Here is a 57671-nt window from a genome sequence, read left to right on the forward strand (position 1 = left end):
GATGGTTGCTGTCCGAACGCAGGAACTGATCGATCAGATAGCCGTTTGCCGCATGAATTTCGACGCCGTCGAAACCAGCCACTTCAACGGCATCCTTGGCAGCCTTGGCATAGGTCGCAATGATTTCCGGAAGCTCGCTCTTTTCAAGCGCACGCGGTTCGGAGGTTGGCGCAAATTCGCCGGTGCCATCCGGATGCACAAGATAGGTCTTTGATTTGGCGATGATGGCCGAAGGCGCAACCGGCTTGCCGCCATTTGGCTGCAACGTGTTGTGTGAAATACGCCCCACATGCCACATCTGCACGACGATCTTGCCGCCTGCGCTGTGCACTGCGTCGGTCACGCGCTTCCAGCCTGCCAACTGTTCGGCGGAATAAAGGCCCGGCACATCGGCATAACCCTGTCCCTGATGGCTGATCGGCGTTGCCTCGGTGATGATGAGGCCCGCACTGGCGCGCTGTTCATAATAGGTGACGTTGAGATCATTCGGCACGGCGCGCGGTGAGCGATTACGCGTCAGCGGTGCCATAACAATACGATTGGCAAGCTTCAGATCGCCGATTGTAACTGGATCGAACAATGTGGCCATGGATACATTCCTTCAAATGGGAAAGATTGGGCAAATGGGAAAGATTGGACTGGTGAATTAAAGATCGGATACAGCTTTGATGAAGGCGGCTATCGCCTCTTCATCACGCTTGTAGAACGTCCATTGGCCAACGCGGTGGGGCATGATCAGCCCCGCCTTTGTTAGCACGGACAAATGAGCAGAAACGGACGACTGGGAGAGGCCGCACCGTTCGAACTGGCCCGCGCACACGCCCATCTCCAGAGGCATGTGCTGATCGGAGAAATGGTTCTCCGGTTCCTTGAGCCAGCTCAAAATGTCGAGACGCACCGGATTGGCGAGCGCCTTGAGTATCTCGTCCAAGGGTATAGATTGAACATCCGACATCGCAGTCACCTCGCTGATCCTTTGATACGTATCGTCATTTCCCGATATAAGTATTGAGTAAATCCGATTTATAAAGAGGCCGTTCGTTCACATCGCCGTGAACAGGAAACCGACGCCTTTCCTGTGGAACGTCGTTACTGCCTTGATTGCGCCGAACCCACATCCGACTATGTTGCCGTAAAGATTTGAGATTGGAATGAATATGGCCAACGATATTAAGCGCATTGCTGGGATTATAGCGGCGGAGATCAATGCAAAGCCCGAACAGGCAATCGCCGCCATTGGCTTGCTGGACGAAGGCGCGACCGTGCCTTTCGTCGCCCGTTACCGCAAGGAAGTCACCGGCGGCCTTGATGATACGCAGCTGCGCCAGCTTTCAGAGCGCCTCGCTTACTTGCGCGAACTTGAGGCGCGGCGCTCGTCCATTCTGGAATCGATCCGCGGACAGGAAAAGCTCACACCAGAACTCGAACTAAAAATAGCTGGCGCTCAGACCAAGGCCGAGCTTGAAGACCTCTATCTGCCCTATAAGCCCAAGCGTCGCACCAAAGCGGAAATCGCCCGCGAACGCGGTCTTGGACCGCTTGCCGAAGCCATTCTGACCGACCGCAGGCTGGTCCCCACCGAGATTGCTGCGCAATATGTCACCGGTGAAGTTGCCGATGTGAAGGCAGCACTGGATGGTGCGCGCGACATCATCGCCGAAGGCTTTGCGGAAAATGCCGAACTGATCGGCAATTTGCGCAACTATCTCAAGGAACGCGCTGTTCTGCGCTCACATGTGGTCGATGGCAAACAGGATGCAGGCGCAAAATTCTCGGATTATTTCGACCATTTCGAGCGCTGGGCAAATGTTGCAGGCCACCGGGCTCTGGCCATGCTGCGCGGACGCAACGAGGATTTCCTGTCGCTCGACATTGAAATCGACGCCGACGACACCTCGCCGGTAAAGCCGGTCGAACGCAAAATTGCAGCCGCCTATAATATCGGCGCAACCCTGCCCGGCGACCGCTGGCTGATGGAAGTTGCAGGCTGGGCTTGGCGCGTCAAACTCTCGCTCTCCCTGTCGCTTGACCTGATGCGCGACCTGCGTGAACGCGCCGAGGAAGAAGCCATCAACGTCTTCGCCCGCAACCTCAAAGACCTGCTGTTGGCCGCGCCTGCCGGTTCGCGGGCCACCATGGGCCTTGATCCGGGCATCCGCACCGGCGTTAAGGTCGCAATCGTCGATGGCACTGGCAAACTGCTCGACACAACGACGGTCTATCCGTTTCCGCCAAAGAACGATGTGCGTGGTACCCAGGCCGAGCTCGCAAGCCTGATCCGCAAACACAAGATCGAACTGATTGCCATCGGCAACGGCACAGGCAGCCGCGAAACCGAACGGCTTGTCGTTGATATGCTCACCGACATGCCAGCGCCAAAGCCGCTCAAAGTCATCGTGTCGGAAGCAGGTGCATCGGTCTATTCGGCGTCAGAAGCCGCCGCGGCCGAATTCCCGCAGCTCGACGTATCGCTGCGCGGTGCCGTTTCCATCGCCCGCCGCCTGCAGGATCCTCTGGCAGAGCTCGTCAAGATCGAGCCGAAATCCATCGGCGTCGGCCAGTATCAGCATGATGTCGATCAGTCCCGTCTGGCGCGTTCGCTCGACGCAGTGGTCGAAGATGCAGTGAACGCTGTCGGCGTTGATCTCAACACGGCATCCGCCTCACTGCTGGCGCGTGTGTCCGGTCTCGGAAAGTCTCTCGCCGAAGCAATTGTTGCGCATCGCGATGACGCCGGTGCCTTCAAGAACCGCAAGGAACTTCTGAAAGTCGCCCGCCTAGGCAACCGCGCTTTTGAACAATGCGCAGGCTTCCTGCGTATCGCCAACGGCACCGAGCCGCTTGATGCGTCCTCCGTTCACCCGGAAGCCTATGGCGTTGCCAAAAAGATCGTTTCCGCCTGCGGCCGCGATGTGCGCAGCCTCATGGGTGATAGCGCAGCACTTAAAAGCCTCGATCCGCGTGTCTTTGTCGATGAGCGTTTCGGCCTGCCAACCGTGCGCGACATTATCGCCGAGCTCGACAAGCCGGGCCGCGATCCCCGCCCTGAATTCAAGACCGCGACCTTTGCCGATGGCATCGATGACATCAAGGACCTGAAACCCGGCATGATGCTTGAAGGCACCGTCACAAACGTTGCTGCCTTTGGTGCCTTTGTCGATATCGGTGTGCATCAGGACGGACTTGTCCATGTTTCGCAGCTCGCCGACCGCTTCGTCAAAGACCCGCATGAAGTGGTCAAGGCTGGCGATGTGGTGAAGGTACGCGTGACGGAAGTGGATGTGCCACGCAAGCGCATCGGCCTGACGATGAGAAAGGACGGCGGTGAAGCCCCTGCCCCGCGTGGTCCTGCAAACCGCGACCAGCGGCCTGCCAAAAACTTCACCCCACAGCGCAAACAGGAACAACCATCAACCGGCGGTTTCGGTGCAGCACTTTTGGAAGCGATGAAGAAGAAATAAGCTAAATCTTGTTGCCGATTGGAAAGCCGGTTGAGACTTTTCTCACCGGCATTTCATCGGTGGGAATGATCCAGCCACCGCGAATAGCGATGCGAACCTCATCGCCTTCTTCCAGTCTTACCGGATCGCACACTTCAAAATGCAGGTGAATATCGGGCTTGCTGAGCGGATGTGCCTCGATGCGCGAACCGCCACCGCGATAGACCGAACGCTTGACCCGCACGGGAATACCGCCGGTTTCGGTCAATGTCAGATCTTCTGCACGAACGCAGAGCTGTGCATTGGCACGCGGCATTTCAATGCCAGAACAACGCACCTGCGCCCGGCTTCCCAGCACCAGCGCCTCGCACTGTCCCGCTTGCGCAAAGGACACGACCTCCGCAGGCAGAACCATGCCGTGCGCGATGAAGGACGCGACCATTTCGCTAGCCGGTTCTTCGTAAAGCTTGCGCGGCGTATCGAACTGCTGAAGCTTGCCATGGTCGAGAACCGCAATCCGGTCGGCAAGCGCCATGGCCTCAGCCTGGTCATGCGTGATGTAGATAATCGTCGTACCGGTACGCTTGTGGAAAGCCGCAAACTCGTTTTCCATCGAAGCACGCAAATGCACGTCGAGATTGGCGAGTGGCTCGTCAAACAATACCAGCGAAGGCGCAGCCACCAGACAACGGGCCAATGCCACGCGCTGCCGCTGACCACCCGAAAGATTGGCCGGGCGGCGATCACCGAAACCGTCGAGATCGACCAGCGCGAGCGCTTGCTTCACACGAGCCTCGCGCTCGGCTTTGGCAACTTTGGCCACCCGCAGACTATAGCCGACATTCTCTTCGACCGTCATATGCGGCCAGAGCGCATAGTTCTGGAAGACGATACCGACCTGCCGCTTCTCCGGCGGCACGTTCCCGTCAACATGGGAAACGCGGCTGTCACCAATGTGGATTTCGCCGCCATCGACGTCTTCAAAACCTGCAATCATCCGCAGAAGTGTGGTCTTGCCGCAGCCGGATGGTCCGAGAATAGCAACAAACTCGCCGTCCTTCACATCGAGCGACACTTCAGACAGGGCCTGAAACTCGTTGAAAGCCTTGGAAACAGAAGCGATTTTCAGTCGCGCCATGGCAGCACTCCGTTTGGAAGACGCCGCGCAAACAGATTTGTTGCAAGCATCAGCATGAATGTCACCGCAACGGCCAGAATGGATATGGCAGCCGCATAGGCGGAATCGCCCGCCTGTTCGAAAGAAAACATCACCACGCCCAGCGTTTCCGATCCCGACGCCCAAAGAAGCGCTGAAACCGTCAGCTCACAGAAGGCGGTCATGAAAATGAGCACGCCGCCTGCAAGCGTCGCCGGGGCGACCAGAGGGAATATAATGGTCCGCAGCCGATAGAAAAGCCCCGCCCCCGCAACGCGCGCTGCTTCTTCCAAAGCACGGTCGATCTGGTGCAGCCCGGCAACCGTTGGCCGCAGCGCCAGCACGAAGAAGCGCGCAAGATAGGCAAACAGTATGATCCAAAGCGTGTTGTAGAGGCTAACACCAACCACTGGCAGCGGCTTTAAGAACATCAGCAGACAGGCAATCGCGAGAACTACGCCCGGTAACGCATAGGGCATCTCGGCTGCGAAATTGAGGATCGGCGTCCAGCGCCGTTTACGCCATGCCAGCATATAGGCAAGCGGAACTGCTATCAGCACCGCAAAGAATGCTGCCGCCAACGACAGAACCGCACTGTTGCGGAAAGCGCGCGCAGCACCAGCATGTTCAAGCAGCACGAAACGGAAATTCTCGGCTGTTGCCGTCGCAAATGTCAGCGGCACACCATAGGCCGGAACCAGAGCGGACAACGTAAGACCGATCAACGGCAGAAACAGCACGATAACAATCAGGAGCCATGCCGCGGCTTCCACCAACACGCGCCAGCGGCCAAGCGCGAAGGGTGCAGCAGGCAGCGACGTCGAAACAATGCGAAAATCGCGGCGGCGCGAGGCATATTCCTGCGCGGCGATGCCTGCCATTGCAATCAGCCCGATCAGAACCGACAGCACGGCGACGCTGGACAGCACAGCTGGGCCGCCGCCCGCAAGACGCTGATAAATCAGCGTCGGCAGAACCAGATAATTGGACGGAATTCCCAAGAAGGCTGGGATGCCGAAATTGCCGACGCAGGAGACGAAGGCCAGAGCGGCTGCGCCGATGATCGACGGCGTCATCAGCGGCAGGATGATGGTGCGCAGAACTGTCCATTTGCTGGCACCGGCACTCAGACCCGCTTCCACCAGTTCGCGTGGGAGTTTGCGCAGGCCTGCCCGCACGATCAGAAAGACCAGCGGTCCATATTGCACGCCAAGCAGAAAAATAATGCCCCAGACAGAATAGAGCGGATTGCGGCTGCCAAGCGGCGGCGCCATGCCGATGATCTTGAGGAACTGGCTGGAAGGCCCGAATAGCTGGAGCCACGCCAGCGCTGTTACCTGCGGGGCAATCAGCAGCGGGGTGACGTAGAAAAGCACAAAGACATTGCGCCCGCGCATGTCGGTGAGACCGACGAGCAGCGCCGCAACAATGCCAAACGCCAGCGCCAGCAGCGTGCCGCCAATGCCGATCTGCAGCGAATGCCATGTCGCTACCCAGGTCGATTGACTGCCAAGCGTTTCCACCAGCGCCGAGGTCGAAAACTGCCCCTGCGGCGCGACCAGTTCGACCAGCAGCCTGCCCATTGGCAGAAGCGACAGCACTGCAACAATAAGCGTTACACCAATAATCAGGGCCGCATCACGGCCCTGAAGATCTCGGAACATGCGCATTAAAATGCCTTATCCGCCGAACAGCTCGGAAAACTGCTTCTTGTCGGCATCAGTCTGATCGAGAACCTTCTGGGTGTCGATAGACATGATATTGATCTTGGTGCCTTCCGGCAGCCATGCCGGGCGACCAACGCCTTCCTTGGCAGGCAGATAGCCCTGCTCCAATGCCAGCTTCTGGCCATCATCCGACAGGATGAAATCGACGAACTTCTTGGCACCGTTGACGTTCTTGGCGGTTGCCATGATCGCAACCGGTTCGGTCACGGCAGGCACACCTTCCGACGGGAAGACGAACTCGATCGGCGAACCCTTGGCCTTGGCATTGAGCGCCATGAAGTCAACCAGAATGCCATATGGCTTTTCGCCGCTCGCAACCGACTTCAGCACGGCGCCATTGCCTTTAACGCTTGCCAGCTCATTGGCCTTGAGGTTCTTGAAGTAATCCCAGCCAATATCCTTATTGAGTGCAAAGCCGCTCAGGAGATAGGCAGCAGCGCCCGAATAAAGCGGGCTTGGCATGACCACCTGGCCTTTGTAATCGGCCTTGGCGAGATCGGCCCAATGTTCCGGCTTCTGTGCGGCACCCGTGTTGTAGGCGATGCCAGTGGTGATCAGTTTGGAGCCGAAATAGGTCTTGTCGGCGTCATAGCTATCCGCAGCAAAACCATCAACCTTGGCTTCCGGATAGCTAAGCAGGCGCTTGTCCTTCTTGAGACCTTCCATCGTCACCGCATCAGCGATCAGCAGAACGTCAGGCTGCGGCGCGCCAGCCGAAAACTCGGCGGCAAGCTTGGTGAGGAGTTCGCTCGTGCCAGAGCGGAAAATCTGCACATCGGTGTCCGGATTGGCCTTGCGGAAAGCTTCAACCGTCTTTGTCGCATCCGCTTCCGGCTGTGACGTATAGAGCGTCAGCGTATCAGCCTGTGCCACGGCAATGGAAAGAGCAAGAAGCGCAGGTACGACAGCAGCCCGCTTCAGCATCTTGTTCATGGGATTCGCTCCTCGAATTTCTGTATAATGTTCGCCAGCATGACCAGCGATGCCGGTACAATCCTGACGCGTGCGAAGTGATAGCGCGCAGATACTGCCATGGCGATAGGCACGATCATTTCCATTCATGGTGCACCTGTCAAACATCCTGCAACGTGAACCCGGAAAAGCAAAAGCCTCCCGGCGGAATCATAACCATCGGAAGGCTTGTAAGACATTGAATGTTTTGCCGAACAGCCATCCGTATCTCCAAGTATGGAGAAGATGCGGATGGCATTAGAGGAATTGCAATGCGGTTTTATGACAACCGCAAACGCATTCCCGGTAAAAAGATCAACAGATCAGATAACAATCTCGGCGACATGTGCAACCTGCGCACCCGCCTCGTAATAGGCTTCACGCAGACCGCGGAAATTCTGTTCCTTCGGATCGCTGACCGGCAGCGGCAGATCGTCTTCGTTAATCTCGCCTGAAACAAGCTGCGAAAGCAGTTTTCCGAAGACTGTGCCCGGCGCGATGCCACGGCCGTTGTAACCGGAGAATCCAACCACATTGCGCGCGAGGCGATGGAATTTCGGCAGGCTGTCATTGGTCATGCCGATCTTGCCATACCATTCGGCTTCGAACTCGACCTCGCCAATCTGCGGAAAAAGACGCTTCAACGATTTCTTCGCCCATGCCTTATGCACGGCAGCGCCGGTATTGCGCAGTGCGCCAACGCTTCCGAAGACAAGGCGGCCCTGTTGGTCGAAACGGAAGGATGAAAGGACTTCCTTCGTATCCCACACACCCTGACGTTCCGGCAGAATGCTCTTTTTCAGATTATCCGACAGTGGCCTTGTAGCCATGTTGAAATATGGCAGATGAACCAGCTCGGCGCGCACTTCCGGCCATGGCGCATTGGTGTAGGCATTCGTCGCCACAACCACCCAGTTGGCCGTCACGGAACCCTTGGCAGTCTTGACCACCCATTTGCCGTTCTTTTCTTCGGCACCGATCACCGGGCTTCCGGTAAATACTGTCGCGCCAGCGGTAATGGCGGCATGGGCAAGCCCGCGCACATAAGCGAGCGGCTGGATCGTACCGGCGCGCAGATCGAGCAGCGATCCAGCATAGGCCTTGGTTCCAACCTTGGCTTCGGTTTCTTTGGCGTCGAGCAGCTTCACATTGGCGCCGCGGCGCGCCCACTGCTCATGGCGGTCTTCAAGTTCCTTCAGGCCCTTCTTGCCAACAGCGCAATGAAGCGTGCCCTGCTTCTCGACTTCACAGGCGATCTTGTGCTTCTCAACGATTTCGAAGACGAGCTTCGGCGCATTGCCGAGGACATCGAGCAACCGGTCACCATATTTCTGGCCAAGCACGCCGGGCAGATCATCCGGCATGACCCACATGCCCGCATTGACCAGACCCACATTGCGGCCCGAACCGCCATAGCCGATCTCGATACCTTCGAGAACGATGGCTCGCGTGCCTTTTTCGGCCAGATGCAGAGCGGTCGAAAGACCGGTGAAACCGCCACCCACAATCACGACATCCGCAGTCAGATCACCTTGCAGCGCATTCGTCTCGGGGGCGGCAGGGGCGGTCTTTTCCCAAAGACCATGGGAGCGCGGATCGTTCAGCATTGAGAGCAACCATTTTAAATAGTGGAATACGGGCACCCTGCCCGACTGTTTCTATTTCACGCCGCGAAAGCCGGTTGGACAGCGTTATTTGCGCAACAATTCATTCCGGTTTGGAATGAACCAACGGCGAATAATCCGTATTCCCTACCTGCCCGGCGATCCACTGACAAAACACCTGCGTCAGCGGATTTTCCAGCTTTCCTTCCGGCACGACGAGATAATATTCATTCTCGGTTCGCATCGGCTTCTCGAAAAGCATGACCAGCTCACCGCTGAGCAATTCCTGTTCAATCAGATAAAGCGGCAGGAGCGCGAAACCCAGACCGGCCAACGCCGCGCCAATGACCATCGAGAACTGATCGAAGCGATGCCCCCGATAGGCCGACCGCCCCTCGACACCGCAGCTTTCAAACCATTGCGCCCACATTTTGGGCCGCGTCGCAAGATGCAGCAAGGGCTCATTCTCAAGCTCTTCCGGGGCCGACGGATGACGCGCTTTCAACAGGGCCGGGCTGGCAACCGGCACGATGACCTCGCTGCACAGGAAAGTGCAGGTGGCATGTGCCCAGACCGGCTGTCCATAATGGATAGCCAGATCGAACGGCTGTTCCTCGAAGTCGAAGACACCGGAGCGCGACGCGACATTGATGGCAATGCCGGGATGCTTTTCGATGAAATCGGAAATGCGCGGCATCAGCCAGCGCGTGCCGAATGTCGGCAATGTAGCCACACTGAAAGAAGACGTTGATTGCGCCGAAGCCATGGCGCGCAACATCGTGTCCTCCGTCTGGTTCAGAAGACGCCGCACTTCCGGCAAAAATTTCCTGCCTGCGTCGGAAAGCAGAATGCGCTGGCGGATGCGTTCGAACAACAGAACACCGAGCTGGCTTTCAAGATCCTTGATCTGACGGCTGACAGCGCTCTGGGTGAGATTGAGCTCATGCGCAGCCTGCGTGAAACTGCCGTGACGGGCGGCACACTCGAATGCCTGCAGCGTGGCGATGTCCGGGATCAGTCTTCTGCTCAGCTTCATTCCATTCTCGCATTAACATAGTTGCTTTCGTCGCAAGCATAACCGCAAAACGGTCTATATGATACATTTTCATCATAATCCATGCATGTTCCTCCCAAACAAGACATGCACCACCCGAAGATGCCCCACTCGACGGAAATTTTCGCCATGAAAGACCAGAAATTCGTTTCACCGGACGCCATTCGCTCGGCTTTTTCGGCAGCAATGTCCGCCATGTACAAGCAGGAAGTACCTGCTTATGGCACATTGATGGGACTCGTTGCCGATGTGAACGCCAAGGTGCTTGCTGATGACAGTCACCTGCATGAACGTCTGACGGAAACAGATTCGCTTGAACGCATCTCTGAAGAACGTCACGGCGCGATCCGCCTCGGCACAGCTGCTGAACTTTCCATGATGCGCCGTGTTTTCGCGGTCATGGGCATGTTCCCGGTCGGCTATTACGACCTCAGCGCCGCAGGCGTTCCAGTTCATTCGACCGCCTTCCGCCCGGTTGACGATGCGGCACTGAAGCACAATCCGTTCCGTGTCTTCACCTCGCTTCTGCGCCTCGACCTCATCGCCGATGAAAAGCTGCGCGCTGAATCGGAAGAAGTCCTGTTGAAGCGCAACATCTTCACTGCCGGAGCCATCGCTTTTGTCGAAAAGGCTGAAGCCGAAGGCGGCCTCAACGACGACGACGCGAAAGCCTTTGTTGCTGAAGTACTGGAAACCTTCCGCTGGCACGATCATGCCAATGTCAGCGCCGAGCTTTACCATCGCCTGCATGACGCGCATCGCTTGATCGCCGATGTCGTGTCGTTCAAGGGCCCACATATCAACCATCTGACGCCGCGCACGCTCGACATCGACGCCGTGCAGGTTCAGATGCCGGATCGCGGTATTAACCCGAAAGCCGTCGTTGAAGGTCCTCCGACCCGCAAGTGCCCGATCCTTCTGCGCCAGACCTCGTTCAAGGCGCTGGAAGAAGAAGTATCCTTCGTCAATGCAGACGGCACCTGGACGCCGGGCTCGCACACTGCCCGTTTCGGTGAAATCGAACAGCGCGGCGTAGCGCTCACGCCGAAGGGCCGCGCGCTTTACGACAAGCTGCTCAACGACACCCGCGCCGTTGCCCGCCCTGCCCCAGACGGCTCGAATGCAGCTGAATATGTGAAGGCGCTGAGCGACACTTTTGCCGCTTTCCCGGACACATGGGCTGGCGTGCGTGAAGAAGGCCTCGGCTACTTCGCTTATTCGGTCAAGGACGCTGCAAAGCTTGAAGCTTACAAGCCGGGCACCGATATTGAGGTTCTGATTGAAGCTGGCGCGGTTCAGTTCGACCCGATCATCTATGAAGACTTCCTGCCGGTGAGTGCTGCCGGTATATTCCAGTCCAATCTGGGCGACGACGAAACACAGGAATTTGTTGAAAGCCCGAACCAGAAGCGTTTCGAGGATGATCTGGGTGCGAAAGTGCTTAATGAGTTCGAGCACTATGCCCGCATCGAACGCGAATCCATCGAAGCCGTTCAGGCAGGTCTAAAGGGCCTCGAAGCGGCAGAATAAACGCATAGCCCCGAAAAGTTGCAGACTTTTTGGACAGGACTATGCGCAAACAACTCATACAGAGAGGAAAGCCATGAACACCGCTGTTAGAAAAATCGACGTGAAGAAGGAAGCCGCCGATCTGCTTTCCAAACTCGGCGTCGATGCATCCGCTTATACCGGCGGCGACCTTGCCGGTTTCAGCCCTGTTTCGGGCGAACAGATTGCTGCGGTCAAGACCCACAGCAAGGAAGATGCTGTCAAGATCATCGACAAGGCCGATGAAGCCTTCCGCGCCTGGCGCAACGTTCCGGCACCGAAGCGCGGCGAACTGATCCGCCTGCTCGGTGAAGAACTGCGCGCTTCCAAGGAAGACCTCGGCCGTCTTGTTTCGCTCGAAGCTGGCAAGATTCCTTCGGAAGGTCTCGGCGAAGTACAGGAAATGATCGACATCTGCGATTTCGCCGTCGGTCTGTCGCGCCAGCTCTACGGTCTCACCATTGCAACCGAACGCGCTGGCCATCGCATGATGGAAACCTGGCATCCGCTCGGTGTTGTCGGCGTTATCTCTGCCTTCAACTTCCCAGTTGCTGTCTGGTCGTGGAATGCTGCTCTTGCAATCGTTTGCGGCAACTCGGTTGTCTGGAAGCCGTCTGAAAAGACCCTTCTGACCGCTCTTGCCTGCGATGCAATCTTCAAGCGCGCGCTGAAGCGTTTCGGCGATGCACCGGAAGGCCTCTCGCTGCTTCTGCTCGGCGACCGTGAAATCGGTGAAGTCCTCGTCGACAGCCCGAAGGTTCCGGTCGTTTCAGCAACCGGTTCGACCCGCATGGGCCGCGAAGTCGGTCCGCGTCTGGCCAAGCGTTTTGCTCGCGCAATTCTCGAACTCGGCGGCAACAATGCCGGTATCGTCTGCCCGTCGGCCGATCTCGACATGGCTCTGCGTGCGATTGCTTTCGGCGCAATGGGCACTGCCGGTCAGCGTTGCACCACGTTGCGTCGTCTCTTCGTACATGAAAGCGTTTACGACGCTCTCGTTCCGCGTCTGCAGAAGGCTTACGCCAGCGTCACCGTTGGTTCGCCGCTCGAAACCAGCGCTCTGGTCGGTCCGCTGATCGACAAGGTTGCTTTCGACAACATGCAGAAGGCCCTCAAGGAAGCTGCTGCTCACGGCGGCAAGGTACAGGGCGGCGAACGCGTCGATGCTGGCCATGAAAATGCTTACTATGTGCGTCCGGCCATCGTCGAAATGCCGAAGCAGCAAGGTCCGGTTCTTGAAGAAACCTTCGCACCGATCCTTTACGTCATGAAGTATTCGGATTTCGACGACGTGCTGGCAAGCCACAACGAAGTTGGCGCAGGTCTGTCCTCGTCGATCTTCACGCTCAACCTGCAGGAAGCAGAACGTTTCCTCTCGGCTGAGGGTTCGGATTGTGGCATTGCGAACGTCAATATCGGTACTTCGGGTGCTGAAATTGGCGGTGCATTCGGCGGCGAAAAGGAAACCGGTGGCGGTCGTGAGTCGGGTTCGGATGCGTGGAAAGGCTATATGCGCCGCGCAACCAACACCATCAACTACTCGAAGGCTCTGCCGCTCGCACAGGGCGTTTCCTTCGACATCGACTAATCGATCTGATTTCAGATCAAAAGAAAACCCCGCTTCGGCGGGGTTTTTTATTGGCACAATGCATCGACCGGTTGAGATTTTTGCAATGACGCGGCGAAAATGGTGCTTTCTCGAGAACCGGAGCGGAGTGTACTTTAAGGTACATGAGCACCGGAAGCGCAGAGAAGCGCCATTTGCAGACCGTCAGTGCGTAAATATCGACTGGTCGATCAGCCCATACGTTCGGAGGCGAAAGAACCAGGCGAAGCCGGAAATACAACCGTGCGATTGCCGTTGAGGAACGAGCGATGATGAATATGCGCGTGAACAGCGCGTGCCAGAACCTGCGCTTCGACATCACGTCCGATAGACACATAATCCGCCGCACTCTGTGCGTGCGTGATACGGGCGACATCCTGTTCGATGATCGGACCTTCATCAAGATCAGCGGTGACATAATGCGCCGTGGCTCCGATCAGTTTCACACCGCGCTCGTAGGCCTGCTTGTAAGGGTTCGCGCCCTTGAAGGATGGCAGGAAGGAGTGGTGGATGTTGATGATCTTGCCCGACATCTTCTGGCAAAGCTGATCGGACAGAACCTGCATATAGCGCGCAAGAACCACCAGCTCGGTGCCTGTATCATCGACAATATCCAGAAGGCGCTGTTCAGCTTCCGGCTTGTTGGCCTTGGTCACGGCGATATGGTGGAACGGGATGTCGTGATTGACGACAACCTTCTGATAATCGAAATGGTTCGACACGACACCAACGATATCGATTGGCAGAGCGCCGATCTTCCAGCGATAGAGCAGATCGTTCAGGCAATGGCCGAAACGGGAAACCATCAGCAAGGTTTTTGTCCGTTGGGCGTTGTCGTGGAATTCAAATTCCATCTCGAACGGAGCTGCCACGGGCGCAAAGCCTTCACGCAGCACATCAAGCGCTACGCCTTCTTCGGAGATGAAGCTGACGCGCATGAAAAAACGACCGGTATCCAAATCATCGAACTGGGCGCTATCGATGATGTTGCAACCCTTGCCCGCAAGATAACCCGAGATTGCGGCAACGATACCACGAGTGGACTTGCAGGTGACGGTCAGGACAAAATTATGCATCGGACTTCCTCAATTTTCGAAGGCGCAAGCCAAAGCGCGCGCCTTGAAACTAGTTCACGATGCGGCCTCCGCCATGCCAGAATGCGTAATGCACTGACCGGATTGCGCTATCAAGCGACTTTGGAAGAAAGATCGCTCTAATTTGATCAAAGATGCGGATTGCGGTCACGATACCGGGCGACAAGTTCCCGGTTCACCTCACCGGAGCCCGGCATGTTGGCGCTCAGATAAATGGGTGCGTCGCCCTTGCCCACCAGCTTCGCCGCCACATCGGCAAAAATGGCATTGAGGATCGTGACACCAAGCGCCGTCGAAACCGGACCGACCTTCAAAGAACTGCCTTCCACTTCCAGCACCGCATCGCCCGCTGGCGCATCATTATCCAGCACGACATCGGCCAGAGAAAGCAGTTGCGTGCGGCCCTTGGCGATGACGTTGGAATAGGTGACGGAAGTGACCGCGATAACGGCAGCCCCCTTCTCCCGTGCATAGCGCGCAGCCTCAATGGGAGCGGCATTCACACCGGAGTTCGACACGACGATCAGCACGTCACCTTCGCGAATGCCGTAGCGCTCGAGGATCGGCAGCACAGCTCCTTCGATCCGCTCGAAATGCGAGCTGGCAGCCGCTCCGTCCTGCAGCATGATTGCCCCGCAAAGGATCGGCACAGTGATTGCCAATCCGCCCGCGCGATAGTGCAGTTCTTCCGCCATCATGTGCGAATGGCCAGTACCGAACACATAGACGCGGCTGTCTGCCAGTGCGGCAGCAGTAATCAGCTCGGCGGCTTTGGCCATCGGCTCGGCAAGGCGATTACGCAGGCCGGTGAGCCGCGCAATGAGGTCATCAAAATAACGATCTGTAATTTCCGTCATCGACCTTACCCCGAAATCTGTTTTCCGCCAGAAAGCCATGTGGCTTTCGCAAACAGCCCATCGTCAAGATGGACGGCGTCCATCCGCATGCCGGGACGGAACGTTCCGCGATCGTTGAGATGCAGATAGCGCGCCGGATAATGGCTCGCCATGCGCAGTGCCTCGGCCAGCGTCAGCTCCAGTTCGGCCACGCCGAAACGCACCGCCGACGCCATATCGAGATCGGAACCAGCAATGGTGCCATCTGCCAGAACAAGCTTGGAGCAGATGCCGCCTGGCACACGGCGGACGGCACGCCCGTTGATCTCGAAGCTTTCGGAATCCGAACCGACCAGAGCCATGGCATCCGTCACGAAGAACAGGTGGGCATCTCCCCGTTTCGCCCGAAGAGCAAGCCGCAGCGCCATCGGATCGACATGATGGCCATCGGCAACGATACCGCACCAGATGTCGGGATGATCAAGTGCCGCACCAGCCAGCCCCGGTGCACGATGGCCAATCTGGCTCATGGCGTTGAAAAGATGGGTCACGCTTCGCGCACCGGCATCGAAACGCTTGAACGCCTCATCTGCCGTCGTGTCGCTATGGCCGATACTGACGACCACACCGCCGTCGCTCAAACGACGCACCTGATCAGGCGTGACCTGTTCGGCAGCAAGCGTGACCAGCAAGATGCCGATCTGCTTTGCCGTATGGATATAGAGCGCGATATCGGCATCGTTGACGGGGCGCATCAGTTCCGCCAGATGGGCGCCTTTGCGAGCCGGTGCCAGATGCGGTCCTTCCAGATGCAGACCGGCAACGCCCTTGTCGGCCTTGACTGCCTCAATCGCCGCTTCAATGGCCCGGTCGCGCACCGGCGTCGTGTCGGTGATCAGCGTCGGTAGAAGGCTCGTCGTTCCATATTTGCGATGCCCCTTGGCAATCGTGAACATGGTCTCGGGTGTCGGCTGGTCATTGAGCATACGCCCGCCGCCGCCATTGACCTGCGCATCGATGAATCCGGGTGCCAGAACGCCACCGTTCAGGCGCTCGACATCATAGGCTTCGCCTAGTGACGCTTCCGGCACGATGGCTTCGGTCTTGCCATCGCTGAACACCAGTGCGCTTTGGTCGTGAAAGCGCTCGCCGTCGAAAATGCGCGCGCCTGCTATTGCCGATTTTCTTGTCATACCGTCACCGTAACCTTGTTGAGATTGCGCGGCTTGTCTGGGTCAAAACCCTTGCGGCGCGTGACCGCTTCAATGACGCGGTAATAATTGATGAGGGAAACCAGCGGATCGAGATGCGCATTGCCTGTGCTAGCCGATGGCAGTCGGAAGCCCGGTGTTTCCGCATCGGATAGCGACACGATGCTCGCTCCAAACGAATGCAGCCGCTTCAGGGCCTGCATGTTGGTGTCGAACGCTTCATCGCGCGGCAGGAAGGAAATAATCGGGAAACCTTCTTCCACCAGACGCATCGGACCGTGCATCAGCTCTGCCAGAGAGAAGGCCTCCGCATGGATATTGGCGGTTTCCTTTGCCTTCAGCGCAGCCTCAAGCGCGATTGCAAAGGCCGTGCCGCGACCGCCGGTATAAAGCGAGCGGGCATTGAAAAGGAGATTTTCAACCGCTTCGCGACCGTCAGGCCGTGTTGCAGCAAGCGCCTCCGGCAGGCGCTGCAGTCCGGCCTGCAGGCTTGCGTCACCGCTGGCCGACGCGACCACACCCGACAATGCCGCGACTGCGGCAATGAACGACTTGGTGGCAGCAACACTCTTTTCTTCACCAGCATTGAGCGCGAGTACCACGTCGGCGGCATTACCCAGCGGGCTATCGACAACGTTCACGACGGCAATTGTGGTGGCACCACCTTTTTTGGCAGCGTCCTGCGCTGCAACAATGTCCGGGCTCGCGCCGGATTGCGACACGGTAAAGTGCAATCCGTTCTTGAGCTTCAGCTTGGAACCGTAGACCGACGCCACCGAAGGCCCGATGGAAGCCACCGGAATACCCATGGTGATTTCCATCAGATATTTGAAGAATGTCGCCGCATGATCGGACGAACCACGCGCGGCGGTGGTGATGACGGCAGGTTCGTTCTTCTGGAAAATGCGCGCGATTTCCGCAAAGGTGCCTGCCTCCTTCTCAAGCAGACCGGCGACGACGGCAGGCGACTGTTCGGTTTCCTGCAGCATCAGGGAGGAAGGGCTGTTCATGGTCATTCTCCAATTTTCAGTTCGGCGACGAAGTCATAGGCATCGGCGCGATAGTGCGAACGGGTATATTCGACGATCCGGTCGTCCTCGAGATGCGAGACACGCTCGATCAAAAGTGCTGGCGCACCCCTGTGCACACCAAGCAGGCGTGCCGTGCCGGGGTCGAGTGTAACCGCCGTCAGGCGCTGCAAGGCGCGCACCGGCTTGTGGCCACGCCTTGCCAATGCGCCATAAAGCGAGGTTTCTTCGACGCGATCCTGATCCAGATAATGGCGCGGGACCACAGCCCGCTCGAAGGCCATCGGCACACCATCGGCAAGGCGCAGACGATCCAGCCGCACCACCGTCGTATCAACGCCGATTCCCAGCCGGAAAGCCTCGTCGGGCGACGGCCTGTCAACCTTGTTGGTGACAACGCGTGCGCCCGGCTCCTTGCCACGCGACAGCATATCCTCGGAAAACGAAGTCAGGCGCCAGAGATGCTGGCTGATGCGGGCCGGGCGTTCGGCAACGAAGGTGCCGCTGCCGCGCCGCGCCTCGACCGCGCCCTGAGTCAGCAGTTCCTTATAAGCATTGCGAACAGTGATGCGGCCGACGCCAAGCTGCTCCGCCAGATCGCGCTCCGGCGGCAGTCCGACAGCGGGCGCAAGTTGCCCCTCCTCGATCAGTTCACCGAGAATACGCGCAAGGTTCCGGTAAAGCGGCCCCGTAAGCTGCGGATCGTGCAAACCGCGCTCCTCAATAGCCGTGATCAATGTGGTTCTATTCATACTTCATATAATAGAACCTATATAGAACCAATGGCAAGTGACAATCTCATGAAAAAAGCCCGGTCATGACCGGGCTTTTTGTTTAATGCGATTGCGGAGCGGGATGCGCCTCGGCCGGTGGCTCATCTACGCCATGCTCGGGCTCCTTGATCCGGAACCAGGCGACATAAAGTGCCGGCAGGAAGAGAAGCGTGATTGCCGTGCCCGCTATGATGCCGCCCATCATGGCATAGGCCATTGGTCCCCAAAACACTTCACGCGCAATCGGGATCAGTGCCAGACTTGCTGCCGCCGCCGTCAGCGCGATGGGTCGCATTCGGTGCTGACTGGCCTGCGTCACCGCATCCCACGGGTGCATGCCCTCGGTGATATGCTCTTCGACCTGCACGATCAGAATGACCGAGTTTCGGATAAGAATACCGACCAGTGCCAGCACACCAAGGATGGCCACGAAGCCGAGCGGTTTGCCGCTCGGTAACAAGGCAGCCACCACACCGATCAGTCCAAGCGGCGCCACGGCGACAACAAGGAACAAGCGCTGGAAGCTTTGAAGCTGGATCATCAGGATTGTCGCCATGACGAACAGCATCAGAGGCACCACGGCAGCAATCGGCCCCTGGCTCTTACCGCTCTCCTCCACCGTGCCAGCAATCTGGATCTGATAACCGGACGGCAACTTGTCGGCGAAAGTCTTGATGGCAGGTGCCAGATCCTTGACGATCGTATCCGGCATCGTCTTGTCGATAATGCCTGCAGCAACCGTGATCGTAGGAATACGCGAACGGCGATAGACAACCGGCTGTTCCAGCTCATATCGGAAATTGGCAATCGCGGCCAATGGCACCGACGTCCCGTTACCGGTTGCGATCTGAAGACTTTGCAGCGTATCGATCGAATCGCGTTCGTGTTTCTGTGCCCGCACAATAACGTCGATCAGATAGATCGAATCCCGCACCTGAGTGATGGTGATACCGCCGACAACGCCGTTCAGGGTCGTTGCAATATCCTTCGAGGAAATGCCGAGCTTTCTCGCCTTGTCCTGCATGACGTCGACGCGGATAACCCGACCCGGCTCGTTCCAGTTGTAGCTCACCACTCCAAGCCGCTTGTCGGAACTGAGGATGCCGGCAAAGTCCTGTGCGACACCGCGCAGTTTTTGGACATCCGGACCCGAGATGCGATATTGCACCGGACGGCCAACTGGCGGTCCAAGCTCCAGATACTTCACATAGACATCCGTCCCGACATAATCCTTGCGCAGAACCTCGTTGAATTTCTGCTTGAGCCTGTCACGCGCTTCGAGGTCCTTCGCGACAACGACCATCTGCCCGAAATAGGGATTTGCTGGCTGCACGTCGAAGGAGAGAATGAAACGGATAGCACCTTCCCCGACATACGTGCTCCAGTGATCCACATCGGGATTGTCCTTGAGCATCGTGGCTTCAAACTTCTCCATCTGGGCCTTGGTGTCGGTGATGGAACTGTTCTGAGGCAAGGTCCAGTCGAGCACCAGTTCCGGACGGTCGGATTCCGGGAAGAACTGCCGTTCGATAAAGCCCATGCCGAAAACCGAAACGAGGAAAAGTGCAATGGTCGTAATGATCGTGATCCACTTGTGCCGCATGGACGCAAGCAGGACCTGCGAAAATATCTGGAAAAGACGGCTGTGCTTTTCCTCATGCGCCTTCATTTTCTTCGGCAGGAAAGTGACACCCAGCAAAGGCGCAAACAGAACTGCCACGATCCAGGAAACAAGCAGCGAAACCGCAATCACTACGAACAATGTGAACGTGTACTCACCCGCCTGACTGTTGTTCAGTCCGATGGGGATGAACCCGGCAATCGTAACCAGCGTGCCTGTCAGCATCGGGAAAGCCGTATGCGAATAGACATAGGTCGCAGCCTTGTTGATGGGATCGCCGTGCTCAAGCCGGGCCACCATCATTTCCACCGCAATCATCGCGTCATCGACCAGGAGGCCTAGCGCGATGATGAGCGCACCGAGCGACACGCGTTGCAGGGAAATATCCATCAAAGACATCGCCAGGAAGGTGATTGCCAACACCAGCGGGATCGAAAGCGAAACGACAAAACCCGCTCGCACCCCAAGACTGACGAAGCTCACCGCCAGAACGATGATAACCGCTTCAAACAGAGCTTCGGTAAAGCCCGAAACAGCGTCCTTGACGACTTCCGGCTGATCGGCAACCTTGAAGACCTTGACACCGACCGGGAGTTCCGCCGTCACCTGGCTCATCATTTTGTCGAGTGCCGCGCCAAATTCGAGCAGGTTGCCGTTCGGCTTCATGCCAATGCCGAGGCCGATCGCATCGTGCCCGTTCACCCGGAAAATGGATGCGGGCGGGTCGACATAGCCGCGCGTAATCGTCGCGACGTCGGAAAGACGGAAGAAGCGATCATTAACGCGCAGGTTTACCGCACGCAGATCCGCTTCCGAATTGAACTGTCCGCTGACGCGCACGCTGATGCGCTCCGGCCCGGCTTCCACTACACCGGACGGCGTAATGGCATTCTGGTCCTGCAAGGCCTGCAGGATTGCCTGCTGATCCAGTCCAAGCGCTGCAATCTGGCGCGTCGAGAACTCCAGATAGATCGCTTCGTCCTGCGCGCCGATCAGCTCGACCTTGCCCGCATTGGGCAATGTCAGAATTTTCGTCCGCGTGCTTTCGGCATAGTCCCGCAACTGTCGCATGGAAAGACCATCCGACGTGAATGCATAGACGTTTCCGTAAACGTCACCGAACTGGTCATTAAAATACGGTCCGAGAACGCCCTGAGGCAGCGTATTCTGAATATCGTTCAGAAAATGACGCACTTCGGTCCATGACTTTTTGACCTGCTCGGCCCGCGTCGTGTCTTTCAGAAAGACGAACACGACCGACTTGCCCGCCGTGGTTATGCTGCGCGTATAATCGAGCGTATCCAGTTCTTCGAGCTTCTTTTCCAGCCGGTCCGTGACCTGATTGAGCGTTTCGTCGACGGAGGCGCCGGGCCAGTTGGCCTGTACAACCATCGTCTTGACGGTGAAGTCCGGATCCTCCTCACGACCAAGGTCAAGATAGGAAATCAGGCCCGCCACCAGAAAGACGAGCATGAAATACCAGACCAGAGACCGATGATTCAGAGCCCAGTCAGACAGATTAAATCCCTTCTTCACAGGCCCGTTCCTTTCTCGTCCAGGCGGACTTTCTGTCCTTCTTTCAACTCATGCACACCGGCAATCGCAACATAGCTTCCGACATCCACGCCACCGGCAACGAAACTGTTGCCGCGCCGTTCAGTCACCTGCACGTCATGAAGAGAGACCGTCTGTTTATGCGGATCGATAACCCAGATGCTTGTCTTGCCGTTTTCGTCGAGCAAAGCCTGTATCGGCATCGTCACAAGATTCTGTTCAGGCCCGGCTTTGGCTGCCCGGATCGTCGCGCCAAGGCGAAAGCCTTCCGGAGGGTTGTCGAGAGCAATACGCACACGGCGTGTGCGTGTCTGCGCATCAGCCTGCGGCGCCACCTCGCGTACTGTTCCCTGCCCTGTCACTTTCGGATCGGCCTGGAGCTGTACATTGAATGGCGTGCCCTGCTCAAAATATTGCGTCATGCTGTCAGGAATATCGAGCACCGCTTCGCGAATATCGGGACGCGCAACCGTCATAACCGTCTGGCCAGCGGCAACCACCTGCCCGACTTCGGCATTCGTTGCAGAAATGACGCCATCATAATCCGGACGCAGCACAGCGTAACTGCGCTGATCCTGCGCCTTTTTCAGCCCTGCCCTGGCTTTTTCCAACCCGGCCTCTGCGCTGTCACGCGCCTGTCTGGCGGCATCATAATCGGCTTGCGAAACGTTGTTGCCCTTAAGCAGGATGCTCTGGCGTTCTTCGCTCGCCGCAGCGTTGGCATATTGTGCTTCGGCGCTCGCCAGATCAGCCCTCGCAGACTGAACGGCAAGATCGAGGTTGGATGGATCAACCATCGCAACCATCTCGTCCTTTTTCACAATATCCCCCACCTGAACAGGCCGATTGATAATTCGCCCAAGCACACGGAATGCAAGATCAGTGGAATAGCGTGGCTCAATCGTGCCTGCAAAACCCGTCTGCGTTACGGGCTTGGGCTCGACCACCATATAAAGAACCGGACGGACAGGGTCCGTCTCAGCCGTGTTCTCTTCACCTTTTCCGCAAGCGGCAAGCGCAAGCATGGCAGCGATAACAGCAATACTGCTCATGGTGCGGATGTTAGGAAACTGGATTGTCGCCTTCATTGCGCAACTTGTCCTTCCTGTTCCTGCACGACTTCGGTCGGTTCGCCGGAACGCAGCATTTGTGCGCCCTTCGTGACGATCAGCTCGCCTTCCTGCAGCCCGCCTTCCACGAGTAGCCGCCCCTTTTCGTATGAAAGCACCTTGATCGGAACCAGCGTTGCCACCTTGGAATCCTTCGAGAGCCTCCAGACGGCTGTACGCCCGGCATCCGAAGTCATTGCGCTCCATGGCAAAACGACCACCTTCACCGTGTCCATATGAACCGTGCCGGTCACTGTGGCCCCGAGTGCCATCTGAGGCGGGGTTTGCGCTATGCCGACCTTTAACCGTACGGTTCCAGTCTGCGCATCGACCACCGGCGAAATCTCACGAACCTTGCCTTCGGCACTTATCGACGCATCGGACAGCAGCGCAATCGTTACGTCCATTCCGATTTTGGCATGATTGACCAGTGTTTCCTGCACATCGAATACCGCGTCGCGTGGACCATCCTCGGCAATCGAGAACGCTGTCTGCGCAGCCTGCACGACCTGCCCGGCCTCGACATTGCGCGCCGTAATCACGCCTGAAACGGGTGCCTGCAATTCAGTGTAGGAGAGCTGATCGCGTGCATCGTTGAGCTGGCTTTCAGCGCTGGCAAGAGCGCTTTGCGTCGTTTGCAGGTTCTGGTTTGCCTGATCGTAGGTGCTGCGAGTGGTGAACCCTTGTGCCAGCAATGCCTTCTGTCGCGCAAAATTGGCCTGGGCCTGCACCAGCTGCGCCTGCGCGGCATCTTTCGACGCCAGTGCAACGCGCAGATTGGCCTGTTGCTCAACATTATCGATGCTGGCGAGAGGCTGCCCCTTTTCCACGTGCTGGCCGATCTCGACCAGACGCTGCACAACCTGACCGTTCAGACGAAACGAGACATTGACAAGCGACCGTGCCGCAATGGCGCCGGATAAGGTCAGTTTCGGTTGATAATCGCTGGCGACTGCCTTTACCGCTGCCACCGGCACGATGTCGAGCGAGTCGGCATGCGCCTGCAACATTGCGCCCGGCGCAAGCAGCCCCAGGCAAAAGAGCAGTATACGGGGTGCTTTGAAATGGGGAGCAAGCTGGCACATAACGCGCCTCCACCCATTCTGCACGCTGTAAATGAATGGTTTTGCTGCCATTTACACGATTCTCACTGGTTTGGTTCTGTTGAGAATGCAACTAAAGCTTTGCAGAGAAAAGCGGCGTTGTAAAAGATGATGAATCATAGTTATCGCTATTAAAGTCTTTTCGAAAACACTTACTCAGGAGCAATCGGTAGGCATTGCCTTCGATCAGAGAATTTATAAGTAGAAATATATAGTTGTGTTGAATTTCAAGAATATAGGCGGCGGCTAACTCGTTGCCTCCTCGACAAGCCTTTTACCGGCAACATTCAATTCGTAACGTGTGCGTTGCGTGCGCGGATCGCGCTGTTTGATCCGCACATAACCGTGGTCCTGCCCGAGCACTGAAATTTCCCGAAGCACAAGTGCATGAGCGATCCCCAGCGAACGCGCAAAAGTTCGGCTATCCGACGCGATATCCAGCGCCAGCGCGGCGATGATCCCGGCACCAAGCCCGGTCAAATTGCTGGACGCCGTCATCAAAGCGTCGACGAACGCCATATATTCCGCTTCGCCCTCATCCATCATGCAGCTGCCGATTTAAGGGGGCGGAACGAAACGATCACCGATTTCGATGTGGGCGTGTAGCTTTCATCACCAGAACTGGCGAGCGGCACCAGCACGTTCATTTCCGGATAGTAGCCCGCAATACAACCGCGCGGGATATCATAGGGCACGAAGCGGAAATCGCGCGCGATACGCTCCACGCCGTCATCGAATTCGCCAACAATATCAGCCCGGTCACCGGCCTCGACACCGATATCCGCCATGTCAGCTTCATTCATGAAGACGACCTGTCGTTCGCCATAGACACCGCGATAGCGGTCATCCATGCCATAAATGGTGGTGTTGTACTGGTCGTGGCTGCGGAAGGTCTGCAGCACATAACGCCCCGGCGTACCGCGTGCCTGCTGATGCTCGACAGCTTCCGGAAGGGCGCCGGTCCAGAATGTGGCCTTGCCCTTTGTCGTATTCCATTCCAGCTCACGGGCAGAATTGCGCAAATGGAAGCCACGCGGAACCCGTACACGAGCGTTGAAATCGTAGAAGTCCGGCAACACACGGGCGATATGGTTGCGGATAAGATCATAGTCGTCGGCAAGCTCCAGCCAGTTGACTGGCTGCGGCCCTAGCGTCGCCTGCGCCATACCCGCAATGATCGCCACTTCCGAACGAAGATGTGATGAAGCAGGCGCATTAATGCCGCCCGAACCGTGCACCATGCTCATGGAATCTTCGACTGTTACGATCTGGGCCACACCTCTGGAATTGAGGTCGATCTCGGTGCGGCCAAGGCAAGGCAGGATGAAAGATTCCTGCCCCGGCACCAGATGCGAATGGTTGAGCTTGGTTGCGACATGAACCGTCAGGCGCTGGCCGGAAAGCGCTTTTGAAATCAACGGACTATCCGGAGTGGCCCGGGCGAAATTGCCGCCGAGACCGATAAATGCCTGAGCCGACCCGTCGAGCATGGCACCGATGGCACCCAGAACGTTGTGCCCCGGCTCACGCGGAACATTGAAGCCAAATTCCTTTTCCAGCGCATCAAGAAATGCGACTGGAGGCCGTTCGTTGATGCCGACGGTACGATCACCCTGCACATTGGAATGACCGCGCACCGGACAGAGACCCGCACCGGGCCTGCCAATATTGCCGCGCAGCAGCATGAAATTGGTGATTTCGCGGATCGTGATCACCGAATGACGATGCTGGGTGATGCCCATCGCCCAGGTGCAGATGACCCGATCCGATTCCATATAGATCTTTGCGGCGCGCTCCAGCGACTGCCGGAGAAGTCCCGACTGGTCCTCGATTTCTTCCCACGACGTGCTGTCCACCGCAGTGCGATAGGCTTCCAGTTCCGCTGTATGTGTGCTGAGAAATTCCCGGTCGAGGATTGATGGCTTGCCTGCGGCGAGTGCGGCATCATCCGCTGCGAAAACCGCCTTGGCCATACCGCGGAAAGCGGCAAGATCACCGCCAAGACGCGGCTGGAAATAATCGCTCGCTATGGCTTCGCTGCCGCCATGCAGCATTTCAAGCTTGTTCTGCGGATCAGCGAACCGCTCCAGCCCGCGTTCGCGGATCGGATTGAAAACGACAATGCGCGCACCGCGCTCGGCAGCACGACGCAAATCACCCAGCATGCGGGGATGGTTGGTGCCCGGATTCTGACCGACCACGAAAATGGCATCAGCCATTTCGAAATCTTCCAGCAGGACGGTCCCCTTGCCGACGCCAACCGACTGTTTCAGCGCAACGCCGCTAGCCTCGTGGCACATGTTGGAGCAGTCGGGGAAATTATTGGTCCCATAAGCGCGTACGAACAACTGATACAGAAACGCAGCCTCGTTCGAGGCACGGCCCGACGTATAGAACTCAACCCGGTTTGGGCTGTCGAAACTCTTGAGAATGTCGCCGATAGTCCTGAACGCCTCATCCCATTCGATGGCTTCATACTGATCGGTCGAAGCATTGTACCGCATCGGATGGGTCAGGCGCCCGGTATTTTCCAGATCGTAATCCGTCCAGTTGCGCAGCTGCGAAACCGTATGCTCCCGAAAAAAGGCAGGCGTCGTGCGCCGGTCGGTCGCCTCCCAGGCGACAGCCTTCACACCGTTTTCGCAAAATTCAAAAGATGAGCCATGTTCCGGATCACCCCAGGCACAACCGGGGCAATCGAAACCGTCCGGCTGGTTCGCCTTGAGAAGCGTGCGCGCGCCGGAAAGAGGAGCGCCACTTGCAAGCAATTGCTTGCCGCAGCTCTTCAATGCACCCCATCCACCCGCTGCAGCGGATCGCTTGCCGATGAAACCGGTCTTGGTGGCCTTGCTCATCCGTTACCCTCTAACCCAGTTGCGGGACCGCCTTCTTCGAGTGGCAAAGATGCCTTGGGCGGGTGCCAATATCATAAGTGGAATTACACGGTCCTTCAATTAACCGCGAGGCAATTGTTATTCGATACTTGTTCGTACTTGATTTCGGCCGCGCGATCCGTCATGCGATTGGTCAAGAAAAATTACCACAAGGGGTGGGATAGATGCCCAACATCGTTGAAATCGCCGATCTGAAGCGGCTTGCCCAGCGCCGCGTCCCCAAGATGTTCTTTGATTACGCGGATTCTGGCGCATGGACCGAGTCGACCTATCGCTCAAATGAAGACGACTTCAAGAAGATCAAGCTGCGCCAGCGTATTCTCGTCGACATGACGAACCGTTCGCTGGAAACGACGATGATCGGCGAGAAAGTGTCCATGCCGGTGGCTCTCGCACCGACCGGCCTGACGGGCATGCAGCACGCGGACGGTGAAATGCTGGCAGCACAGGCTGCCGAAGCCTTTGGCGTTCCCTTCACCCTTTCGACCATGAGCATCTGTTCCATCGAAGACGTCGCTTCGGTGACAAAGAAGCCGTTCTGGTTCCAGCTATACGTGATGAAGGACCGCGATTTCGTGAAGAACCTGATCGGTCGCGCCAAGGCGGCTGGCTGCTCGGCATTGGTGCTGACACTCGATCTCCAGATTCTCGGCCAGCGCCACAAGGATATCCGCAACGGCCTTTCCGCCCCGCCGAAATTCACCCCGAAGCATATCTGGCAGATGGCAACCCGTCCCGGCTGGTGCCTCGGCATGATGGGCACGCAGCGCCGCACGTTCCGCAACATTGCCGGTCACGCCAAGAATGTTACCGACCTTTCTTCGCTCTCCTCATGGACGGCTGAACAGTTCGATCCGCAGCTCAACTGGAACGACGTTGCCTGGATCAAGGAACAATGGGGCGGCAAGCTGATCCTTAAAGGCATTCTCGATGTGGAAGATGCCAAGATGGCAGCCAAATCAGGTGCCGACGCGATCATCGTGTCGAACCATGGCGGACGTCAGCTGGATGGCGCACCGTCCTCGATATCCATGCTGCAGCCGATCGTTGATGCCGTTGGCGACAAGATCGAAGTGCATGTCGATGGCGGCATCCGCTCCGGCCAGGATGTGCTCAAGGCCCGCGCACTTGGCGCTCAGGGCGTGTATATCGGTCGCCCGTTCCTCTATGGCCTCGGCGCCATGGGCAAGGACGGCGTAACGCTGGCACTCGACATCATCCGCAAGGAACTGGATGTCACGATGGCGCTCTGCGGCAAGCGGGATATCAACGATATCGACAATTCGATCATCCATTCGATAAACTTCTGATAACGACAGGAGCCGGCCTCGCGTCGGCTCCTATACTTTAGAAATTGCTTGCATAACATCGCGTCACACGCGAGTACCGGCGACTGATGCACCGCAAGGTTACTTAAAAATAACCAAGTGTTAAACATATCTCTTTACCATATCCGGCAGTACGGCTTGTGAGCCGTTTTTCTGTTCGGATTTGGAGTGGGAACCGATGAAGTGCACTTCCGCCATTGCCATCGTGGCTATCAGTCTGATGGCGGGATCAGGAGCGGCGTTTGCCGCCGACATAATTGCAGACCCTGTTATTGAACCCATGCCGGAACCGGTTAATTCGTCCGGCTGGTATATTCGTGGCGATCTCGGTTACAATTTCAAATCCAGCACGGATGGCGACTGGAGCTTCTGGAACCAGTTCGATCCGCCCTATCGCGGCATTGACGACACGCTACGCTACGATGATTTCGACCTCAAAGCAGGCGCAACTTACGGCGTGGGTGTCGGTTACCGCTTCACCGATATGTTCCGCGCCGATGCCACACTCGACTTCTTCCGTGCAGGCATCAACGGTCGCACCGCCTGTCCGAGCTATGTGAAATCTGCCAAGGGCTTCAATCCGGTCGAGGACAACTGCAACTACGAGGATTCCTCGACAGCCAATATCTGGACGGCCATGGCAAACGCCTATGTCGACCTGCCGCGTGTAGGACCTCTGACGCCTTATCTCGGCGCGGGTCTTGGCGCCGCCTATGTGCAATATGACGACTGGAAAACCCACGAAGTCTGCGCAGGCTGCACCTATTCCAGCGAAAAGGACGGCCTCGACAGCTGGCGCTTCGCAATGGCTCTCATGGCCGGTGTCAGCTACGATCTCACCGAGCAGCTAAAACTTGATGTCGGTTACCGCTATATGCGCATCAATGGTGGCAAAGCCTACGGTTTTGACGCAGCCGATCGCAGCACCAACCCTTACGGCAATGCCGAAGGACCGGGCGCCACCGGAACGCAGGCCAAGGACAATGGCTTCAACATGCACACGATCCGCGCCGGTCTTCGCTACGAATTCCGTTAAAGAAAGTGATCTTTCGGATAGAAAGCCCGGTCAGTGCCGGGCTTTTTTTCATTTCAGCCGCGTGAAGTCGGTGCTTTTGACAGAAGCACCGTGCGGATTGCGAAACTGGAATGGATGCGCGCGACACCGGGCAATCGCGACAGGATTTCCTTGTGAATGATCTCATAAGCCGCAGCGTTTTCGGCTTCGACGCGCAAAATGTAATCCGCATCGCCTGTCATGAGATAACATTCCTGAACTTCAGGGTGCCGCCGCACCGCTTCCTCGAAACGATTCAGAAACTCCTCTGTCTGCCGGTCAAGCGTAATGCGTACGATAGCGACGAGCCGCTCATCGCCGTCGGATGAACCGACGATGGCCGTATAACCACGGATAACGCCGCTTTCTTCCAATATCTGCACCCGCCGCAGACAGGCGGACTGCGAAAGCCCTACTTCGCTGGCGAGATGGCTGTTGGTCATGCGCCCATCACGGCGCAGGCAACGGATGATATTGCGGTCGATACTGTCGAGCGTTGGCATGAATAATCTTCAACCCTGGAGCTAAAATATGCGCAAGATGTGCGAAAATTCGCATAATATGCGACAAATAGCAAAAACATTCGAATAGTCTTCGACTAATATGCGAGCAAGCTTTGGGAGTGAGGAGTCACAAGGTTTCTCAACCGAGGCTTATATGCTTTGGGCGGCAGACGATCCATATCGACAATGACCTTCCAGGCGTTCTCGTAGCGTAGTGAGCAGTTTGGAAAGAACCGTGCAAATGGTTGAGATGTCGATGCAATTTTCACAGGATGAGCGCGATCTTGCCGCCGGTGGCGTATTGACCATCGACCTGTCGGCGCTGCGTCACAATTATTCGGCCATTGCCCGTCATATCGCCCCCACCCGCGCTGCTGCCGTTGTGAAGGCAGATGCCTACGGGCTCGGCGCCAGTCGTGTTGCGCCAGCTTTTTACGATGCCGGTTGCCGTGACTTCTTCGTCGCCCATCTCGGCGAAGCGATAGCGCTGAAGCCGTTTCTCCAGCCCGACGCGACGCTCTACGTTTTGAACGGTCTTCAACCGGGAACCGAAGAAGCCTGCGCCCGCGAAGGCATTCTGCCAGTTCTCAACTCGCTGGAACAGATTGAAAACTGGGCGGCACTCGCCACCAGACAGGGCAAGAAGCTGCCCGCCCTGCTCCAGCTCGATACCGGCATGTCGCGTCTCGGCCTGTCGCCGAAGGAATTTGAACGCTTTCTTGAGAACGCCACGCTTCTGGATGCCATCGACATCAAGTTTGTCATCAGCCACCTGGCCAGCGGTGACGAACCGGAAAATGCGGCAAATGCCCGTCAGCTTGCCAATATGACCGCGCTGCTTGCGCGCCTGCCAAAACTGCCGGTTGCTTTTGCCAATTCCGGCGGCAGCTTCCTCGACAAGACCTATCATTTCGACCTCGCCCGCCCCGGTGTCGCGCTTTATGGCGTTGGACCGAAAAGCGAGATCATTCCTGTCCTCACCCTTTCGGCACGCGTCATTCAGGTGCGCGAGATCGACAAGGGGGCGGCGGTTGGCTATGGCGGCGCCTATATCGCCGAAGGGCCGATGCGGGTTGCAACGATTGCTGTCGGATATGCCGATGGCTGGTTCCGTTCTCTCAGCAACAAGGGTGCGGCCTTCTTTGGCGATACGCGACTGCCGATCATCGGCCGTGTGTCGATGGACTCAATCACGCTCGACGTCAGCGCATTGCCGGAAGGCACGCTGAAACTCGGCAGTCTTGTGGAGCTGATCGGCCCGCACCAGCGCCTCGAAGACGTGGCGCGCGATTGCGACACTATTCCCTATGAAATTCTGACTGCGCTCGGCAACCGTTATGCACGTGTCTACGTGGAGAGCGGCGCGAGCGACATAAAAGTATAAGACAAGAGGCGAACATGCAGATCACCATTCTCGGCAGCGGCGTCATTGGCGTTACGACCGCCTACTACCTCGCCAAGCTCGGTCACGAGGTAACCGTTGTCGACCGCGAAGAAGGCCCCGCACTGGAAACGAGCTTTGCCAATGCCGGTCAGGTTTCGCCGGGCTATGCCTCGCCATGGGCCGCGCCCGGCATTCCGTTCAAGGCCGCGAAATGGCTGTTCCAGAAGCACGCGCCACTAGTTTTGCGTCCGACTTGCGATCCGGTTCAGTATAGCTGGCTCCTGCAGATGCTCGCGAACTGCACCGACAGCCGTTACAAGGTCAACAAGACCCGCATGGTGCGCGTAGCCGAATATGCGCGCGATTGCCTTGTCGATCTGCGCAAGGAAACCGGCATCGAATACGACCAGCGCATGCAGGGCACGCTCCAGCTTTTCCGCGAGCAGTATCAGCTCGACGGTATCGGCAAGGATATTGAGGTACTGCGTCAGGATGGCGTGCCGTTCGAAGTCCTCGACCGCGAAGGCTGCGCCAAGGTGGAGCCGGCACTTGCCCGCGTGAAGGACAAGTTCGTCGGCGGCCTGCGTCTTCCGCATGACGAAACCGGCGACTGCTTCAAGTTCACCAATGCGCTGGCAAAGATTGCCGAAGGACTCGGTGTAAAATTCCGCTTCGGCGTCAACATCAAGTCGTTACTGATGTCCGGCGGCAAGGTTTCCGGCGTCGAGACCTCCGAGGGTGTCCTGACCGCCGACCGTTATGTCGTCGCTCTTGGCAGCTATACGCCTGCGCTCGTCAAATCGCTTGGCCTTAACGCCCCGATCTATCCGGTGAAGGGCTATTCCATCACGGCACCGATTGTCGACGAGGATCGCGCTCCGGTTTCGACGGTGCTCGACGAGAGCTACAAGATTGCGATCACCCGTCTTGGCGACCGCATCCGCGTTGGCGGTATGGCGGAAGTCTCGGGCTTCACCACGGACCTGCCTGCCGCGCGGCGCGCAACGCTCGATCTGTCGGTAACGGACCTGTTCCCCGGCGGCGATCTGAAAGCGGCAACCTTCTGGTCCGGCCTGCGCCCGATGACACCGGATTCCACGCCGATCATCGGTGCAACGCGCTACGACAACGTGTTCATCAATGCCGGTCACGGAACGCTCGGCTGGACGATGTCGTGCGGTTCCGGCAAATTGCTCGCCGACCTTATTTCCGGCAACAAGCCGGATATCCGGGCCGACGATCTCGGTATTTCCCGCTACGAATAGACTATTTGCACGAAATTGAATCGCCTTCCTCAAGGCGATTCAAAAACTCGGCGGCGTGCAGGCGCTGACGATTTCGCATGGCACCGGTCCGACGCAACGGAACCGGTGCGGCAGCTTGCTGGAAAAGTAATAGGCGTCACCCGGCCCCAGAATGCGGCGTTCACTGCCGACCGTCACTTCGATGCGGCCAGAAATGACGATGCCGCCTTCCTCGCCCTCGTGCATCAAAAGCACTTTTCCCGTATCGGAACCCGGCTCATAACGCTCCTTCAGCATCTGTAAAGAGCGCGAAAACAGATGGTCTCCCACCTGCCGATAGGAAATTGGGCCCTTGCCGATTTCCACCAGTTCCTCGGCCTGATAGAATACCTTGTGCGGCGCATCCGGTTCGAGCGCGAAAAACTCGGCCATGCCGATGGGAATACCGTCGAGAATGCGCTTCAATGCACCGACGGACGGATTGGACTGATTGGCCTCGATGAGGGAGATGGTGGAGTTGGTCACACCTGCCCTTTTGGCCAGCTCACGCTGCGACAGATTCTGCCGCATGCGCACATAACGAAGCCTCCCGCCGATATCGATGCTCATCGAACTCTTCCCCATGTTTATGATGTTCGATATAGCACAAACTTGATAATTATCCCACATAAAAACAATAGCTTAATATCTTGAAGAAAAGGACTTGTTGCACCTCGCAAAGCGTGGCCTGCTGCTTACAAATAGGAGGTAATTATGCTCACCAAAACCAACACGCCAAGCCTTGAGAACTTCTGGATGCCGTTCACCGCGAACCGGCAGTTCAAGGCAGCGCCTCGCCTGCTCGCAAGTGCTTCGGGCATGTATTACACCGACACCGATGGCAATCAGGTTCTGGATGGCACGGCTGGTCTCTGGTGCTGCAATGCCGGTCATGGCCGCAAGCGCATCACCGAAGCTGTCGAGCGCCAGATTTCGACCATGGATTTCGCACCGACCTTCCAGATGGGCCATAATGTGGCTTTCGACTTTGCTGAAAAGCTCGCGGCCATCGCGCCGGGCGGACCGGATGCAAAACTTGACCGCGTATTCTTCACCAATTCCGGTTCGGAATCGGTCGATACCGCACTGAAGATCGCCATCGCCTATCAGCGCGCCATCGGCCAGGGCACCCGCACCATGGTTCTGGGTCGCGAAAAGGGCTATCACGGCGTTGGTTTCGGCGGCATTTCCGTCGGCGGCCTTGTCAATAACCGCCGCGTCTTCCCACAGATTCCTGCCGACCATCTGCGTCATACGCTCGATATCGAGAAGAACGCCTTCTCCAAGGGCCTGCCTGCAAACGGCATCGAACTTGCCGACGATCTGGAACGTCTCGTCCAGCTGCATGGCGCTGAAAAGATCGCTGCGGTTATCGTTGAACCGATGTCCGGTTCGGCTGGCGTCATCCTGCCACCGAAGGGCTATCTGGAACGCCTCCGCGCTACGGCAGACAAGCATGGCATCCTCCTGATCTTCGACGAAGTCATCACCGGTTTCGGCCGCCTCGGCACGCCGTTTGCCGTTGATTATTTCGGCGTCGTGCCCGACCTCGTGACAACCGCCAAGGGCCTGACCAATGGCGCCATCCCGATGGGCGCAGTCTTCGCTGCCCGCAAGGTCTATGATGGCCTCATGACCGGCCCCGAAAACGCCATCGAGTTGTTCCATGGCTACACCTATTCCGGCCATCCGGTTGCCGCTGCTGCCGGCCTTGCAACACTGGAAGTCTATGCCGAGGAAGGCTTGCTGACGCGCGGTGCGGAACTTGCCAATCATTGGCAGGAGGCACTCCATTCGCTCAAGGGCGTTTCGAACGTCATCGACATTCGCAACCTCGGTCTGGTTGGCGCCATCGAACTCTCGTCGCGCAAGGATGCACCGGGCGCCCGCGCCTACGATGTTTTCGTGGATTGCTTCAAGAAGGGCCTGCTCATCCGCGTAACCGGCGATGTGATCGCGCTTTCGCCACCGCTGATCGTGGAAAAGGAACAGATCGACACGATCGTGTCCGTCATCGGTGACGCCATCAAACGCGCAGCCTGACCTTCACCCAAGTCATGCTGCCTTTTAGAGCGCATCCCGAAAAGTGTGCAACGGTTTTCGGACAAGATGCGCTCTATTTTTAAACTACGCATCGATTTTTAGACCGATGCGCTCGCCGCCGCTGTTCCCCTGCGGCGGCTTTTTTTTGATAACAGCAATTCATTCGCCGCTATCGGGAAATATCAAACCGCGATACTATTCAGAACGTATATTGTCTTGTTTCGGGAACCTTTTGGCCTCGCATACATCCAATGAAACTCCACAGGAGTTTGACCCATGCGTGCAAAAACAGCGTTACCCGCCACCTCTCCAACATTTCAGGATGATCTTGTCCTCGCCCAGTGCGCAAAAATGCACGATCTGGAAGCGCTGCGCAAAGTCATGCAGACCAACAATCAGCGGCTCTATCGTCTGGCCCGCGGCATCGTGCGCAACGACAGCGAAGCGGAAGATGTGGTTCAGGAGACCTATTTTCTGGCTTTCAGGAGTCTTGATCGCTTTCGCGGCCAATCCAGCCTGACCACGTGGCTATCCCGTATTGCAATTCACGAAGCCCTCGGTCGTCTGCGCAAAACCCGGAAGGTCGAGAAGCTTCTTGAGACCACACCCGACACAAACAATATCATCCCGTTTCCATCCGACATGAGCGTGAATGACCCCGAACGCAGTTTTGCGCAGCGCCAGATATTGCAGCTGGTCGAACAGGCAACGGATAATCTGCCGGAAATTTTTCGCCTCGTATTCGTCGCACGGGTCATTGAAGGCTTGAGCGTGGATGAAACAGCCGAATTGTTGAATCTGCGCCCGCAAACCGTAAAGACACGTCTTCACCGCGCCCGATATCTGTTGCGAAAACAGCTGGACGAGAAAATCGGCCCTGTATTACTGGATGCCTTTCCCTTCGCAGGCAAACGCTGCGAGCGGATTATAACCGCCGTTTTGGCGCGGCTGGACGAACTGACATAATGTCAGGAACCTTTTGAACTCTCCTGCATCCAATAGCTGTCACTAGAGCATTTCCAGCAAAAGTGCGAAGCGGTTTTGCGTAGGATAATGCGACGAAACAACTATCTGGAGCCCGTAAAAAGGCGCCGGACAAGGGAGAGTTCCATGTCTATTCGTTCAGTTGTATCCGTTGCTACAATTTGCATTTGCGGCAGTCTGTCTTTGGCAATTGCCCATGACGGAAAATTACACGATCCGGCGATAGCCCATATCGCCTACACGGCAGGCGCCATCGATGTCGCGGCTGCCAAACAGGCCCTCGAAAAATCCAAAAACAAAACGGTGCTTGAGTTCGCACAGACCATGCTGCGTGATCATGAAGCGGTCAATCAGCAGGCGCTCGCTCTGGTCAAGAAACTGAACGTCACACCGGAGGATAACGACACAAGCAAAGCCTTGTCCAAAGCGGCAGCAGAAGAACTGACCAGGTTGAGCAAGCTCGATGGCGCAGCTTTCGACAAATCCTATGTCGACAACGAGGTTGCCTATCATAAGGAAGTGAACAAGGCGCTGAAAACCGCACTTATCCCGTCCGCCAGCAACACTGAACTGAAGAGCCTGCTCAAAACCGGTCTCAAATTGTTCCAGAGCCATGAGCAACATGCCGAACACATCGCCATGTCTTTGAAATAGGACCGGTCCGATGAGATATGTTCAAGCTGTCACCATACTTGCCGGGCTGCTGATTATCAGTGTCCCGGCAGAGGCGAAAACGATTGAGATTACGGTCGAGAAACTTGCTTTTTCGCCGCAGAACATTGAGGCAAATGTGGGCGATGTGATCGAATGGAACAACAAGGACCCCATGCAGCACACCGCAACCGTAAAGGGAGGATGGGATATTCTCCTGCCACCCGGGAAGGTTACGAGACAGGTTCTGAAATCGCCAGAAGCGGTCAAATTTTACTGCCGTTTTCACCCCGATATGATCGGAAAGCTAACAGTCAAACCATGACGAAAAGCGCGCCGATGCGTTTGCCGGGCCGTAATGTGCAGGACCAGCCACTTATCCTCCCTGCGATGGCGTGAAATTCGCCACCAGCGCATGGCTGTCGCCGGGATAGGTAAAGCGTACATGTGTTACCGGCTGGTCAGCATTCCAGGTCTGGCGCTCGATCACCAGACAGGGCGCCCCCAGCGGAATACCGAGCATGCCAGCATTTTCCTGCGTGGCGGCAATCGCACGTATCGAGTGTTTTGCGCTACTCCACGGCACGCACGAAACCAGCCATGGTCCCGGTGAATTTTCAGCAAAGTCAGTCTGCGCAGCGGTCGGAACCGCATCCAGACTGATGATGCGCTCTTCCAAAGCGAAGACACGCTTGCCGGCATAGTGACGGCAGACGAGTTCAACCAGCGGCGTATGGCGCGGCATGTCGATATGCCTTGCATCGGCTGGTCCGCTCAATCGCTCGCGCCGGCTCGTCAGCTCGAACCGATAAGCGGCGCCAAGCGCTGCTACTTCATCGCGAATATCGTGGATTTCGAGGATTGCGGCCTGCGATTGCGGAAAGGAAACAAAACTGCCGGATCTCCGCTTGCGCTCAATCAGACCGGCCTTTGCCAGCTGCGTCAGCGCCTTGTTCACGGTCATGCGTGAACAGCCATATTGTTCCGTCAGCTCGTGTTCGAACGGGATGCGATGACCGGGCAGCCATTCTCCTGACAGGATGCGCGATTCTATATCGTCCAGAATACGCTGATGCAGCGAAAGCACCGGTGCGTCCTTTACGATCAAATCTTCGCCAGCCATGCCATCTCCTGTCAGGCGAGTAATTCGCCGATCACTGTCTGGAAAGCACGCTCGGCTTCATCGCGCAAGCGGTGACGCCCGCCTTCCACCTGTTTAACGCCGCGCACCCATACATCGGACGGTCGTGCGCGACCGCCAAAAATCCAGCCATCGAGCACTGCGTCGCCTTTTGCATGTGGCAGACGCGCCGCATCAAGCGCAACGAAATCGGCCGAAGCCCCCGCTTCCAAGCCATCGCCTGCGCGTCCCATGGCGATATTGCCGCCGGTCACCGCGCCATCGAACAGTGCGCGGCCTGTCGAGCCTGCGTTCTCGGCCAGAACATTGCGCGCGCGGTGCAGGAGACGCTGCGAATATTCGTACTGGCGTAACTCATCGCTAATGCCGATCAGCACATTGGAATCCGAGCCGACGCCGAACTTGCCGCCTGCTTCGTGGAAGACCGTGGCATTGAAGGTTCCGTCGCCGAGATTGGCCTCCGTCACAGGACAAAGACCAGCAATCGCGCCCGCCTCGGCCATACGCACAGTTTCCGCATCGGTCATGTGGGTCGCGTGAATGAGACACCAGCGCGAAGACAATTCCTGATGATCGAGCAGCCATTCGACCGGTCGTTGGCCCGACCATGCGATGCAATCGTCCACTTCCTTCACCTGTTCGGCAATATGAATGTGGATCGGCGCATTGGGCAGAAGTTTTGCTGCAAAAGCCAGCTCATCCGGCGTCACAGCACGCAAGCTGTGCGGGGCTACGCCAAGCACGGCACCATCGAAACCGACAAGCGCCTTCTGGCAGCCTTCGATTAGGCGCGCAAAGCTTGCTTCATCATTGATAAACCGACGCTGGCCTTCATTCGGAGCAGCACCGCCAAAGGTCGAATGCGCATAAAGCACTGGCAGCAATGTCAGGCCGATACCCGCTGCTCCGGCCGCGGAAACGATGCGATCCGCCATCTCGGAAATATTGCCGTAAGGTGTACCGTCGCGGTCATGATGCAGATAGTGAAACTCGCCGACGCGGGTAAATCCTGCCTCCAGCATGTCGACATAAAGCCGCAGCGCCGCAGCTTCGGCCTGTTCCGGCGACATGGTGAGCGCAAACTTGTACATGATCTCGCGCCAGCTCCAGAAGCTGTCAGCAGAAGGTCCACGCCGCTCAGCCAGTCCTGCCATGCCATATTGGAACGCATGGCTGTGCAGATTTGGCATGCCTGAAACGATCACTGTATGGTGTTCGTCGCCCGACTGCGCACTGACGCCGGTTTCCACAGATGCGATTTTTCCATCGACAATGCCAAGACGCACATCATCCGCCCAACCTGTTTGCAGAAGCGCCTGACCGGCATGGATAAATTGCGTTTTTGTGGCTGCGGCAGACATTCGAACAAGCTCCTCATTTCGCCAAATTCACACGCCGATCTTTCAACAGATCGCAAATGGATGCATTTTTTCTCTTGGCGGCTCCGTTAATATGTATATACATTATTGAAAAACAGGGGAAGCGAGAAAACGCTCATGCCAGATAAAACAAGCTACATTTTCAGCAACGCCCGTATCGCCACCTTGGGTGAAAACGCCGAGGGTCTGGGGCTCATCGACAATGCCGCGCTCGCCGTGAAAGACGGCAAGATCGCTTATGTCGGTCCGGAAAATGCTCTGCCTGCTGAATATGCATCTTTCGAGAAAATCGACTGCGAGAACCGCCTGATCACGCCCGGCCTGATCGACTGCCACACGCATCTTGTCCATGCGGGCAACCGCGCCCATGAATTTGAGCTGCGCCTGAATGGTGCCACTTACGAAGAAGTGGCACGTGCAGGCGGCGGCATTGTTTCCTCAGTCAAGAACCTGCGTGCTGCCAGCGAAGATGATCTGGTGCGCGAAACCCTGCCCCGTCTCGATGCACTGATTGCAGAAGGTGTCACCACCGTTGAAGTCAAGTCCGGCTATGGCCTCGACCGTGACAGCGAAATCAAGTCGTTGAAAGCCGCCCGCCGTCTTAGCGAAGAGCGCGACGTGGCGGTCCGCACCACCTTCCTTGGCGCGCACGCCCTGCCGCCGGAAATGAATGGCGACAAGGCCGCCTATATCGACCGCGTCATCAACGATATGCTTCCGGCTATCGCCGCTGAAAATCTGGCCGATGCGGTTGACGGTTTTTGCGAAGGCATCGCCTTCCTGCCGGATGAAATCACCCGCGTCTTCGATGCGGCCAAGGCGCATAATATTCCGGTCAAGCTTCATGCCGACCAGTTGTCCAATCTGCATGGTGCGGCTCTTGCAGCATCTTATGATGCGCTTTCAGCCGATCATCTGGAATATACGGATGCGGACGGCGCTGCCGCTATGGCCAAGGCCGGAACGGTAGCTGTGCTGCTGCCCGGCGCCTACTACTTCATTCGCGAAACACAAAAGCCGCCGGTCGAGCTTTTCCGTGCTGCGGGTACCAAGATGGCGCTCGCCACCGACAACAATCCCGGCACCTCGCCGCTGACCTCGCTTCTGCTCACCATGAATATGGGCGCAACGCTCTTCCGCATGACGGTCGATGAATGCATTGCAGGCGTGACCCGCGAAGCAGCGCGCGCACTCCGGCTTCTTGATCAGACCGGCACGCTGGAAATTGGCAAGGATGCCGACCTCGCAATCTGGGACGTCGAGCGCCCGGCAGAGCTTGTTTATCGCATCGGCTTCAACCCGCTCTGGAAGCGTGTGTTCAAAGGCCAAATCTGAGTTTTTGTTTCAACGCGCATCTCGAAAACCGCTTCACGTTTTTCGAGATGCGCTCTTTGGGAGTTTTCCATGACCCTCGTATTGAAGCCCGGCAGCGTGCCGCTTGAAACACTTGAAACAATCTATCGCGAAGGTCTCCCCGTCCGCATCGACACTGCTTTTCACGCAGGCGTCGAAAAGGCTGCGGCACGCATTGCGGAAATCGCGGCAGGGGATGAACCGGTTTACGGCATCAATACCGGCTTCGGAAAACTTGCCTCGATCCGTATTGCGGCGGGCGATGTCGCCACGCTCCAGCGCAATCTGATCCTGTCGCATTGCTGCGGCGTCGGCGAACCGCTTTCGGAAAATATCGTGCGCCTCATCATGGCGCTGAAGCTGATTTCGCTCGGTCGTGGCGCTTCCGGCGTACGACTTGAAGTCATCACCCTCATCGAAGACATGCTGGGAAAAGGCGTGATCCCGATGATCCCGGAAAAGGGTTCCGTTGGCGCGTCCGGTGACCTTGCACCGCTGGCGCACATGACTGCGGCCATGATCGGTGAAGGTGAAGCCTTTTATCAGGGCGAACGCCTGCCGAGCGCGAAGGCACTCGAAAAGGCCGGGCTGAAGCCGGTTGTGCTTGCTGCCAAGGAAGGGCTGGCGCTGATCAACGGCACGCAGACCTCGACTGCTCTGGCACTGGCAGGTCTTTTCCGTGCGCATCGCGCCGCACAGACAGCGCTCATCACCGGCGCATTGTCCACCGATGCCGCCATGGGATCGGACGCACCTTTCCACGAGGAAATCCACACGCTACGCGGCCATAAGGGCCAGATCGACGCTGGCCGGGCACTGCGCGCCCTGCTCGAAGGTTCCATCATCCGCCAGAGCCACCTTGAGGGCGACCAGCGCGTGCAGGACCCCTATTGCATTCGCTGCCAGCCGCAAGTTGATGGCGCTTGCCTCGACATTCTGCGTCAGGCAGCCCGCACACTGGAAATCGAAGCCAATGCGGTCACCGACAATCCGCTCGTTCTCTCGGACGGTCGCGCCGTGTCGGGCGGCAATTTCCATGCCGAACCTGTTGCCTTCGCCGCCGATCAGATTGCGCTGGCCGTCTGCGAAATCGGCGCGATTTCGCAGCGCCGCATCGCGCTTTTGGTTGACCCCGCCCTCTCCTTCGGTCTTCCTGCCTTCCTCGCCCGCAAGCCGGGCCTCAATTCCGGCCTGATGATCGCAGAAGTCACCTCTGCAGCACTCATGAGCGAAAACAAGCAGATGGCGCATCCGGCTTCGGTCGATTCCACCCCGACCTCGGCCAATCAGGAAGACCATGTGTCCATGGCCTGCCATGGCGCGCGCCGCCTGTTGCAGATGACCGCCAACCTCAACGCCATTATCGGTATTGAGGCGCTGACCGGCGGATTAGGCGTCGAGCTGCGCGAGCCGCTGACCACTAGCCCCGAGCTTGCCAAGGTGATCGCCGCGTTGCGCGGCCGCGTGCCGACGCTGGAAGACGACCGCTATATGGCAGACGACCTCAAGAATGCCGCTGAGCTGGTGGCTGACGGTGCACTTGCCGGGGCGGTTTCGAGCGGCATCCTGCCCTCTCTGGAGGCGTGATCATGAGTCCGTTCGAAGTTCGTCAGGGAACCTCGCCCGTCATTCTGGGCCTTCCCCATACGGGCACGGATGTTCCTGACGACATCTGGTCACGGCTCAACGACAATGGCCGGATACTTGCCGATACCGACTGGCATATTCACCAGCTCTATGATGGCCTTATTGATGGCGCAACCACGGTGCGCGCCACCTTCCATCGCTATTGCATCGATGCCAATCGTGATCCGGCGGGTGTCAGCCTCTATCCGGGCCAGAACACCACGACGCTGATCCCGGAAACCGACTTTGACGGCATTGCCATCTGGAAAGACGGCGAAGCACCAAAGGAAGCCGATATTGCCGACCGCATCACGCGCTTCCACAAGCCCTATCACGACGCGCTTTTAGCCGAAATCGAGCGTGTGAAGGCGATCCATGGCGTCGCCATCCTTTATGACTGCCATTCGATCCGCTCGCATATTCCGTTCCTGTTCGAAGGCAAATTGCCGGATTTCAACATCGGCACGGACATGGGCAAGACCTGCGATCCGAAGATCGAAGCTGCCGCCGTTGAGGTTACGGGACGGGCCGAAGGCTACACGTCGATTCTCAATGGCCGCTTCAAGGGCGGCTGGACGACGCGCCATTACGGCAAGCCGGAAACTGGCGTTCACGCCATCCAGATGGAGCTTGCCCAATCCACGCATCTTGCGACCGAAGCGGTTCCCTTCGCCTATGACGAGGCCAGGGCGGACAAGCTTCGCGTGCATCTCAAAACTCTTTTGCAGCGGCTGGAAGCAATAGCCGCAGAACTGAAATCCTGAGGAGAACACCATGTCCAATCCACGCCATAACGAGCGCGAAGTCCGCGCGCCCCGCGGAGACGAACTCAACGCCAAGAGCTGGCTGACCGAAGCGCCGCTTCGCATGCTGATGAACAACCTTGACCCCGATGTCGCCGAACGCCCGCACGAGCTGGTCGTCTATGGCGGCATTGGCCGCGCTGCGCGCACATGGGATGATTTCGACAAGATTGTCGCGACCCTCAAGACGCTCAATGAAGACGAAACCTTGCTGGTGCAGTCGGGCAAGCCGGTGGGCGTGTTCCGCACCCACAAGGATGCACCGCGCGTTCTCATCGCCAATTCCAACCTCGTGCCGCATTGGGCGACCTGGGATCATTTCAACGAACTGGATAAGAAGGGTCTTGCCATGTATGGCCAGATGACCGCCGGTTCGTGGATCTACATCGGCGCGCAGGGCATCGTTCAGGGCACCTACGAAACCTTCGTGGAAGCCGGTCGCCAGCATTATGATGGCAACCTCAAGGGCAAATGGATTCTGACCGGCGGCTTGGGCGGCATGGGCGGCGCACAGCCTCTGGCAGCTGTCATGGCAGGCGCTTGCTGCCTTGCGGTCGAATGCGACGAAACCCGCGCTGATTTCCGCCTGCGCACCCGTTATGTCGATGAAAAGACCCATAGCCTCGACGAAGCACTGGCCAAGATCGATGCATGGACCAAGGCAGGCGAAGCCAAGTCCATCGCGCTCATCGGCAATGCGGCTGAAATCTATCCGGAACTCGTCAAGCGCGGCGTACGCCCCGACATCGTCACCGACCAGACCTCGGCACATGATCCGGTACATGGCTATCTGCCAATCGGCTGGACCGTCGCCGAATGGCGCGCCAAGCAGGAAAGCGATCCGAAGGGCGTTGCGAAAGCCGCCCGCGCTTCGATGAAGGTGCAGGTTCAGGCCATGCTCGACTTCTGGAATGCTGGCATTCCAACCGTCGATTACGGCAACAATATCCGCCAGATGGCACTCGAAGAAGGTCTGGAAAACGCCTTCGATTTCCCGGGCTTCGTGCCTGCCTATATCCGCCCGTTGTTCTGCCGCGGCATTGGCCCATTCCGCTGGGCTGCCCTTTCCGGCGATCCGGAAGATATCGCCAAGACCGACGCCAAGGTGAAGGAGCTGCTGCCAGACAACAAGCACCTGCACAACTGGCTCGACATGGCAAAGGAACGTATCGAGTTTCAGGGCCTGCCAGCACGCATCTGCTGGGTCGGTCTCGGTGACCGCCATCGTCTCGGCCTCGCCTTCAACGAAATGGTCCGCAATGGCGAGCTAAAGGCACCAATCGTTATCGGTCGCGATCACCTCGATAGCGGCTCGGTGGCTTCGCCGAACCGCGAAACGGAAGCCATGAAGGATGGCTCGGACGCAGTCTCCGACTGGCCGCTGCTCAATGCTCTGCTCAACACCGCTTCGGGCGCAACGTGGGTGTCACTCCATCACGGCGGCGGCGTCGGCATGGGCTTCAGCCAGCATTCCGGCATGGTCATCTGCTGTGACGGCACCGAAGATGCCGATCAGCGCATCGGTCGCGTGTTGTGGAACGACCCGGCCACCGGCGTCATGCGCCATGCCGATGCGGGCTACGATATCGCGCTCGACTGGGCGAAGCAGCAGGGCCTGCGCCTTCCAGCCATCCTTGGCAACTAAGAAATCAATGAAAGGCGGCCCTTCCGGGGGCCGCCTTTTTCATAGCTGGATAATACGTAAATACTGGGGAATAACGATGACAGACGTAGCGCTTGGCCGTAATGAGCCCTCTCGTGGATCGGCGGCTTTGAAACTGGTCATATACAGCTTCATAGGCATATTTTTCTTTTTCGTGCCCGTCACCATTGGCGGTAAATCGACCATCCTGCTCGATCACGCCGCGACCGCGATTGCCACGCAGCTTCGCCCTGCCGCTCTCGTTTTCGTCTGCTTGCTTATCGCTTATGGTGCCTTTGCACCTTTCGTAACGGGCACGTGGAAAAAGAATGTAACCGAAAGAATTTTCTCGGTTCTGCGTCTGCTCGGCCTCATTGCGACTGCCATGTATCTCGCCAATATCGGTCCGGCTGCACTTTTCACGCCCGATATGCTGCCGTTCCTGTTCGACAAGCTCGTATTGTCGGTCGGCCTGATCGTGCCGATCGGTGCACTGGCACTGGCTTTCCTGATTGGCTATGGCCTGCTCGAATTTACCGGCGTCATCGTACAACCAGTCATGCGCCCGATCTGGCGCACGCCGGGCTGGTCGGCCATCGATGCCGTGGCATCGTTCGTCGGCAGCTATTCGCTGGCACTTCTCATCACCGATCGCGTCTACAAGGAAGGCAAATACACCGCCCGCGAAGCGGCAATCGTCGCCACCGGCTTTTCCACGGTATCAGCCACCTTCATGATCATCGTCGCAAAGACGCTGGGCCTTATGGACGCGTGGAACCTCTATTTCTGGACCACTTTCTTCGTGACTTTCATTGTCTCCGCGATCACCGCACGCATCTGGCCATTGAGCCGCATGGATCATCCGGGCGACCGCGATACCCCATTGCCCGAAGGCAAAGGCCGTATTCAAACGGCAATCGACACCGGCATCCAGCAGGCACAAAATGCCCCCAAGCTTCTGCCGCTTCTCGGGGCGACGTTCCTTGATGGCCTGCGCATGGCAGCCATGATCCTTCCCAGCATCATGGCGGTCGGGCTTCTCGGCCTGCTTGCGTCCAAATATACGCCGATCTTTGATCTTCTGGGTCTGGCGCTCTATCCGTTTACATGGCTTGCGCAACTGGCCGATCCGATGCTTGCCGCAAAATCCATGGCGTCCGGCCTTGCAGAAATGTTCCTGCCAGCCATCCTCTTGAAGGACGCCGATGTCGTTTTGAAGTTCGTCGCCGCCGTTGTCTCGGTCAGCCAGGTTCTCTTCCTGTCGGCCTCAATCCCTTGCGTCCTTGCCACCTCGATCCCGCTCAAGTTCCGGGACCTGATCGTGATCTGGTATATCCGCACGGCACTCAGCATCCTGCTAACGGCACCAATTGCCTTCTGGGCAGCATCCAATGGATGGCTCGGTTGATGGTCGAAATTCTCAAGGCCGAAAGTCATCGCCACATGCCATGGAAAAATGGCGGCGGCGTTACGGTCGAAATCGCCGTCCATCCGGAAGGCGCGTCAGTCGATAATTTCGACTGGCGCATTTCCATGGCGACCGTCGCCAGCGATGGCCCGTTTTCCATCTTTCCCGGCATCGACCGCACATTGTCGGTGCTGGAAGGAGACGGCATCTTGCTCGATGTCGAAGGACAGCAGAGCACCCTCACCTGCGAAAGCGTACCGCTGTTCTTCGCTGCGGATGCTCAATCCAGCGCACGGCTGATCGGATCGGCCATTACCGACCTCAATGTGATGACCCGGCGCGGACGGTTTGCCCATATGGTCCGGCGCCTGCCCGTCAACGGCACCACGCTCACCCAGGCCAATGGCAATCTGGTTCTTCTTTTCTGTGCCGAAGGTCAGATCGATCTGACACTCGCGGCGAAAACGACGAAACTTGAGCAGCATGATTGCGCGGTCGCCACAAACTGCGACGCCTTGCCTCTTGAACTAAAGGGGAAGGGAGCCGCTTACCTGATTTCGATTAGCCCAATCTGATCAGTAGTTTACGACTATTCCATCGAGAATGAAGTATTCAAAGAACCGCAACGAACTCTCTGGACAGACGATACGGTCCTGTTAATTTGGCAGGAGTAAGAGACAAAAAAGTCTCACTATAAAAGGGGTACTACACATGAAGAAATCATTGCTTGCCGGGGCGGTACTAGCAGCTTTCACGTTAACGTCTGCGGCGCACGCTGAAACTGCCGTTTCCCTTGGCTTTTCCGGCTGGACCGGCTTTGCTCCGCTGACGCTTGCCAAGGAAGCCGGAATTTTCAAGAAGAATGGCCTCGACGTCACACTGACCAAAATCCCGCAGGCAAGCCGCCATCTGGCCCTCGCTTCCGGTGATATCCAGTGCGCGGCCACCACCGTTGAAACATGGATTGTCTGGAACGCGGCTGGCGTGAAGACCAAGCAGATATTCCAGATGGACAAGTCCTACGGTGCCGATGGTATTGCGGTGCGCGCCGATGTGAATTCCTTCGCCGATCTGAAGGGCAAGACGGTTGCCGCTTCTGCTCCGGGTACGTCGCCCTATTTCCTTCTCGCCTTCATGCTCGCCAAAAACGGTATGACGACCAAGGACGTCAAGGTCGTCAATATGGAGCCGGGACCGGCTGCACAGGCTTTCGTGGCCGGCCAGAACGATGCCGCCATGACCTACGAGCCTTATCTTTCAACCGTGCGCGCAGCACCCGACAAGGGCAAGATTCTTGCCACCACGCTCGATTATCCTGCGGTCATGGACACGGTCGGCTGCACGCCCGATTTCCTTGGAAAGAACCCCGAAGCCGCCAAGGCGCTTGCCGACAGCTACTTTGAAGCGCTGCAGATGATCGCTTCCGACAAGGCGAAGTCCTATGAAATCATGGGCAAGGACGTGAAGCAGTCGGGCGAGGATTTCGGCAAGTCGGCAGACTATCTTCGCTGGCAGGACAAGGCAGCCAACCAGAAGTTCTTTGAAGGTGAATTCAAGGAGTTTTCAACCGAAGCCGCCGATCTTCTGCTGAAGGCGGGTGTGATCAAGTCGAAGCCCAATCTCGATGACATCGTGGATACAAGCTTCATCAAGTAACATCGCTTCATATGCAAGCCCGGACGACACGTCCGGGCTTCCTTATTTTCTGCCCGTCGAGTGCGGCGGATGCGCGACTAAACAGGAAAATATATGCAGCCCTTGCAGCCTATAGGCAGTCAGACCCGGATATTACTGGGCATTCTATTCTTCGTTCTCTTCTTTGTGTTCTGGGGTATCGCCACTCTGGGCGGTTTCGTTTCCCCGACATTCCTCGCCGACCCGATCACCATGGTCAAAGACGGTTGGGATCTTATCGCCAATCAAGGCTTTATGTCCGATATCGGAATGACTGTCTGGCGCGTGCTTGGCGGCTTCATACTCGCTAGCGTCGTTGCCATTCCGCTCGGCATCGCCATGGGCGCATACAAGCCGATTGAAGCGCTGCTGGAGCCCTTCGTCTCTTTTGCGCGCTATCTTCCCGCTTCGGCTTTCGTTCCGCTGTTGATCCTCTGGTCAGGCATTGGTGAAACACAGAAGCTGCTCGTCATTTTCATCGGCGCGGTGTTCCAGATCATTCTCATGATCGCCGTGACGGTCTCCAATACGCGTCGCGATCTTGTCGAAGCAGCCTACACGCTCGGCGCATCAAACAGCGGCATCATTCGCCGCGTACTTATGCCTGCCAGTGCGCCGGACATTGCCGAAACGCTGCGCCTCGTGCTCGGCTGGGCATGGACCTATGTGATCGTGGCCGAACTCATCGGCGCATCGTCCGGCATCGGCTACATGATCATCAACTCTCAGGCCCTGATGGCCACCGGCCAGATCATCTTCGGCATCATCGTGATCGGCGTCATCGGTCTGATCTCGGACCTTGCCTTCAAATATTTCAACCGCTGGCTCTTTGCATGGAGGTTCGCATAATGGTTACCAAAAGCGACCAGGAACTTGTCATCAAGGGCGTGAGCCGCACCTTTCCGGGCGTGCATGGTGGCAAGCCGACACTGGCATTGCAGCCGACCGACCTCATCATCCCGAAAAATGATTTCGTGACCGTTCTCGGCCCCTCGGGCTGCGGCAAGTCCACGCTTCTTCGCATCATTGCCGGTCTCGACAAACCGACCACCGGCACCGTGACGCTGGAGGGCAATCCTGTCACCGGACCGGGTGCAGATCGCGGCATGGTGTTCCAGTCCTACACGCTGTTCCCATGGCTCACCATCCGGCAGAATGTCGGCTTCGGGCTTCGTGAGAAAGGCGTGCCGGAAAAACAGGCGCGTGAAATCGTGGACAGCTATATCGACAAGGTCGGACTGCGCGGCTTTGAAGATCACTGGCCAAAGCAGCTTTCGGGCGGCATGCAGCAGCGTACGGCGATTGCCCGCGCACTCGCCAACGACCCAAAGATCCTGCTTCTCGACGAGCCGTTCGGCGCTCTGGACAACCAGACCCGCGGACTGATGCAGGAGCTTCTGCTCGGCATCTGGGAGCGGGAGCACAAGACGGTCATCTTCGTCACCCACGACATCGAGGAAGCCATATTCATGGCAACCCGCGTGGTCACGATGACGGCTCGTCCGGGCAAGATCAAATCGATCACGCCGGTCGATATCGCGCATCCGCGCACCTACCACGTCAAGGCAAGCCCGGAATTCTCCGAACTACGTCTGAAGTTGACCGAGGAAATCCGCAGCGAAGCCATTGCGGCAGCAAAGCAGGCTGCCTGAAAATAGCTGTTTCCCATTGCAGCCGACTGACCTATGAAAAGACTGCGACTTGATCGCAGTCTTTTCGTTTCAGGACACATCCAATCATGGCCGTTTCAGCAGAAGAACTTGAAAACCGCATCGTCTATGTCAACGGCGAATATGTTTCCGCCCGCGATGCGCGCATTTCCATCTTTGACCGTGGCTTCCTGTTCGGCGACGGTATTTACGAAGTGACTGCCGTGCTCGAAAGCAAGCTCATCGACAGCGAGCCGCATATGCGACGCCTGCGCCGCTCGACCGGCGAGATCGGTATTCCGATGCCGATGAACGAAGACGAGATCGTTGCCATCGAGCGTGAGCTGATCCGCCGCAACAATCTGACCGAAGGTCTGGTCTATCTGCAGGTGACACGCGGCGACGGGCGCGACCGTGATTTCGTGCCCGCGAAAGGCATGAAGCCTTCGGTTGTCCTGTTCACGCAGGAAGCCAATCTGCTCGACAAGCCTGCGCTGAAAACCGGTGCCCGTGTGCTTTCGCTGGATGATCTGCGCTGGAAGCGCCGCGACATCAAGACGGTCTGTCTGCTGCCACAAGCGCTTGCCAAGGAAATCGCCAAGAACGCCGGTTGCGATGAAGCGTGGATGATTGAAGACGGCTATGTAACCGAAGGCGCATCGTCGACCGCCTATATCGTGACCGAAGATGATGTCGTCGTTACACGCCCGAACAGCAACTCCATTCTGCCCGGCTGCACACGGCTTTCGCTCCTGCAGCTGATCGCCGAGACCGGCATGAAGCTGGAAGAGCGGCTCTTCACCATTGATGAAGCCTATGCGGCAAAGGAAGCTTTCCTCACCAGCGCAGGCACATTCGTCACACCGATCACCGTCATTGACGAGAAAACCATCGGCACGGGTAAACCGGGTCCAGTTGCCCAGCGCCTGCGCGAAATCTATCTCGATCACGCCCGCCGCACGGCAATCTGAAAACTGAACCGCCGCACGTCAGTGAAGCGGCTAAGATTTTGGTTATGGCGAGCCGAAAATGGTGGAGTTTGAGAACCGGAGCGGAGCGTACTTCTGAACATAATCCCGAAAAGTTGCAGACTTTTCGGATAAGATTATGTGCCTAAACAAAGTACGTGAGCACCGGAAGCGCAAAACAACGCCATTTGCAGGCCGTCAGAGCCGAAATATCAGCGTTTCTGGTTATAGACGTCGATACAAACAGCCCCCAGCAGCACGATCCCCTTGATGACCTGCTGATAGTCGATACCGATGCCGAGGATCGACATGCCGTTGTTCATCACGCCCATGATGAGCGCGCCAATCACGGCACCCGTCACACGGCCCACACCGCCATAGGCGGAAGCACCGCCGATGAAGCAGGCTGCGATCACGTCCAGCTCGAAGCCGATACCGGCCTTGGGCGTTGCCGTGTTAAGGCGCGCCGCAAAGACCAGGCCAGCAAGCGCCGCCAGCACACCCATATTGACGAAAGCCAGAAATGTCAGCCGTTCGGTCTTCACACCCGAAAGCTTGGCCGCATGCCGGTTGCCGCCGACCGCATAAATTTGCCGCCCGAGCACGGTTCGATTGGTGAGGAACGCATAGGCCGCAATCAGAACGGCCATAATGATGAGGACGTTCGGCAATCCGCGATGCATTGAAATCAGCAACGACAAATAGGCAATCGCCGAAAAGAACAGGATGTTCTTGATGACGAAAAGGCCAAAAGGCTCCGTTTCCACTTCATGCGCGATATGACGCTGACGCGATTTGACATTCTGCCAGATCATGAAACCGGCCAGCAGCACGCCGATGATGAGCGATGTCAGATAGACGCCACCCGTCGTGCCGATGATTTCCGGAATAAAGCCGGACGATAGTTTCTGGAACACGACCGGGAACGGCCCGACCGACTGGCCGCCTAGCACGGCAAGCATCAGCCCCTTGAAGACCAGCATGCCAGCCAGCGTGACGATAAAGGACGGAATATTGAAATAGGCGACCCAAAAGCCCTGCATTGCGCCGATAATGCCCCCGGCCAGCAGGCACAGAATGGCGGCGATAGGAAACGGCACTCCCCATTTCACCATCATCACAGCCGCGAGCGCACCGATAAAGCCACAGACCGAGCCGACCGAAAGGTCGATGTGCCCGGTGACGATGATAAGCAGCATACCAAGCGCCATGATGACGATATAGCTGTTCTGCAGAACCAGATTGGTGAGGTTCAGCGGCTTCATCAGCACGCCGCCAGTCACGATCTGGAAGAAGATCATGATCGCGACCAGCGAGATCAGCATGCCGGATTCACGCAGATTGTTCTTGAGATACCGCCCCACGCTGCTCGCCGGAGCTTTCGATCCACTGCTTCCGATGATATTCTCGCTCATGGCCGTTTTCCCTTGTTCTGCATGATGGCGCGCATGATGTTTTCCTGCGTTGCTTCCTCGCCAGCGACTTCGCCGACAAAGGCTCCTTCATGCATGACGACGATGCGGTCGCAGATGCCGATCAGCTCCGGCATTTCCGAAGAAATGACGACCACGCCCTTGCCGCTATCCGCCAGTGAATTGATAATTGTGTAGATGTCATATTTCGCGCCGACATCGATGCCGCGCGTCGGTTCATCGAGGATCAGCACGTCGGGTCCGGTGAAGAGCCACTTCGATAGCACCACCTTCTGCTGGTTGCCGCCCGAAAGCGTGCCCGTCTCCTGATAGACATTGTGACAGCGAATGCTCATCTGTTCGCGATAGGAATTCGCGATCTTCATTTCGCGAATATCGTCGATGATGCCTTTCGGGCTGACGCCGCGTAAATGCGCAAGAGAGATGTTGCGCGAAATATTTTCGCCTAAGACCAGGCCGAGCTTCTTGCGATCCTCGGTCACATAGGCAAGCCCCGCCTTGATGGCCCGCGCCACAGTGGAAATATCGGCATTGTTGCCGTTGATACGCGCCTCGCCGCTGATATTCGTGCCCCATGAACGCCCGAACAGGCTCATGGCGAATTCTGTGCGTCCCGCCCCCATCAATCCGGCAATACCGACGATTTCACCTGCCCTCACCTTAAACGACACATTCTTGACCGAGTGCCGTTCCGGATGCAGCGGGTGATGCACCGACCAGTTGTCGACTTCGAAAATCACCTCACCAATCTTCGGATCGCGCTTCGGGTAGCGGCTTTCCAGATCGCGGTCGACCATCTTGCGAATGATGTCGTCTTCCTCGACCTCGCCCGCATTGCAGTCAAGTGTCGCCACTGCCTTGCCATCGCGCAGCACCGTGATCTTGTCGGCAACTTCGCGGATTTCATTGAGCTTGTGCGAAATGAGGATCGAGGTGATGCCTTGAGCACGAAACTCGCGCAGAAGCGCCAGCAATGCCGCGCTGTCCGTCTCGTTGAGGCTTGCGGTCGGTTCGTCGAGGATCAGAAGCCGCACGCGCTTCGACAATGCCTTGGCAATTTCGACCAGCTGCTGCTTGCCGACACCAATATCGGTGACGAGCGTATCGGGCGATTCCGACAGGCCAACCTTCTGCAAAAGCTCGCGGGTGCGCTTGTGCACCGTACTGCGGTCGATGACCCCGTAACTTGCCGGCGGATTGACGAGGAAAATGTTCTCGGCAATCGTCATGAGCGGTATGAGCGCCAGCTCCTGATGGATGATGACAATGCCAAGCGCTTCGGAATCGTTGATGTCGCGAAACTGTCGCTCTTCTCCGTCGAAGAAGATCGACCCCTCGTAGCTGCCATGCGGATAGACACCTGACAGCACCTTCATCAAGGTCGACTTGCCTGCTCCGTTCTCGCCGACAAAGGCATGAATCTCGCCCGGCATGACCGAGAAATTGACATCGCTCAGCGCTTTGACGACGCCGAAAGACTTGCTGATGCCGCGCATTTCCAGAAGCGGCTTGCCGGCGATTTCCGGCTTACCGTCAGACTGCTCGCGCAGGACAGGATTGGCTACATTCATCGCTCGCTCCCATTACAAATCTGCTTTGCCATTGCCCTCAACAAAAAGACAACGCTGTCAATCGCCGAGCCTACCCCAGCCGAAAGGCTGGGGATTTGGGGCAATGGCATGCAGAAAGGTTACGGGCATATCCTCCGATACGCCCGAGACCGCATTACTGGATCTGGTCTTCCTTGTAGTAACCGCTATCGACCAGAACCTGCTTCCAGTTCGACTTGTCGACGATCACCGGCTTGAGCAGATAGGACGGCACGACCTTGACGCCATTGTCATAGGTCTTGGTGTCGTTGACTTCCGGCTCCTTGCCGGTCATCAGCGCGTCGACCATATCGACCGTGACCTTGGCGAGTTCGCGCGTATCCTTGAAGATGGTCGAGTTCTGTTCGCCAGCGAGGATCGACTTCACCGAAGGCACTTCCGCATCCTGACCGGAAACGACCGGCATCGGCATGTCGCCACTGCCATAGCCTACACCCTTGAGGGACGACAGGATACCGATGGAGATGCCGTCATAAGGCGACAGGACTGCATCGAGCTTCTTGTCGGAATAATAGGCCGAAAGGATCGAGTCCATGCGGGCCTGAGCAGTTGCACCGTCCCAGCGCAGCGTTGCGACCTTGTCCATGCCGGTCTGGCCGCTGCCGATAACGACTTTGCCGCTATCGATATAAGGCTGCAGAACGGACATCGCGCCGTTGTAGAAGAAGTAGGCGTTGTTATCGTCCGGCGAACCGCCGAAAAGCTCGACATTGAACGGACCCGGCTTGTTCTTGAGGTCCAGCGCGGTTTCGATGGACTGGGCCTGCAGCACGCCGACCTGGAAATTGTCGAAGGTCGCATAGTAATCGACATTCGGCGTATCGCGGATCAGGCGATCATAGGCGATGACCTTGATACCCGCATCGTGGGCCTTGGCCAGAACATCGGAAAGCGTCGTGCCGTCGATGGATGCAACGACGAGAACCTTGGCGCCCTTGGTCACCATGTTCTCGATCTGCGCCAGCTGGTTAGGTACGTCGTCTTCAGCATACTGAAGATCGGTCTGGTAGCCGCGTTCTTTCAGCACCTTGACCATGTTGTCGCCATCGGCAATCCAGCGTGCCGAAGACTTCGTGGGCATGGCGACGGCGACAAGACCCTTGTCTTCCGCATGCGCCAGACCGCTAAAGGCAAGCGCGGCCATCGCGACTGCCAATGTTAGAGATTTCATGCCTGCCATTGTCTCACTCCCAAATTGGGACAGGCTTTTCCGCCTGTCGTTCTCCCAAAATTTCCGCCCCCGCCTTCCGGCCATGCGGAATTCCTCCGGAACAAGTTCTCAAAGGGCCGTCAGCCCGCGATCTTGTCCCATGCCGCAACCGCGCGCTCAGCGCGTTCGCGAACCTCAGCAACCGTCAATCCGGCCTTGTAAAGACTGGAACCGAGTCCGAAGCAGCTCACTCCCGCTGCCCGATAGGTCGCAAAATCAGCCTCGGAAACACCGCCCACGGCGCCGACCGGAATATCCTTCGGCAAGACGGCGGATATCGCCTTGATACCGTCCGCGCCGAGTACGCTGGCCGGAAAGAATTTCAGCGCCGATGCGCCTGCACGGATCGCCGAAAAGGCTTCCGTCAGCGTGAAAACGCCGGGCATCGTCACCATGCCGTGCTGTCCCGCGCGGCGAATGACATCCGGCTCGACATTCGGGCTGACAAGAAGTCTGCCGCCGACATCGTTGAGCCGATCCACATCCGCGACACTCAACACTGTTCCGGCCCCGATCAACACGCCCGCAGGCGCAAGCTTCGCCGCCTTCTCAATCGAGACGAAAGGCTCCGGCGAATTGAGCGGAATTTCGATGGCCTCAAAACCCGTCTCGATCAGCGCTCCGACGATTGCTTCCGTTTCTTCCGGGCGAATGCCGCGCAGGATAGCGACCAGCGGATAGCGCAGCTTTGGCCATGCGATGCGGTCGCTCATTGCGCAGCTCCTTCGAAGGCGTGTTTTGCAGCCATGAACAGACCGTCTCGCACCAGCTCATCGGCTGCAACGCGCCTGACTGTCAGCCCGGCGATTTCAAGCGCGCTGGCATAGAGCGCGCCCATAGTGTCGTCTGAAAGGAGCAGCACTTCTTCGGGTTTGCCATAAAGCATGCGCCCGCCTGCCACTTCCAGCCCGATCAACAAGCCCGACAAACGGGCCAGCTGGTCGGTCGGCTTGCGATCATGGACGAGCCAGCCTGCGCGAATGGAAAAAAGCGCGTTGGAAATCAGTGCCGGGTTTTCGAGCGACGCCCTGACGCCCGCAGCGAAAGCCACACCATTCGGATCAACCGCCGCAGCACCTTCCAGCGCACCGGCCAGCACCGATTTTTCCTTCAAAAGAGCGAACATTTCACCGGTCATGAAGGTTCGGTAATCGGCAAGGCCACCGTCGGCAATCCGCACCCATTTGGCATGGGTGCCGGGCATGACGACAACACCATCATGCGTGCCGCCGTGCACAAGACCGAGCAGTTTTGTCTCCTCGCCACGCATAACATCGGGTGCCGTTTCGTCCCGACGCGCGACGCCCGGCAACATGATGACGTGACGGCGCGCGGGCACGCGCACCGCAGCCTTCACGATGCCATCCAACCCGGCGGGCAAGCTCATATAGGGCGCTTCGATCCAGCCGGTCCGCGAACCGGCCATGCCGCAGATCACCACCGGCAGATCGTCCGGCGCGCCGACAGAAGCAAGGTGCCGTTCGAGCGTTGGCTCGAAACCGGCTTCCTTTGCCTGCAGCAGACCGTCATCGCCACGGCTTTCGCCCAGCACATTGCCATCGACATCCAGCGTCCAGAGGCGAAACCGGGTGGTGCCCCAGTCCGCAACTGCCGCAAATGGCTTTTTATCGAGAGCCATCCGGGGAACCTTAGTGGTTATCTCGCGGCAGGCCACGCGTATGCGCGATGTCCTGATACTTGACCGCGTTTTCGAGAACTGCACCGGTTTCCATCTGGCCGACAACGGCGCGCTGGATTTCCTGCCATGGTGTCTGGCTTTCCGGATATTTGTAGCCACCGGCAGCTTCCAGAGCCTTGCGACGCTCCGCCAGTTCTTCGTCAGAGATCAGAATGTCAGCGCTGCCGCGACCAAGATCGATACGCACGCGGTCACCGGTCCTCAGAATAGCCAGACCGCCGCCAGCAGCAGCTTCCGGGGAGGCATTGAGGATCGACGGCGAACCCGACGTGCCCGACTGGCGACCGTCGCCGATGCATGGCAGTGAGCTGATACCCTTTTTCAGAAGGTAATTCGGCGCGCGCATGTTGACGACTTCCGCCGCACCTGGATAACCGATGGGGCCAGCGCCACGCATGAACAGCACCGTATTCTCGTCGATTTCCAGTGCCGGATCGTCGATGCGGTGATGATAATCTTCCGGCCCATCGAATACGACCGCCTTGCCCTCGAATGCATTCGGGTCCTTGTCGTCGGACAGGTAGCGATTGCGGAACTCGTCCGAAATCACGCTGAGCTTCATGATCGCCGACGAAAACAGATTGCCGCGCAGCACGCGGAATCCGGCATGCTTCTTCAGCGGCTGATCGTAGGTCTTGATGACATTGCCGTCTTCGATGGTCGCGTTCTTGCAATTCTCGCCGATGGTCTTGCCATTGACGGTCAGCGCATCTTCATTGATGAGGCCCTGCCCCATCAGCTGATTGACGACGGCTGGCACACCGCCCGCATGGTAGTAATCTTCGCCAAGATATTCACCGGCAGGCTGCAGATTGACCAGAAGCGGAATTTCCTCGCCATATTTCTGCCAGTCATCGACCGTCAGCTCCACACCGACATGACGGGCCAGAGCGTTCAGATGGATCGGCGCATTGGTCGAACCGCCAATAGCGGAATTGACGCGGATGGCATTGACGAAGGCATCCTTGGTCAGAATGTCCGACGGCTTCAAATCCTCATGCACCATTTCAACGATGCGGCGTCCCGATAGATAAGAAACTTCCTGACGGTCGCGATAAGGCGCCGGAATGGCGGCGGAGCCCGGAAGCTGCATGCCGAGCGCTTCGGCGAGCGAATTCATCGTCGTGGCCGTGCCCATCGTATTGCAATAGCCCGTCGATGGAGCCGAGGAAGCAACGAGCTTGACGAAGCCCTGATAGTCGATTTCGCCCTTGGCAAGCAGCTCGCGCGCCTTCCAGACGATGGTGCCGGAACCTGTGCGTTCGCCACGGAACCAGCCATTGAGCATCGGACCCACCGACAGCGCAATCGCCGGAATATTGACGGTTGCAGCTGCCATCAGGCAGGCAGGCGTGGTCTTGTCACAACCGATTGTCAGCACGACGCCATCGAGCGGATAGCCGTAAAGCACTTCCACGAGGCCGAGATAGGCAAGGTTGCGGTCCAGACCAGCGGTCGGGCGCTTGCCGGTTTCCTGAATTGGATGAACCGGAAATTCAATGACAATGCCGCCCGCCTCGCGAACACCTTCGCGCACGCGCTTGGCCAGCTCCAGATGATGACGGTTGCAAGGTGAGAGGTCGGAGCCCGTCTGCGCGATGCCGATGATCGGACGACCGGACTGCAGCTCTTCCTGGCTCAGGCCATAATTCATGTAGCGCTCCAGATAGAGCGCCGTCATATCGACATTATCAGGATTGTCGAACCAGGCGCGCGAGCGGAGCTTTGGCGTTTTCGGAGAGACGGGCTTGTTCATTTCATTGTCCTGCGTGGGTGAGAGGCCGCGTTACGACAACCTCGATTCCTAATCTTCAAAAGCTTCGACGACATGCCGCTTTCCGAGCAGAAACGCATCGGCCACATGGGTCAGTGGAGCGAGATCAACATCCGAACGCCCCGCGCCGATCAATTGCACGAAACGCTTGTAAAGTCGTTGATATTCGCGGTCCGGCTCGGCCATTTTCTCGGTCCCGGCGATGGTGAGGCGGCTGCCGCCATGGCTGAGCAGAACCGTGCCCTTGTCGGTCTCGACGCGAATATCCCAGGTCTGCGGACCGGTCTGCCGCCAGTCCAGTTCGAACGAAACCGGTATGCCGCTTTCCGTTTGGAACTTGAGGTTGGCTGCGATGGGCGCCGCACGGTTTTCTGGAAAATAAAGATCGGATTGCGTCAGGAAGAAGCGCTCCGGCAAAATATGCGTGACGATGGAAAGCGCATTGATGCCAGGATCGAACACGCCAAGGCCGCCCGGTTCCCAGATCCATTGCTGGCCGGGATGCCAGTGGCGGACATCTTCCTTCCACGTGACCGAAACCGAACGAATTTCCGCATCTTTCAGGAATTCCCGCGCCGGCTCGACCGCTGCGGCTTCGCGCGAGTGCCACGTGGCGTAAAGCGTCACGTCTTCCGCTTGCGCAAGACGCTCCAGCGCCTGCACTTCCGAAATGGTTGCACCCGGAGGCTTCTCCAGCATCACATGCTTGCGCGCCTTCAAGGCTGCGTAGGCCTGGCTAAAGCGCCCTTGCGGCGGTGTGCAG

Annotated in this window: 49 protein-coding genes (2 of these 49 only partly in view); 21 read left to right on the forward strand and 28 right to left on the reverse strand. The window is 57.5% G+C overall.

Going from position 1 to position 57671, the window contains the following annotated elements:
* Window positions 1-589, reverse strand: partial view of an alkene reductase gene (locus AC1RHM_RS04480; RefSeq protein WP_010659537.1) — the 5' portion only. Its footprint begins 527 nt before the window's first position; only the first 589 of its 1116 coding nucleotides appear in the window; the start codon lies at window positions 587-589; its stop codon lies off the left edge, out of view.
* A gap of 57 nt (window positions 590-646) precedes the next feature.
* On the reverse strand, window positions 647-955 hold the full coding sequence (locus tag AC1RHM_RS04485) for an ArsR/SmtB family transcription factor (RefSeq protein ID WP_012091525.1): 309 nt from the start codon (window positions 953-955) through the stop codon (window positions 647-649).
* Window positions 956-1157: 202 nt separating this feature from the next.
* Between AC1RHM_RS04485 and AC1RHM_RS04490 the strand changes: the two genes are divergently transcribed.
* On the forward strand, window positions 1158-3461 hold the full coding sequence (locus tag AC1RHM_RS04490) for a Tex family protein (RefSeq protein ID WP_010659535.1): 2304 nt from the start codon (window positions 1158-1160) through the stop codon (window positions 3459-3461).
* 1 nt (window position 3462) lies between these two features.
* Here AC1RHM_RS04490 and AC1RHM_RS04495 read toward each other — a convergent pair whose 3' ends face one another.
* The 5 genes from AC1RHM_RS04495 to AC1RHM_RS04515 all read right to left on the reverse strand — a co-directional run bounded on the left by AC1RHM_RS04495 (window position 3463) and on the right by AC1RHM_RS04515 (window position 9914).
* Window positions 3463-4578 (reverse strand): ABC transporter ATP-binding protein, encoded by a 1116-nt coding sequence (locus tag AC1RHM_RS04495; RefSeq protein ID WP_010659534.1) that lies wholly within the window; start codon window positions 4576-4578, stop codon window positions 3463-3465.
* A complete protein-coding gene (locus AC1RHM_RS04500) occupies window positions 4566-6266 on the reverse strand; it encodes an ABC transporter permease (RefSeq protein WP_010659533.1) in 1701 nt (566 codons plus the stop codon). The genes AC1RHM_RS04495 and AC1RHM_RS04500 overlap by 13 nt, the downstream gene beginning before the upstream one ends.
* A gap of 9 nt (window positions 6267-6275) precedes the next feature.
* Window positions 6276-7256 carry an ABC transporter substrate-binding protein gene (locus AC1RHM_RS04505; RefSeq protein WP_029376048.1) on the reverse strand — a complete coding sequence of 327 codons (981 nt, stop codon included), beginning with the start codon at window positions 7254-7256 and terminating at the stop codon, window positions 6276-6278.
* Between the two features lie 341 nt (window positions 7257-7597).
* Window positions 7598-8881 carry an NAD(P)/FAD-dependent oxidoreductase gene (locus AC1RHM_RS04510; RefSeq protein ID WP_010659531.1) on the reverse strand — a complete coding sequence of 428 codons (1284 nt, stop codon included), beginning with the start codon at window positions 8879-8881 and terminating at the stop codon, window positions 7598-7600.
* Window positions 8882-8981: 100 nt separating this feature from the next.
* Window positions 8982-9914, reverse strand: coding sequence for a LysR family transcriptional regulator (locus AC1RHM_RS04515; RefSeq protein ID WP_010659530.1), 933 nt, complete (start codon window positions 9912-9914; stop codon window positions 8982-8984).
* Between the two features lie 147 nt (window positions 9915-10061).
* On the opposite strand from AC1RHM_RS04515, the gene hglS reads away from it, so the two are divergent.
* Entirely contained in the window at window positions 10062-11462 is a 1401-nt protein-coding gene (gene hglS / locus AC1RHM_RS04520) for a 2-oxoadipate dioxygenase/decarboxylase HglS (RefSeq protein WP_010659529.1), read from the forward strand.
* 73 nt (window positions 11463-11535) lie between these two features.
* Window positions 11536-13068, forward strand: coding sequence for an L-piperidine-6-carboxylate dehydrogenase (gene amaB, locus AC1RHM_RS04525; protein WP_010659528.1), 1533 nt, complete (start codon window positions 11536-11538; stop codon window positions 13066-13068).
* 209 nt (window positions 13069-13277) lie between these two features.
* Here the strand turns inward: amaB and purU are convergent, their stop codons facing one another.
* The 10 genes from purU to AC1RHM_RS04575 form a co-directional block, all read right to left on the reverse strand.
* Window positions 13278-14162, reverse strand: coding sequence for a formyltetrahydrofolate deformylase (gene purU / locus AC1RHM_RS04530; RefSeq protein WP_010659527.1), 885 nt, complete (start codon window positions 14160-14162; stop codon window positions 13278-13280).
* Between the two features lie 146 nt (window positions 14163-14308).
* Window positions 14309-15037 carry an SIS domain-containing protein gene (locus AC1RHM_RS04535; protein WP_010659526.1) on the reverse strand — a complete coding sequence of 243 codons (729 nt, stop codon included), beginning with the start codon at window positions 15035-15037 and terminating at the stop codon, window positions 14309-14311.
* A gap of 5 nt (window positions 15038-15042) precedes the next feature.
* Complete coding sequence (gene nagA, locus AC1RHM_RS04540; RefSeq protein WP_010659525.1) at window positions 15043-16209, reverse strand: N-acetylglucosamine-6-phosphate deacetylase; 1167 nt, start codon at window positions 16207-16209, stop codon at window positions 15043-15045.
* Window positions 16206-17237 carry an SIS domain-containing protein gene (locus AC1RHM_RS04545; protein WP_010659524.1) on the reverse strand — a complete coding sequence of 344 codons (1032 nt, stop codon included), beginning with the start codon at window positions 17235-17237 and terminating at the stop codon, window positions 16206-16208. Before AC1RHM_RS04545 ends, nagA begins: the two co-directional genes overlap by 4 nt.
* Before the next feature lie 2 nt (window positions 17238-17239).
* Window positions 17240-18007 carry a GntR family transcriptional regulator gene (locus AC1RHM_RS04550; RefSeq protein WP_010659523.1) on the reverse strand — a complete coding sequence of 256 codons (768 nt, stop codon included), beginning with the start codon at window positions 18005-18007 and terminating at the stop codon, window positions 17240-17242.
* A gap of 82 nt (window positions 18008-18089) precedes the next feature.
* Entirely contained in the window at window positions 18090-21185 is a 3096-nt protein-coding gene (locus tag AC1RHM_RS04555; RefSeq protein WP_010659522.1) for an efflux RND transporter permease subunit, read from the reverse strand.
* Window positions 21182-22255, reverse strand: a complete 1074-nt coding sequence (locus AC1RHM_RS04560) for an efflux RND transporter periplasmic adaptor subunit (RefSeq protein WP_373366441.1) — start codon at window positions 22253-22255, stop codon at window positions 21182-21184. Before AC1RHM_RS04560 ends, AC1RHM_RS04555 begins: the two co-directional genes overlap by 4 nt.
* Window positions 22256-22287: 32 nt before the next feature.
* Window positions 22288-23322, reverse strand: coding sequence for an efflux RND transporter periplasmic adaptor subunit (locus AC1RHM_RS04565; protein ID WP_376749533.1), 1035 nt, complete (start codon window positions 23320-23322; stop codon window positions 22288-22290).
* 339 nt (window positions 23323-23661) lie between these two features.
* Window positions 23662-23961 (reverse strand): hypothetical protein, encoded by a 300-nt coding sequence (locus tag AC1RHM_RS04570; RefSeq protein WP_010659519.1) that lies wholly within the window; start codon window positions 23959-23961, stop codon window positions 23662-23664.
* Window positions 23958-26270, reverse strand: coding sequence for an FdhF/YdeP family oxidoreductase (locus tag AC1RHM_RS04575; RefSeq protein ID WP_010659518.1), 2313 nt, complete (start codon window positions 26268-26270; stop codon window positions 23958-23960). Before AC1RHM_RS04575 ends, AC1RHM_RS04570 begins: the two co-directional genes overlap by 4 nt.
* 203 nt (window positions 26271-26473) lie before the next feature.
* Between AC1RHM_RS04575 and AC1RHM_RS04580 the strand changes: the two genes are divergently transcribed.
* Together AC1RHM_RS04580 and AC1RHM_RS04585 are read left to right on the forward strand one after the other, a co-directional pair.
* Window positions 26474-27619, forward strand: coding sequence for an alpha-hydroxy acid oxidase (locus AC1RHM_RS04580; RefSeq protein WP_010659517.1), 1146 nt, complete (start codon window positions 26474-26476; stop codon window positions 27617-27619).
* Between the two features lie 196 nt (window positions 27620-27815).
* Window positions 27816-28673, forward strand: a complete 858-nt coding sequence (locus AC1RHM_RS04585) for an outer membrane protein (RefSeq protein ID WP_492332483.1) — start codon at window positions 27816-27818, stop codon at window positions 28671-28673.
* 53 nt (window positions 28674-28726) lie between these two features.
* On the opposite strand, the gene AC1RHM_RS04590 is transcribed toward AC1RHM_RS04585, so the two are convergent.
* Entirely contained in the window at window positions 28727-29194 is a 468-nt protein-coding gene (locus tag AC1RHM_RS04590) for an Lrp/AsnC family transcriptional regulator (protein WP_010659515.1), read from the reverse strand.
* 241 nt (window positions 29195-29435) lie between these two features.
* Between AC1RHM_RS04590 and alr the strand changes: the two genes are divergently transcribed.
* Window positions 29436-30578: an alanine racemase gene (alr, locus tag AC1RHM_RS04595; RefSeq protein WP_010659514.1), complete on the forward strand. Its 1143-nt coding sequence runs from the start codon at window positions 29436-29438 to the stop codon at window positions 30576-30578.
* Window positions 30579-30592: 14 nt separating this feature from the next.
* Window positions 30593-31843 carry a D-amino acid dehydrogenase gene (locus tag AC1RHM_RS04600; protein ID WP_010659513.1) on the forward strand — a complete coding sequence of 417 codons (1251 nt, stop codon included), beginning with the start codon at window positions 30593-30595 and terminating at the stop codon, window positions 31841-31843.
* A gap of 39 nt (window positions 31844-31882) precedes the next feature.
* Here AC1RHM_RS04600 and AC1RHM_RS04605 read toward each other — a convergent pair whose 3' ends face one another.
* Window positions 31883-32431: a cupin domain-containing protein gene (locus AC1RHM_RS04605; RefSeq protein WP_010659512.1), complete on the reverse strand. Its 549-nt coding sequence runs from the start codon at window positions 32429-32431 to the stop codon at window positions 31883-31885.
* A gap of 144 nt (window positions 32432-32575) precedes the next feature.
* On the opposite strand from AC1RHM_RS04605, the gene aptA reads away from it, so the two are divergent.
* The 4 genes from aptA (at window position 32576) to AC1RHM_RS04625 (ending at window position 35864) form a co-directional block, all read left to right on the forward strand.
* Window positions 32576-33904, forward strand: a complete 1329-nt coding sequence (gene aptA, locus AC1RHM_RS04610; protein ID WP_010659511.1) for an omega-aminotransferase AptA — start codon at window positions 32576-32578, stop codon at window positions 33902-33904.
* Window positions 33905-34180: 276 nt separating this feature from the next.
* The gene (locus AC1RHM_RS04615) at window positions 34181-34870 is read left to right on the forward strand and encodes an RNA polymerase sigma factor (RefSeq protein WP_010659510.1); all 690 of its coding nucleotides are present in this window, start codon (window positions 34181-34183) and stop codon (window positions 34868-34870) included.
* 144 nt (window positions 34871-35014) lie between these two features.
* Window positions 35015-35542: a DUF4142 domain-containing protein gene (locus AC1RHM_RS04620; protein WP_010659509.1), complete on the forward strand. Its 528-nt coding sequence runs from the start codon at window positions 35015-35017 to the stop codon at window positions 35540-35542.
* A gap of 10 nt (window positions 35543-35552) precedes the next feature.
* Window positions 35553-35864, forward strand: coding sequence for a cupredoxin domain-containing protein (locus tag AC1RHM_RS04625; protein WP_010659508.1), 312 nt, complete (start codon window positions 35553-35555; stop codon window positions 35862-35864).
* 51 nt (window positions 35865-35915) lie between these two features.
* Here the strand turns inward: AC1RHM_RS04625 and hutC are convergent, their stop codons facing one another.
* Together hutC and AC1RHM_RS04635 are read right to left on the reverse strand one after the other, a co-directional pair.
* Complete coding sequence (gene hutC, locus AC1RHM_RS04630) at window positions 35916-36662, reverse strand: histidine utilization transcriptional repressor HutC (protein WP_010659507.1); 747 nt, start codon at window positions 36660-36662, stop codon at window positions 35916-35918.
* Window positions 36663-36673: 11 nt separating this feature from the next.
* The gene (locus AC1RHM_RS04635) at window positions 36674-38041 is read right to left on the reverse strand and encodes a formimidoylglutamate deiminase (RefSeq protein ID WP_010659506.1); all 1368 of its coding nucleotides are present in this window, start codon (window positions 38039-38041) and stop codon (window positions 36674-36676) included.
* A 135-nt stretch (window positions 38042-38176) separates the two neighbouring features.
* Between AC1RHM_RS04635 and hutI the strand changes: the two genes are divergently transcribed.
* The 10 genes from hutI (at window position 38177) to AC1RHM_RS04685 (ending at window position 49185) form a co-directional block, all read left to right on the forward strand.
* Window positions 38177-39394 (forward strand): imidazolonepropionase, encoded by a 1218-nt coding sequence (hutI, locus tag AC1RHM_RS04640; protein ID WP_010659505.1) that lies wholly within the window; start codon window positions 38177-38179, stop codon window positions 39392-39394.
* A 69-nt stretch (window positions 39395-39463) separates the two neighbouring features.
* A complete protein-coding gene (hutH, locus tag AC1RHM_RS04645) occupies window positions 39464-40999 on the forward strand; it encodes a histidine ammonia-lyase (protein ID WP_010659504.1) in 1536 nt (511 codons plus the stop codon).
* Window positions 41000-41001: 2 nt separating this feature from the next.
* On the forward strand, window positions 41002-41802 hold the full coding sequence (gene hutG, locus AC1RHM_RS04650; RefSeq protein ID WP_010659503.1) for an N-formylglutamate deformylase: 801 nt from the start codon (window positions 41002-41004) through the stop codon (window positions 41800-41802).
* A gap of 10 nt (window positions 41803-41812) precedes the next feature.
* Window positions 41813-43486, forward strand: a complete 1674-nt coding sequence (gene hutU / locus AC1RHM_RS04655) for a urocanate hydratase (protein ID WP_036580486.1) — start codon at window positions 41813-41815, stop codon at window positions 43484-43486.
* A 76-nt stretch (window positions 43487-43562) separates the two neighbouring features.
* On the forward strand, window positions 43563-44891 hold the full coding sequence (locus tag AC1RHM_RS04660) for a YjiH family protein (RefSeq protein ID WP_010659501.1): 1329 nt from the start codon (window positions 43563-43565) through the stop codon (window positions 44889-44891).
* Entirely contained in the window at window positions 44888-45466 is a 579-nt protein-coding gene (locus AC1RHM_RS04665) for a HutD/Ves family protein (RefSeq protein WP_029376046.1), read from the forward strand. The genes AC1RHM_RS04660 and AC1RHM_RS04665 overlap by 4 nt, the downstream gene beginning before the upstream one ends.
* A gap of 136 nt (window positions 45467-45602) precedes the next feature.
* Entirely contained in the window at window positions 45603-46547 is a 945-nt protein-coding gene (locus AC1RHM_RS04670; RefSeq protein ID WP_010659499.1) for an ABC transporter substrate-binding protein, read from the forward strand.
* A gap of 93 nt (window positions 46548-46640) precedes the next feature.
* Window positions 46641-47414 (forward strand): ABC transporter permease, encoded by a 774-nt coding sequence (locus tag AC1RHM_RS04675; protein ID WP_010659498.1) that lies wholly within the window; start codon window positions 46641-46643, stop codon window positions 47412-47414.
* The gene (locus tag AC1RHM_RS04680) at window positions 47414-48217 is read left to right on the forward strand and encodes an ABC transporter ATP-binding protein (RefSeq protein WP_010659497.1); all 804 of its coding nucleotides are present in this window, start codon (window positions 47414-47416) and stop codon (window positions 48215-48217) included. Before AC1RHM_RS04675 ends, AC1RHM_RS04680 begins: the two co-directional genes overlap by 1 nt.
* A gap of 86 nt (window positions 48218-48303) precedes the next feature.
* On the forward strand, window positions 48304-49185 hold the full coding sequence (locus AC1RHM_RS04685; RefSeq protein ID WP_010659496.1) for a D-amino-acid transaminase: 882 nt from the start codon (window positions 48304-48306) through the stop codon (window positions 49183-49185).
* Window positions 49186-49394: 209 nt separating this feature from the next.
* Here the strand turns inward: AC1RHM_RS04685 and mmsB are convergent, their stop codons facing one another.
* The 7 genes from mmsB to AC1RHM_RS04720 all read right to left on the reverse strand — a co-directional run.
* Window positions 49395-50597 (reverse strand): multiple monosaccharide ABC transporter permease, encoded by a 1203-nt coding sequence (gene mmsB / locus AC1RHM_RS04690; protein WP_010659495.1) that lies wholly within the window; start codon window positions 50595-50597, stop codon window positions 49395-49397.
* Complete coding sequence (gene mmsA, locus AC1RHM_RS04695; RefSeq protein WP_036580513.1) at window positions 50594-52186, reverse strand: multiple monosaccharide ABC transporter ATP-binding protein; 1593 nt, start codon at window positions 52184-52186, stop codon at window positions 50594-50596. The genes mmsB and mmsA overlap by 4 nt, the downstream gene beginning before the upstream one ends.
* A gap of 154 nt (window positions 52187-52340) precedes the next feature.
* Complete coding sequence (gene chvE, locus AC1RHM_RS04700; protein WP_010659493.1) at window positions 52341-53405, reverse strand: multiple monosaccharide ABC transporter substrate-binding protein; 1065 nt, start codon at window positions 53403-53405, stop codon at window positions 52341-52343.
* Between the two features lie 110 nt (window positions 53406-53515).
* Window positions 53516-54148, reverse strand: coding sequence for a 2-dehydro-3-deoxy-6-phosphogalactonate aldolase (locus AC1RHM_RS04705; RefSeq protein ID WP_492332484.1), 633 nt, complete (start codon window positions 54146-54148; stop codon window positions 53516-53518).
* Window positions 54145-55074: a 2-dehydro-3-deoxygalactonokinase gene (locus tag AC1RHM_RS04710; protein WP_010659491.1), complete on the reverse strand. Its 930-nt coding sequence runs from the start codon at window positions 55072-55074 to the stop codon at window positions 54145-54147. Before AC1RHM_RS04710 ends, AC1RHM_RS04705 begins: the two co-directional genes overlap by 4 nt.
* 10 nt (window positions 55075-55084) lie before the next feature.
* The gene (locus AC1RHM_RS04715) at window positions 55085-56890 is read right to left on the reverse strand and encodes an IlvD/Edd family dehydratase (protein WP_010659490.1); all 1806 of its coding nucleotides are present in this window, start codon (window positions 56888-56890) and stop codon (window positions 55085-55087) included.
* A gap of 48 nt (window positions 56891-56938) precedes the next feature.
* Window positions 56939-57671, reverse strand: the 3' portion of a protein-coding gene (locus tag AC1RHM_RS04720) for a Gfo/Idh/MocA family protein (RefSeq protein WP_036580521.1). It continues 203 nt past the right edge of the window; the window shows 733 of its 936 coding nt (coding positions 204-936); its start codon lies off the right edge, out of view; the stop codon is at window positions 56939-56941.

Source organism: Brucella sp. GW823-FHT04E01, assembly GCF_058796175.1.

Coding starts and splice junctions, on each gene's coding strand:
- hutI (WP_010659505.1), top strand. CDS start 38,177: ATGCCAGATAAAACAAGCTACATTTTCAGCAACGCCCGTATCGCCACC.
- AC1RHM_RS04575 (WP_010659518.1), bottom strand. CDS start 26,270: ATGAGCAAGGCCACCAAGACCGGTTTCATCGGCAAGCGATCCGCTGCA.
- purU (WP_010659527.1), bottom strand. CDS start 14,162: ATGCATAATTTTGTCCTGACCGTCACCTGCAAGTCCACTCGTGGTATC.
- AC1RHM_RS04715 (WP_010659490.1), bottom strand. CDS start 56,890: ATGAACAAGCCCGTCTCTCCGAAAACGCCAAAGCTCCGCTCGCGCGCC.
- nagA (WP_010659525.1), bottom strand. CDS start 16,209: ATGACAAGAAAATCGGCAATAGCAGGCGCGCGCATTTTCGACGGCGAG.
- AC1RHM_RS04660 (WP_010659501.1), top strand. CDS start 43,563: ATGACAGACGTAGCGCTTGGCCGTAATGAGCCCTCTCGTGGATCGGCG.
- AC1RHM_RS04590 (WP_010659515.1), bottom strand. CDS start 29,194: ATGCCAACGCTCGACAGTATCGACCGCAATATCATCCGTTGCCTGCGC.
- AC1RHM_RS04680 (WP_010659497.1), top strand. CDS start 47,414: ATGGTTACCAAAAGCGACCAGGAACTTGTCATCAAGGGCGTGAGCCGC.
- chvE (WP_010659493.1), bottom strand. CDS start 53,405: ATGGCAGGCATGAAATCTCTAACATTGGCAGTCGCGATGGCCGCGCTT.
- AC1RHM_RS04515 (WP_010659530.1), bottom strand. CDS start 9,914: ATGAAGCTGAGCAGAAGACTGATCCCGGACATCGCCACGCTGCAGGCA.
- AC1RHM_RS04615 (WP_010659510.1), top strand. CDS start 34,181: ATGCGTGCAAAAACAGCGTTACCCGCCACCTCTCCAACATTTCAGGAT.
- AC1RHM_RS04535 (WP_010659526.1), bottom strand. CDS start 15,037: ATGACGGAAATTACAGATCGTTATTTTGATGACCTCATTGCGCGGCTC.
- hglS (WP_010659529.1), top strand. CDS start 10,062: ATGAAAGACCAGAAATTCGTTTCACCGGACGCCATTCGCTCGGCTTTT.
- AC1RHM_RS04500 (WP_010659533.1), bottom strand. CDS start 6,266: ATGCGCATGTTCCGAGATCTTCAGGGCCGTGATGCGGCCCTGATTATT.
- AC1RHM_RS04605 (WP_010659512.1), bottom strand. CDS start 32,431: ATGAGCATCGATATCGGCGGGAGGCTTCGTTATGTGCGCATGCGGCAG.
- hutU (WP_036580486.1), top strand. CDS start 41,813: ATGTCCAATCCACGCCATAACGAGCGCGAAGTCCGCGCGCCCCGCGGA.
- AC1RHM_RS04685 (WP_010659496.1), top strand. CDS start 48,304: ATGGCCGTTTCAGCAGAAGAACTTGAAAACCGCATCGTCTATGTCAAC.
- AC1RHM_RS04580 (WP_010659517.1), top strand. CDS start 26,474: ATGCCCAACATCGTTGAAATCGCCGATCTGAAGCGGCTTGCCCAGCGC.
- AC1RHM_RS04670 (WP_010659499.1), top strand. CDS start 45,603: ATGAAGAAATCATTGCTTGCCGGGGCGGTACTAGCAGCTTTCACGTTA.
- AC1RHM_RS04560 (WP_373366441.1), bottom strand. CDS start 22,255: ATGAGCAGTATTGCTGTTATCGCTGCCATGCTTGCGCTTGCCGCTTGC.
- alr (WP_010659514.1), top strand. CDS start 29,436: ATGGTTGAGATGTCGATGCAATTTTCACAGGATGAGCGCGATCTTGCC.
- aptA (WP_010659511.1), top strand. CDS start 32,576: ATGCTCACCAAAACCAACACGCCAAGCCTTGAGAACTTCTGGATGCCG.
- AC1RHM_RS04710 (WP_010659491.1), bottom strand. CDS start 55,074: ATGGCTCTCGATAAAAAGCCATTTGCGGCAGTTGCGGACTGGGGCACC.
- AC1RHM_RS04570 (WP_010659519.1), bottom strand. CDS start 23,961: ATGATGGATGAGGGCGAAGCGGAATATATGGCGTTCGTCGACGCTTTG.
- AC1RHM_RS04600 (WP_010659513.1), top strand. CDS start 30,593: ATGCAGATCACCATTCTCGGCAGCGGCGTCATTGGCGTTACGACCGCC.
- amaB (WP_010659528.1), top strand. CDS start 11,536: ATGAACACCGCTGTTAGAAAAATCGACGTGAAGAAGGAAGCCGCCGAT.
- mmsA (WP_036580513.1), bottom strand. CDS start 52,186: ATGAATGTAGCCAATCCTGTCCTGCGCGAGCAGTCTGACGGTAAGCCG.
- mmsB (WP_010659495.1), bottom strand. CDS start 50,597: ATGAGCGAGAATATCATCGGAAGCAGTGGATCGAAAGCTCCGGCGAGC.
- AC1RHM_RS04490 (WP_010659535.1), top strand. CDS start 1,158: ATGGCCAACGATATTAAGCGCATTGCTGGGATTATAGCGGCGGAGATC.
- AC1RHM_RS04585 (WP_492332483.1), top strand. CDS start 27,816: ATGAAGTGCACTTCCGCCATTGCCATCGTGGCTATCAGTCTGATGGCG.
- AC1RHM_RS04545 (WP_010659524.1), bottom strand. CDS start 17,237: ATGAACAGCCCTTCCTCCCTGATGCTGCAGGAAACCGAACAGTCGCCT.
- AC1RHM_RS04495 (WP_010659534.1), bottom strand. CDS start 4,578: ATGGCGCGACTGAAAATCGCTTCTGTTTCCAAGGCTTTCAACGAGTTT.
- AC1RHM_RS04505 (WP_029376048.1), bottom strand. CDS start 7,256: ATGAACAAGATGCTGAAGCGGGCTGCTGTCGTACCTGCGCTTCTTGCT.
- hutC (WP_010659507.1), bottom strand. CDS start 36,662: ATGGCTGGCGAAGATTTGATCGTAAAGGACGCACCGGTGCTTTCGCTG.
- AC1RHM_RS04675 (WP_010659498.1), top strand. CDS start 46,641: ATGCAGCCCTTGCAGCCTATAGGCAGTCAGACCCGGATATTACTGGGC.
- AC1RHM_RS04565 (WP_376749533.1), bottom strand. CDS start 23,322: ATGTTGCAGGCGCATGCCGACTCGCTCGACATCGTGCCGGTGGCAGCG.
- AC1RHM_RS04550 (WP_010659523.1), bottom strand. CDS start 18,007: ATGAATAGAACCACATTGATCACGGCTATTGAGGAGCGCGGTTTGCAC.
- AC1RHM_RS04485 (WP_012091525.1), bottom strand. CDS start 955: ATGTCGGATGTTCAATCTATACCCTTGGACGAGATACTCAAGGCGCTC.
- AC1RHM_RS04625 (WP_010659508.1), top strand. CDS start 35,553: ATGAGATATGTTCAAGCTGTCACCATACTTGCCGGGCTGCTGATTATC.
- AC1RHM_RS04510 (WP_010659531.1), bottom strand. CDS start 8,881: ATGCTGAACGATCCGCGCTCCCATGGTCTTTGGGAAAAGACCGCCCCT.
- AC1RHM_RS04635 (WP_010659506.1), bottom strand. CDS start 38,041: ATGTCTGCCGCAGCCACAAAAACGCAATTTATCCATGCCGGTCAGGCG.
- AC1RHM_RS04620 (WP_010659509.1), top strand. CDS start 35,015: ATGTCTATTCGTTCAGTTGTATCCGTTGCTACAATTTGCATTTGCGGC.
- hutG (WP_010659503.1), top strand. CDS start 41,002: ATGAGTCCGTTCGAAGTTCGTCAGGGAACCTCGCCCGTCATTCTGGGC.
- AC1RHM_RS04705 (WP_492332484.1), bottom strand. CDS start 54,148: ATGAGCGACCGCATCGCATGGCCAAAGCTGCGCTATCCGCTGGTCGCT.
- hutH (WP_010659504.1), top strand. CDS start 39,464: ATGACCCTCGTATTGAAGCCCGGCAGCGTGCCGCTTGAAACACTTGAA.